This is a genomic window from Bacillus sp. FSL K6-6038 (assembly GCF_038050455.1).
GTDB lineage: Bacteria > Bacillota > Bacilli > Bacillales > Bacillaceae_G > Bacillus_A > Bacillus_A pseudomycoides.
On sequence record NZ_JBBOUH010000003.1, the window covers coordinates 1 to 57,671 of the forward strand.

Genomic DNA, 57,671 nt, shown 5'->3' on the forward strand with positions numbered 1-57,671 from the left:
TAATGAACAAAATGTTCCATTAACAAATGAAATTAAAGTTTCAGTTGGAGGAACAACATTATACCCAAGTGCTAATATTAGTCATTAGGTAAAAGTGAAGCGCCCTGTTTACAGGGCGCTTTTTCAAATATATCATACTTCTCTAATTGGCCTCACCATACATGTCCATCAACTTAAGGTGTTCAAGTACCCCAAAAACGAAAAGTTTGTACATTTTCACCTCAAAATGTCAATCTTCTTATTTTGAGGCATTTGCTTTTCTTAGCTTGATAGCGATGTGGCGGTACCCTTATAAAGGAAAAACCATTTTTTAATTCTTATGTAGATGATAGATTTATATACAGAATTACCTGCAACATTGAATATATATACTAAGTAGGTGAGAAAATGAATGAAAAAGTTTATATTGAAGCTAAAGAATGTACTATGGAAATTTACGAAGAATTTAGAAATGAACAAAATTTTACGGTTAAACAATCTGTAGCTGCTACTTTTGAAGAATCCATTTTTCCTATGAAAAAAGACAAAGTGGAATATACGTCTGTATTTTTGAATCTAGCTCTTATCTGTTTAAAGCATGGTTTTATGCCCAATTATATCCTTAACAGAATTGAAAAGATTAAAAAACAACATTTAAAAAATCTATCATCTGCTGAAATTTCTCAATATAATGAGGATTTAACGGAAATTGATAATCTTCTTTCACAAGGAGATTTTGAAATTGATAAAGATGATATATATTTACTAAGAGTGAATATGCTCTTGGGAGAATAGAAATTGAATTAATTATTTTGCTAGATTCTGAGGGAAAAGAAAATGTTTTTAATGCGAATTAAGTAGTATTAAAATGGTGTGTCACTACCTCACACCCAAAAACAAGGGGAATTCTGTGAATCTTTGCTACATTGTGCTATAATTTTTGATACCTTGATTGGAGCAGTTTTTCGGTATCGCTCGGCAAAATAAAAAGCCGATATCAGTTGACAGGGGGCTGTTTTCCAGTGTACACCCGGCTAAAACAATAAACTGGCACATACTTTCAAGGTAAAAGGGCGATTCCGAAAGGGATATGCCCTTTTTTTGTGTAGAGAAACAGAGCGATTATGCCGCGAAAGTTTCTTTACTATGAGGGGAACCCTCATGCAAACTACTGGAGGTGGCCCCATCGGGCGGTTTTTGCCCGGTGGGATCGCCTTCTGGAGTTTGAGGGTTTAGAGGCTCGTGGTCAAGAAAACGTGGAATAAATAGCGTTCATCGGAGAACGACTATTCCATGTTTTTGAGAAATAGAAAATGAAAAGTGACAAAGCAATTTATTGCGTAAACGATACATTTTATATTGGGGTACAGCCGAGATACGTGTAAAAATAGGTCATATACTTACTTTTATTTCCAATTTCATTTGAAAGCGGATTTTTTGTTTTTTATAAAAAGGAGTAAAATGGTGAGGGTTAAAGAGAATAGAAAATTTAAAAAGTACTGCCTTCTTTCAGGAGACAGTACTTTTTTCGTGACTTATTATTAAAACGCCCAGTTTCCTTTACGGAAAATTGGTTCATGTGTGCCATCTGCTGTAATGCCGTCAATATTAAGCTTGGCAGAACCAATCATAAAGTCTTCGTGTGTAATACTAGAGTTTGCCCCATTTTCTGCAAGTTCTTCTTTTGTCATTGTCTTACCACCGATTAAGTTAGTTGCATGAGCATGCCCAATTGCTAAATGGCAAGATGCATTTTCATCAAATAACGTATTATAGAATAAAATATTTGTATTAGAAATTGGTGAATCATGAGGTACTAATGCAACCTCTCCTAAGAAATGAGAACCCTCATCTGTCTCAACTAAATGTTTTAATGCTTCTTCACCAACATCAGCTTTATATTCTACAATGCGTCCATTTTCAAATGTAAGTGTAAAGTTATCGATAATGTTACCTGCAAATGCTAATGGTTTTGTACTTGATACTTGTCCATTTACACCTGTTTTTAATGGCATTGTAAATACTTCTTCTGTTGGAATGTTAGCCATAAATGGTACATTTTTTTCATTTAAGCTACTAGCTCCAGCCCATACATGTTTTTCTGGAAGTTCAATTGTTAAATCTGTTCCAGGACCTGTATAATGAAGCGCCTTATAATGTTTTTCATTTAAATAATCTACTTTTTTATGTAATGTTTCATCATGTTTTTTCCATGCTTCCACAGGATTCTCTAGATTTGCACGAGTTGCTTGGAAAATTGCATCCCATAGCTTTTCTTCTTGCTTTTCTGATGTAACATCAGGGAACACCTTTGCTGCCCATTCTTTCGTAGGAACAGAGATAACGCACCAACTTACTTTATCTGCTTGTAAATAATCGCGGTATACTTTCATTGCTTCTCCAGCAACCTTATGAGCACTTGCAATTCGTTTTGCATCTACACCTTTTAATAGATCTGGATTTTCTGCATAGATAGACATAAATGCAGCGCCTTCTTTTGCTAATTCTTCACGTGCATGCGCCTTCCAAGCAGGGAATTCTGAGAATGCTTCTTCAGGAGCTAAATCAAATTTTAAGCGTGTGAGGATTTCATCGTTCCAATCTACATATACATGTTTTGCACCTGACTTATATGCTTTTTCTGTAACAAGACGGACAAACGGGGCTGCCTCAAGTGGCGCATTAATAGATAATATTTGTCCAGGCTGAATATTAACACCGACATTTACTGCAAGAGCAGCATACTTTTCTAATGTTTGTTCAAATGACATAGGTATAATCTCCTTTGTGTGAAAGAATTTATTATAAACATAATACACGAAATATTCAAAAATAACCCCTGTAATCTCTAATCTTACAAAAATGGGCTCTGGTGCAAAAATAAAATAAAAGAGAATAAGGCGCATATATTCCTAACGGAATCGTATCTTATGCTGCAAGTCCAAACAATTGATGGATAAATTCTTTCTGATTTTGGACAGACTGGTCTCGTAAATCAATCTGTTCTTTTTCAATCATATGCATGGCTTCTACTCCAGAAAGAATGGATGTAGCTGTGTCAAAACATTTGAATCCTAGCATAGAACGGATTAGCTTCTTTATAAAGCGATGATCTTGCTCTACTATGTTATTCAAGTACTTTTGTTGTCTAAGTTGCATACCATCAGGTATGCTTTTTTCTTTTTTCAGCTGTTCAATTGCTATAGGATAAGCTGGATTCTTATCGACTGTTATAACACGAGGCTTTGAAACATGAAAAGACCGCAAAGCTTTCTTGAAAAAGCGCTTTGCATCCTTCTGATTTCTTGTTTTGCTTAAACAAAAATCGATTGTATTTCCTTTCGAATCAACAGCACGATATAGGTACATCCATCGACCTTTGACTTTCACATACGTCTCATCGACTCGCCAAGAATCATTGGTTGATTTAAGATGACGTCGTACGCGCTTATCTAATTCGGGACCATATTGATGAACCCAACGCATAATCGTTGTGTGAGAAATGGATAAACCCCGTTCCTCCATCATTTCCACCAAATCACGGAAACTGAGGTTGTACCGTAGGTACCATCTTACCGTTAACAAACTAATATCCGGCTGATAATGCTTCCATTTGAATACATTTTCCTTTTCCATACCAATTACACACCCTCTTTAGATTAGTAGTATCAGTATGTCCAAGGTTTATAGATTCATTGCGATTTTCCTAGCGTTTTTGCACCAGAACCAAAAAAACTCCTTCCACGATTGGTGAAAGGAGTTGCCATATTTTGAAAGGGTATTTTAATTTTAATATATAAGGTGAAAAACTTGTATTGATAAAGTATACCTTTACGAACATATAAAAAGAAGAATCCATAATGGACTCTTCTTTTGTAAATTTAAATGGGGAAGACTTAGATATGTCAGAGCATTCCTCAAATCGTTCTGTAAGTAAATGCCAGAGTGGCACCTCATTCCCTGAATCGTTTCCGTACTCCTTTAACGATGATTGAAAAATCCTTGTTTTTACAAGGATTTTTTGTATATAAAATTATAGCAAATATCTTTTTATAGGAAGTCATTGTACACTTCTTTGCAGGAATTTATAAGGCGTCATGGAATTCTGTTTTTAGGAGGTGTTGTGACGCTATGACGGACGAAATTGTTTATTCTGCTAGTGAAGTATACAAACGGCTAGGAATAAGTGATAGTACCCTCAGAAAGTACATGGAAGTGTTACAACGAGAGGGATTCACAGTAAAGAAGGATAAGCGCGGCAGACGTGAATACACAGAGCATGACGTTATGGTGATTGAGAAGTTGATTGAACTCAACAAGCATGACGGTATGACACTGGAGAAAGCAGCGAAGATGATTACGCAGCAATTAGAAAAAATTAATCCGGATCTGATTAAAGAAGAATCTGAGGAAACAGATCTAATCCCATTTTATATTCAACAACAGCTGCAACAACAATATAACGTTATGGCGCAAGAAATGAATCGTAGTATGTCAGAGATGGAAAAACGTTTAAGTGAACAGGCAGAGCAAAGAAGTAAGCGAATCGGAGAAAGCATAGAACAGTATAATGAACGAGTGGAAGAAAGACTAGAAGCACGAGACGAAACGCTTATGAAAACACTACGTGAGATTCAGGAAGCTAAGAAATTAATGCAGGAATATCGTGAAGAGGTTGTAGCTGAAAAAGAGAAGAAAAAGCCTTGGTGGAAGTTCTGGTGAGGGTTTGCGATAAACTACGCAAGAGTAGAAAAGTAGAAATATATACTTTTCTACTTAAGAGTAAGTGTGTAAAAAGCCCTACATATGTAGGGCTTAATCATTCACACGATAATTGGCGCTTCATCTTTTATTTCTTGAACAGATTCTTCATCATCAAAATCTTTTATCTGAAACTTCCCATTTTCATCCTTACCAAAAACCTTCATTTTAACATTGCTTATATTTTTAAGAGCGTTATATATTCTGTCTGAGTAGTTGGGAGCGATTGTAATCATTCGAACGTCTTCATCAAAGCAAAATGGATAATAAGCGGATTGCCATACTAAACTTTTATCATCTTCAACCTTTTTTAATTCAATAATACATTTAGTTCCATTTTTATCCTTTGCTATAATGTCAATGATTCCATTGCCTACCCTGTATTGTCTTTCTATAAAGGTCATACCCTCTTCAATGGTTCCTATATGGTCGCACAATATATCTTCTAATAAAGTTTCAGGACCATTCATTATTTCCTCTGTTATCAGTTCTTCCCATATATCGTCCATTAACCTGATCTGTTCTTGAATTACATCATTATTTTTGAATTCTTCAGGAGTAATACAAGAATCCGAACATATTCCAAAGAGAACATAAGGTTTCTCGTTAGTTATATGTTTTACCATGGACCAGTCCATATCATTTATGGAATATAAAATTTCATTTTGTAGTAATCTCTTAGTATGATGTGGTGTCTTGTCCCAAAAACCATGATCAAAATAGCGTGTATCTTTGTTAGATAACTTTTCAATGTCTTTTTTTCTAAAGCATTCTTTACAGAATAACTCGCCTACATATATAGTTAAAATTCTCGAGGATATCTCTTTAACTTTCTCTTCATCGTGGGTAATATTTACCTTTAGTGAAATCCCACTCAGATAAATCGTTACGAAATGCATATAAATAATACCTTTCGCCCTCATTTTGTTTAAAATCAACTTTTACACAACCATACTTTTCTGTAAATAAATCGAAATCGATTAAAATATCACTATTTCTTGAAAGTGCTCCCATGAAATTCATCTCCAATAATAATAGGATGGAAAATGCTAAGAAACATTGCGTAGACAATAAGATATTCGTTCTGTTTGTTTTATTTCTTCTCTAACATCTCATAAAGGTGCTTGTACATACCTTTATAACCTTCAGACTGTCGAGTTGTTAGCTTAGTATTTACATAGCTTTCAAGAAGCATATCAATGATGCTGTTAATCGATGCTTTATCCATGCTTTCTTGTTCTTTTATAAATGGTTTAAGAGTATTTAGTTTTAACAAAACAGCCGGTGAAATTTTAGCTGTTTTAGATGGAACTAAACGCTGATCTGGTTTTTCAGGGGCAGGTATTTTTCCTTTATTAATAATAGGAGTCATAACCTTTTTCTTAACAGGCTCATTATTACGGCCGAAATCGTTTGTTCCTTTTATCTGTACACCTTTGTCATTTAAAGTGTTTCCAGGTTTTGTGACTATAGGGTGAAATGGTGCTTTAGACATTATGAGCCTCCTCCTTAAGCATTAATAGTAGCAAAATAGTTTTCATGTTCATTAAGCTCGCTAAGAACATCGATGAATAGTTGATGAGCTTTTTCATCCCACATATCAATATTGCCGCTAACATTAACTGTTTTATGAATTCCTTCGATGTCATACACTTTTAGACGTTCTTGATATCTAATGATTGTATCTAGGACGTTACCGCCATACATTTCCTGAGCTTGTTGCAATACTTTATTATCCACTCGTTTTCCTTGATGTAACATCATTGGGATAATACCTAAAACTTGTAGGTCTGCATCGTATGTTTCTGCTAGGAACTGCATATAAGCGATGTATGTTTGAGCACCTTCTAAAGATAATTCTTGTGTCTGTAGAACGATGATACAATAATCAGCTGCTATCATAGCGTTATCCGAGTAGTCACTGATTGTTGGTGGTACATCAATGTAAATACGGTCATATTTATCTTTTAATGGTTCTAGTAATTTTTTTAAATATGTAATTTGTGCAAGTTCATCATCCGGGAACATATCAAAGAGGATTTTTGATAGTTTTCTAAATGAAGTATTAGATGGAACAATGTCCAAATTCTCAATTACTGGGATAATCTCATTCTCTAAATTTTGATTTAAAAATGCATCCGTAATAGACTTGTCTATTTGTTCAATATCGCCTGTTTTGGCAAGAACTCTTGTTGCATTACCCTGAGGATCCATATCCACTAAAAGGCATTTCTCACTAAATACAGTGGCTGCTTCATAAGCTAACATTGTTGCTGTTTTTGTTTTTCCAACTCCACCTTTAAAGTTACCGATTACATATGTAGTTGCTTGTCTAGTCATTTTCGACATCCCTCCATAAAACTCCGAATAAGTATACCTTTGAGTAAAATGTAACATCTACATACAATATTCGCAACAGTATACCGCAGAAAAGTTTATGTTTTTTAAACGGATTTATCGAAAGAGTAGAAAAGTATACTTTAGCGTAAGATTTTTTAGTATACATTTCTACTTATACGTAGTTTATAGAATGGGGGATTTAGCAGGTAGAAAAGTATACATTTCTACTTATACGTAGTTTTTAAAAAATTCTCTATACATTGGTAATTAAGGGTTAATTGCATTTTTAATGAAGATAACGGTTATAAATATGAGTGTCGAAGTATACATTTCTACTTATGCATAAGTTAGAAAGAGTATACTTAATTTCGATTCAAGGTAGAAAAGTAGAAATTTACACTTTTTCGTAGTTCTACATTTCTACTTATGCGTAGTTTTTAGTTGTCAATTCTGTATTTACAAACAAAAAAACTTGTTGTAACGTAATACACAACAAGTTTTCAACAAAATATGATTTAATTTGATAATTTACATAAAGGACTCATTAAGAGTCGATGAGATAAATAAAAAACAAATAAAAAAAGAACGGCTGTCTAATCGAGATTTCTCAGGTCTCAATCTGACAGAAAAAGTAGAGTTACTGACAATAACTTTACTTCTCCGGTGAATACAATTTGCTGACAACATCTTGTATTCCATTTACACACTGCACAATCAGTATGTAAAATTCTCCGCCCGTTCTAGTTAGCTAGGCTATTTGAGATATAAAAATATCTGTATTTAGTATAGTTAATTAGTGCTGGATTGTAAAGATAGAAACTCTAATTTAAGTACGCAAAAATTACGTTTAAATATGGAGAAATTCTGTTTTTATATACTTTTTAGGGAATTTTCAAGGTGAGCAGTGTTATAACTGCTCACCTTTTTTTATTGTCAAAAATCTAGTAGAAAGGGGATCTAACATGGATAAAGCACAGCAAGCAATTGAACTAATTTTACATAACGGACTACGAAAATATAAATACAAGAATTCTAGAGCTAGCATTGCTATGTTAGACTCCCAGGATACTAGTAGCAAAATGAATGACCGATTTGTATTCATTACGCGTACAAAAGAAGATTTAACTCATGAATATGGCACAAAAGGGATAGTATTAACGTCACAAGAATCTGTATTGGACCATATTGGACAAGCAACGCATTGGACTCCGAACGTATTTAGAGTAGGTACTTATACCGATAGAATCAGAAAAATCATTAAAGGTCATGAAGAACGTAATTTAAAACAAATCAATTGTTTCACTGTAGATATCGATACAAAAGATGTTACTTCTGGAGAAATCATATTAGCAGCTATGGACAAGCAATTAGGCATGCCTACGGTAATTTTAGAAAGTCCGAAAGGGTACCAGGCTTATTTTGTCCTGGACAAGCCATTGTACATCACAAATAAGAACGATTACTTAGGTCTTCGTAGCGCTAAACGGATCAGTGAGAACATCAGGCAGGCATTAAACGATCTGTTACCTGGTGTTGATTTGACATGCAATGATTTCGGATTCTTCCGTATGCCGAACGAAGAGAACATTGTATGGCTGGATGTAGAGAGCACATGTAATTTAGCTGATTTAATTGAATGGTCCAAAGATCAGGATATTGGCCATCACAGAAGTTTATTTAAAGTTCTTTCTAATAAACCAGTTTGTACTACTCAGATTACAGAGGAATGGATACAGAAGGTTTTAGCATGTAGTCATATTAGAGGCGGAAAAGGTGTAATTGGACGTGATAACGCTGTATTTACGCTTGCCTTAGCATGCTATTCTTCTGAAGTGAATGAAGAGGATACTTATAACTTATTAGATGAATTTAATACGAATTTCAACAGCCCTTTGAAAAATGCGAGTATTCAAAAGGCTATTCGAAGTGCCTTCTCAGGTAAATACAAAGGAGCCAGCAAAAAGTATATTAAACATATTTTAGAAACGTGGTCAGATGGAGAAATAGAGGGTTCATCATTTGCACCTTCACAGTATTGGTATAAACATAAGAAAGCTCGTGTAGATCGTATACGTAGTCATTGGTATGAATGGGAACAAGATATCATTGGCTTCTTAAAGATGCAAAAAAACACTAAAAAAGGGTTTGTATACTTTACTCAGAAAGAATTGTGTGAAGCATTACAAATGCCAAGAAGCACGTTAAACAGCGTACTAAAGAAATCAAAACAAATATATATCCATGTAATCGGTAAAGGCAGTCAGAGCCAAACTGGACTGTCTACTTTGGCGATGCTTTTTAACCATGCTATGGAGAATAAAACGGAACAAATGGAGAAATATATACACTTCATTAAAGTAAGTGTTCCAGAAGCAGCAGAACGTCTACAGGCGCTATTATATGAGAAAAAGAATACGAGTCCTACAAACATAATCGTACTTAATACCGGTTAATTTTACTTTGTCCACTCTGCCAATACATATATCTATTATATCTGTGTGCTACGGTTTGTATCGGTCTGCTGTAGTTGGATTTTTAGGTGTTTTATATTGTTTGGGTTTGTTAGAATTTCTTCTATTTCTGAGTTTTGTTTTCTCAATTAAATATAGTACGTGAAATTATGTGAGAAACTGTACTTTATAAGGGGGTTCAGCTGAGATACATGTAAAAATGGGTCCTAGATTGGATTTAATTCCAATAAAATGATTAATTTAATTTTTATACAGGTATACTCTTTTCTATTGATTGCGGTATGTTTTGTAAATCAATCCTATAATCACCAAAGCGTTTTATATGTTTCGTCATTAAAGAGTTATTAGGGGAATCCCATGAGCGAGGACAGAAAGTCTTGGCTTATATACTGAAAAATCATGAGCCAGGAAAATGCGCGGACTATGTGATTAGTCAAGAGTTTAAAGTTATCTATCAGCAAGTATAGGATACAATGAATATTATGCATAGAGAACTAGGCTATGGAAAGGGTAGATTGGATTTAAAGTTTATTTAAAGTGTTAAGATAGAGGAGTTATAACTGTTATAACGAATTTGGGATATTAAAAAGGAGGTTATGACTATTTATGGCTCCTATAATTTATGAAAATGTATCCCAAGTTGAAAAGAGGTTAAAAGTATCACCTTCTACGGTTAAAAAATACTACTTATTAATTGAGGGTTATAACTGTTATGCCTTTAAAAGAGGTGAACGAGAACGGGTTATTTTTGATGATTATGATGTTAGGTTGTTACAAAGATTAGTAGAATTAAAAAGTATGCCGCAAGTTACACTAGAGGATGCTTGTAAACTTCTTTTAGAAGAGGAAGGATTAACAGTTAAGAATACAGATATGACTGTTATAACTCCTGGATCTGATGATTTGAAAGTATTACTGAAAGAATTAAAAGATACAGTGGAGTTACAACAAAAACAACTACAGAATCAAAATGAACAAATAACTAAACTAACAAGTTTATTGGAATCACAACAGAAATTATTAGATTATTCCAGTGCTATAGAAAAACAACAGGTTATTGATCGTGATCAAGCCGTTATGACTGTTATGCGAGAGCTTCAAGAGGTAAAACAGATAGTTGCGGCAAGTAATGAAAAGAAATGGTATCAATTTTGGAAGTAATCCACTGAGTCCTATACGTTTATGCTGCGAAAGTGTAGGACGGGCCCCTAGAAAAGGGAAAAATCCAAGTAATTAGTGTCATAACTTAAGGGATTTGGAAATGAGTTCTAATGTCGGAAAAAGAAAAATAGAAATATAGCATACATACAATAAGGGAATGCAGTACAGATCAGCATACAAGTATTCCCTTGCTATTAAAATGTTGTTTTTTAAGTATACTTTTATTTACGTAAAACATTGGGTTCTATGATATAAAATATTATATTTCAAAAAAGTATCGCTATTTTTGAAAGCGCTTACTATAATGAAGGAGGAAGCAATATGAAAATCGCAATGGCAGTTTTAAAATTTATAGGTGGAATCATTCCATTCGTACAAGAGCTTTTAAAAGCAGTAATGTAAGTTCATTATTCCGCAATTATTTATAAAAATTATCATACAAATGATCTGTATATCAAAGAAGAATTGATGTGCAGATCATTTGTGTGAGCAATGTTTAAAAAAGAAAAAGAATCCCAAAAGAAATAAGGGATTCTTTTTCTTTTGAGTTTTGTTCTTAAGTATTAAATTACTTTTTGTTAAACAGATGAATAAGGAAAATAAAAACTAAAAAACATAATATATTATTAAATAAATTTATGTGTTGTTTTGATGCAATATTGCATATTAAAAAGAGTTGCTAATTTTGTTATTTCAAAATACAATATAAATAATTAAATATTCAGAAAAATATAAGGAGTGATCATTATGGCAATTGCAACAGCAGTTTTAACCTTCTTAGGTGGAGTACTTCCTTTAGTAGCAACTTTATTAAAAGCATTTATGTAATATAATTTTTTCAGAGTTATTCTTAATAAAACCCATACAAATGATTCATGTATTGGAAGTGTACTCAATATATGGATCATTTGTATGGGTTTTATTAGAAAAAAGTTTTTTTGTTTTTATTTAGGTTATAGTCTGATGGTAATGAAATGACAATCAACCCCAAATAATTAGGGAATTCTTTACAATGAAAGCGCTTTCTGTTATAGTGATAATGGGTTGGATGGCACGAGTGGCTATCAGGGTATTTAGCGTAGGTGGGGCTAATACTATGGACAGGATAGAAAGAAATATTATATTGTTTTTTACTATTATGAAACTCTACATACATTATAAAAAAGGAACTGATTCATTATTTTATGAGTTGATTCCTTTTTTTATTTTATTACAGTTAAGTGAGGGTAAGGCAATTTTCTTTCGGAAAAATGTCGAATTTATCAGAATTTTGTATTTTTTTGTTGATTTATTTTATTTTTAATGCTAAACTCATAACAACAAGGAAAGAGTAAACAAAAGCCCTTAGCGATTAAATTTTCAGAATGTTTAGTCTTATCGGTCGATTTACTCCATTTGATTGACATGTTTGTGTATTGAATCCTCCACTCTTTCTTTGTTGTACCCTACAAAAGAAAACAACCTGTTTTTATCCAAGTTGTTTTCTTTTGTAAAAATTTAATTATTGTTTTTATGACAGTTGGGATAATTATTGTAAAAGTTATTATGGTTTACAGAGGGGGGACAGCTAATAGATTGGACATTTAATGCGGAGTTTACATTACAATGGAGTGAATACAGAAAGGGGTGAAAACCAAGAAATTTGGTGCCAGTTTATTAATTTTAGAAAAGGAAGAATAGAAATATAGTGGACATACAATTACAATAAGGGAATGCAGTATAGATTAGTATACAAGCATTCCCTTTTTACGATTATGTTATTTTGTTATTATAGGTATGAATGAATTCCTTACTTATATATATTCCATGTATTTTATCCACTACATATGAATAGGTAGTGGTTTATTTTTTAAATTTGAAATGTATCTAAGATATTATCTTTTTCTTCTTTATTGATACCAATATATTTGAGTGTAATTTGTGGTGTACTGTGATTGAGTATATCTTGTAACATAGCGACATCTTTTGTTTGTTTATAGAACCAATAGCCGAATGTTTTGCGCATTGTGTGAGTTCCGATAGATTCTACATCGGCAAAATCACCGGCTTTTTGCAATTGTCGATAGGCTTGGATTTTACTAATGGGTTGATTTCCTTTACGTGAAGGGAATAACCAGGTATTTTCTACTGTTTGGGCGTATTGATATACTTCGTCAAAAATAGAAGTAAGATTAATAATCCGTTCTTTCTTCGTTTTTCCCTCTTTTACTTTTAATTCTTTTCTACGTTTTCGTTTTAATTTTAAAATCATATGAGTCTCTAATTGAAGTAGATCACTTACTCGTAGACCTGTATTGATCCCAATCGTGAATAAGATGTAGTCTCTTTCTGAACAGTGACGTTTAAGAGCCCATTTCATATCTTCAATCTGATCTTTACTTCGGATGGGTTGGACATCAATGAGATGTGTTTTTTGGTTCATGTGTTTCTGTACCTCTTTATTTATATTGTTTTGAATGTATACTTTTCTTTCTAATTTTGATGATATCAGGGGAGTTGGGGTGAAGTCAATATTTAAGGAGAAATGAATGTAAACAAATATTTAAAAGTTTACTTTCAAAAAAAGATTCCTAAATTAATAGGGCACTTTTTTATCATGTTCCGACAGAAGACTCCTTCCTCAAAAATGCGAAGGTGTGAAACACCAATTTTAGGTGGGAGATGAATGGCGGTAGGCGTAAGCCTACGTTTTTTAGTATACTTTAGGTATCATACCAAAAAGTGAGGTGCAACCCATGTTAATAAATAAGGCATATAAATTTCGTATCTATCCGAGTAAGAAACAAGAAATATTAATGGCTAAAACGATTGGGTGCAGTCACTTTGTATTTAACCATTTTCTTGCTCTGCCGAGCTAACTCAATTAAAAAAGAAACAGGATACGATTTGGTTAAAAGAAGTCGATAGTATTGCCCTTCAATCCACATTAAAAAACCTCGCAGATGCTTTTTCACGTTTTTTCAAGAAACAGAATGATATTCCACGATTCAAGTCTAAAAAGAATAAAGTTCAGTCATACACAACCAAGCAAACGAACGAAAATATTGCAATTGTAGGCAACAAAATGAAATTACCTAAACTTGGCCTTGTTCGCTTTGCCAAAAGTCGTGAAGTAGAAGGTCGTATTTTAAATGCAACGATTCGACACAACCCAAATGATAGATACTTTGTATCTGTTCTTGTCGAAACAAACGTACAAGAAATGCCTAAAACTGAATCCAATTGTGGAATTGATGTTGGATTAAAAGATTTTGCTACTCTTTCTGATGGCGCAACATACAAGAACCCTAAATTCTTCCGTATATTAGAAGAAAAGTTAGCGAGAGCACAGCGTATCCTTTCCAAAAGAACAAAAGGTTCTTCGAACTGGAATAAACAACGTGTAAAAGTTGCACGAATCCATGAACATATTGCAAATGCAAGAGCTGATTACTTACATAAACTCTCTACTGAAATCATCAAAAACCACGATGTCATCGGTATGGAGGACTTACAAGTCAGTAACATGCTCAAAAATGGAAAGCTTGCAAAAGCGATTAGTGAAGTATCTTGGTCACAATTTCGAACTATGTTGGAATATAAAGCGAAATGGTATGGCAAGCAAGTTGTTGTGGTATCTAAAACATTTGCTTCTAATCAGTTATGTTCCAATTGTGGATACAAAAACAAAGATGTTAAAAATCTAACAATTCGTGAGTGGAATTGCCCTTCTTGTGGCACACATCACGATAGGGATCGGAATGCAGCACTCAATCTTAGAAACGAAGCAATTCGTATCTTAACCGTAGGAACTACGGGGATAGCCTAATCCATTAGAGTTCGATAGAACTCTGTACTTAGGAATCTCCCACTTCAAACAGTCCGTAAGGACGTTAAGTGGCGAGTAGTTCAAGAATTGAAAATAAAGTTAGCAGTTATAAAAACTGAACTTGCCGCTCTTGCTCGTTTTAATCCAAATGTATTCGAATCTGCAGAGAAAGAATATCGTTCTTATTCCGGTGAGCCAGAAGAATTTGAAATTGCTTTAATTGAACTACAAAAAGAACCAGTTGTAAGCTGGTTCTTTTTGTAGTTCAATGCATACGTGCAAAAGAAAATGTAATTGTAAGTAAAAGGCAAACTGTACTTGTTTTACTTTTTTTAAATATTTATCTTCTTAATATCTTTTTTTTCTTCTATTTCGTTTTATGTATTCATAAATTTTATCCATAACAAATTCTTCTCTGTCTACCCAAATCTCTTCAGCCTCACCGAGTGTAACTATTTTCGTTAACTTGTTAATAGCTGTATCCTTGACTAAAAATGTAGCTACAGTTCCTGTAGATGTTGAATATTTAGCAATGATTGTATCTATGATATTATCAATCTCTAATAAAGCGTTATTGGAAATTTCTTTATCAATTTGAATATGCGTTTTTGAAACTTCATCATCTGACAGTTCTTTTAAGCGTGAGTTAAGCATATATTCGACATAACCAATTGGTGAATCTATATCTGAACGAAAGCGTATATCATCAATTATCTCTAATACAAAATCCTCATACGTTTTCCATTTTTCTAATACTTTAGGGTATATTTTTTCTTTACACCGTTCCTCAAAACGTTTGATTTTTTGCTCGAATGTGTTTGGCTGTTGAAATTGATCTAATTTTTTTTCAAAACGAACTAGGTCTGAATCGTTCTTTTTTTGGCCACGTATAATGAATCTAATCTTTTGCACTTTTCTACCTGATTTAATTTCTTCAAAATCAAAAGAAATATCTGTTTTCTGATTCAATTCCTTTTGTGTAGGTTTCAATACGCGTTGCTTAAAATTTGCATAGTTAGGATATATATCCATTGCATCTAAGTAATATCTTAAGTTTTCAAGGCTAATTGTGCGTTCTTTAAGATTTTCATATTGCTTTAATAATTCGTAAATACGTATAGCATATGTACTCTTCAATTTAACAATATTCGCCAGTCTATAACTCGTAAATTTGCTACTTAATTCTAATAAAAATGGTTTTAATAAAGGATCAAAACGCATATCAATCGTTCCTTTATTTCTATTATAAATCGCTGAAGAAAGCCAAGATACCTGTATTAGCTCTTCTCCTATCCGAATTTCAATTACTTTTGATAATAATTCCTTTGTGATTTTGCTCAACTCAGTGTATTTAGTAGACCCACTTAATCCAAGTAAATTATGAAATTTTCTAATTGGAAATGTATATGTTTTAAAATCTCGATCATTTGGTTCAATGTTACTAGCCAAACAAAGTAATAGCTTTTGTTCAACTAAATTCAAACGTGAATTTGCTTCAATTAAAGTATTAGATTTGGAAACAATATTACTTTCTTTAATCTGCAAACCTTGATTTGTAGACATATCTACATACGTCCTTTCCTTACTGCCTTGACTGTTAAATTATAACAAACATATTACTTTTGTTATAATTTATTTTTTGCTAATCTTCAGAATAAATCTTCCGCTCTAAATCCTTGAAATATTCAATTCTACATAAAGTAATTGTGTAAAGTTCTTAAAAGTAATAGGACTCATTTAACTGTAGCAAAAGTAGTTATACAACGCATGGTTAAATTTGTTATATTCAGAAAATCAAATCCCTTATCTTTGTAACCATTTTTGTTATAGTTAGATAACCAAATTTGTTATCTTTATAACCATTTTTGTTATAATTAAAACCAAATTTGTTATCTTTATAACCATTTTTGTTATAGTTAAACAACCAAATTTGTTATCTTTATAACCACTTTTGTTATAGTTGAAACCAAATTTGTTATCTTTATAACCATTTTTGTTATAGTTAGGTGCTATAATTCCTTATATATCAACATATTTCACGCTCCTAAAACATATAAACAAATAAAACATATAAAACAATTATTATATAAAACATACAAACATATAAAATTAGATTGAATGCCTATAAATATATTTAACTACAAAATTTTTCAAAATTTCTTCTCTTAAAATATACTTTATATGAAAAATATTTATAGAACCAAATTTGTTATTTTTATTTATACTTTTTGATTTATATTAAAAATTGCAGATAATAAGAAAAAGCATTCATCATGAATGCTTTTTCAATAATGCTTCTTACATCAATTCACTTTATGGTAAATCTAAACTTAATACGGAAGGAATATCAGGGTTATTTAAACGTAACAATTCAAAGCCTATACCCGAAGTTCCGATCATAAATCCAAAGATATTTACATCACCGTTTTGATCGAAATTCCATTTCCCATTCTCTTCTTTTTGTTTTAATACATATTTTCCGATTTCTCTTGAAATTTTCGTATACTCATTATTTTTTGTTATTTGAGCATAAGTCAAAAGAAAATCAATATTCCCAAAGTCACCATGGCATAAGGTATGACTAATACCAAAGCCTTTAGTCATGAGTATATCAATACATTTTTGCAAATCATCATTAATAGTAGCATCTTCAATAAGTTGGGACATCATTAATCTACTTGTTCCTATTCCACTGGCCCCATGACACCAAAACGCTGGTGCATCAGGGTTTTCACTTCCCCTTAAATCTAACCAATTATCTTGATTAACATTTACTTTACTATTTTCATAGTCTAATATTGTCAATATATCATTTAGTAAGTGATTTTGATCCATTTTATAAGCATATTCTAGTAATGGCCAAGCATATCCAGAAGCACCATGTGCTAATCCAGTGAGTAAGGTATTAGTTTTTATTTGATCAGAAGCCTGATTTAATAATTTTTGAGCTATTAAATCACAAATAGGTTTTAATTCAGTAAAATTGAACTTTTCATATAGTCGGACTAACACAAGAAGGGAACTACTTAATCCACCTACAAAATCATATATAGTCTCATTTTCAATTAACAGCGAATCTATTTTAGTGATATATTCTCTAGATTTATCAATGAGTTTTTGATCGTTCCAAATCTTCCCTAAATAAGCGTATGCATATGAAATAGAGCTATATCCTGAAAATGCTGAAGTTGAATGTAAGTTTGTATGTGTTACCTTTTCTTCAATATAATTTAATCCAGCAACAGCATATTTCTTATATTTTTCATCATTAGTTTCTTTTGCGAGTATTCCAAGGAATAGTACTATTCCTAAGCTACCATTATATAAATCAATGCTTATAGGGGACAATTTAAATTGCTCATTATTATCTAAGTTAAGCCCAAACCACAAAGCATCTTTGAAGTCATCGCCTACAATGGCACGATCTACTATTTCATCGCCTATTTTTTTCGCTTCATTCAGAAATTGATTGTTGTGATAATTTTTTGTGTCTAAAAGACTTTTTTCTACCTCTTTAAAGCCGTACGGAGTATATTCTTGTTGCTCGTTCGTAGCAATTGCACTAAGTGAAAGCTTTATAAATTCTACTTGTCGATCATGATCTGCGTTACTTAATTTATTTAGCTTCTCTTTTATTATATCTATCGAAGTTTTATCAAAAAAATCTTTGATTTCAATTTTATCTGCACTAAATAAGCTTGTTGAACCAACTTTGAAAGTGAAATAAGGTATATCAGTTCTTAAAAGGTCTTGTACTTCATATTTTGCAATTCGACTAAATTTCGGTTGAAGGTTAATACCATGCCATAGATAATAAAATAAGCTTTCTCTATCAACTCCATTTTTCAAGTACTCAGGATGAATACTTGCCGATACAAATCTTGAATAAGCCTCAGTTGCTCTAAAAACTTGTCTTGCAAAAGTCTCTTGAAATGAGTATAAAGGACCGTTTTCTAATGTGAATTCTTTTTTATTATTTAATATTAATTTATACATATCTGTGAACCCATTAATAATTTCTTGAACGTGTTCACTAGCACTTGTTTTCTTTTGTTTAATACGTGGGGTATTATTGAATTCTTGTAACTTAACTGTTTGTTTAACCATTTTAATTTGATCACTATAGATGTTATCTAGGGCATTTACTGCTGAAGGCTCCACTTCTAATTCTCCACTTACTCCTAAACCACTTAAATCATAATTAATAAGAGGATCATCACTGAATTTTGCAGGCAGCATTAACGATTGAAAAACAGAGTCCTTAATATCTAATGATAATTTCATAAAAGCACTTTTATTATCTGTTAGCTTATTATTAAATTCAATTGTATTACTAAATAATGTTTCTAAGTCTATAAATATAGGATACTCACCATCAGCAATAATATTTTCATGGTGGAAATCTGTAGAATTTAGTATATAAAATAAAGCTATATATCCACCTTGTCTATAATAGAAGTTTTCAACTTCTTGCAATGTATTACACTCACTTCCTGTAATAAACTCTTGATATCCATATTCATCTCTGCTTAATACTGTTAAGTTTTTCAGTGGTTTTTTAAATCCTTTTTTATTAATCCAAGTTAATAATTCATTAAATAATTCATCTGTTTTTAACGAACGAGGTTTATATACTAATTTGCCTTTATTAGTAAAGTTTAGCATAGCTACAGTTCTTCCATTTTGGTGAGTGTCACCTGCTCCCAAATCAATTGATGTTAAAGTGTTGAAATCCTCACCAAAAAGTTCAATTAGTTGATCTCGATCTTCTGTATAATGATAGACTATCTCAAACATTGCATCCACAGTACTATGTACAGTTTCTACCATTAGTCTGACCATTACAGGATAGGAATTAAATAAGCTCTGGATATATTCTTTATCCTGAAGAAAGTCATTCATAAAACTATCATATCTTTCCTTTTCATTCTCGCCACTTAGTAAATCACCAGTTCTCGCCATATTAATTTCTGTTATTAATACTTTTAATCCAATTCCGCTAATTCTATCAGCTACAGTTGATAAAATATTTTTCTTAAGGGTTTCTATAGTAATATAGGACATTTTTTCTTCATGTATGCCCTTTAATTTATTTGATATTACTTCCAAACTATAGTTGAAAAATGGTACATAAAATGTATAAAACAAAATGTTTTTAAATTCATCTAAGTATTCAATATCTTTATTGTAATATGTATCATCATTTATTAATTTGTTGACAATAGCGATCCATTCTAAAGAAGTTGTTAACTCTGGATGCTCTTTGTTTGATAATACAGTTTTGAAATGCTCTAACTCCATACTATTTTCCTGAATTAGAGTATCAATAGTCGATTCATTTAGCCCTGTCTTACTTACCCATTTTTGATAACGTTCTTCATCAAATGTATTTTTTGTATTTTCTCTTTCTAATAAATATGTACCGTGTTGTAACGTCATACAGCATTCTCCTTTAATATATTTATATAATATGTTTTCAAGATAAAAAATATCCATTGAAATTTACGAAAATGTATTAATAAGAATAAATAGACTAACTAGATTGATAGCTTGTTGAGATATTCGACTGTTTGTAAACATGACATTGTTTATCATTTTTATAGAACTTTTTTACATTAGAGTAACTATCTTCTAACTGATTGAATTTCTATACCTAAAATATACGTGTTAATTTATGTTAATAACAATTAGTAAAATTTAATTAAAAAAATTGTAAATTTCTCATAGTTTTTTCTGTATTGTTTTACATGTTTCGTGATTTGAGATAGTTTCTGCAACATATAAGACCCTTGAATTATTTAACGTTTTTAGATAGAAAACTTTTATCTCAAAAAGTTGAAGGTATAAAGGATGAATTTTGCTAGGCGTAATCATCAGTAAATTGGTATAATATAGTAATGTAAGCGAAAAGGAGGAGACAACTAATAGTAATAAATCGGGCATACAAATTCCATATGCATCCAAATAAATATTAATAATTAAAGTAATTAAGTACAGTTGCGTTGTATTCAATTTTCCCTTCACAGTTGGATTGATATGTATGAGGAAATATACAATGTTACTTCTCTGTTTAGATATCAGACAAAGCACATATTATGATAGGTAATACATATATAATATTGCCCAAAAATATTCATTCAGAGAAAGGAGAAGGAAAATGAATGTTGGTGAAAGAATCCGACAAATACGTATACATAAAGAATTTACGCAAGGAGAATTAGTATCCGGGATATGTTCTATAACTTATTTAAGTAGAATTGAAAATGGCCAAATTAAACCTTCAACTTCTTTTTTAGAAAAGGTTGCTGAAAAGCTAGATGTTGGTTATAAATTTCTTGTAGATGCAGATCATGAGGATGTAGAACCTAAACTTCTTCAAATATGTGAAAAGTATAAAAAAGAAAAAATTATATCTGAAAAAGATCTATCATTATTAGAGCTTTATGTTCGTGAAACAAACTCAATTCCCTTACTACTTAAAGCTTACGGTACTTTAATATACTATCATGCTCGAAATAATAACTTGAAATATATAGAAACTATTGTAGAACAGGCTTCACAATTAATTCCTAATCGAGTCGAAACCAAAAATAGTGATGATTTCATATACTACTTAATGGCCCGTGGTCATTATTACTATTACAAACAAGATAATATTACAGCCCAAGAAATTTATGTTCAAATAGAGAGTTTACTTGGTGTAGAAGAAAGTGTACAACACGCTGATGTATATTATAACCTAAGTATAATAAAACAACGTCTTTATCAAGATCAGAGTATTAGTCGTTTGTATTCGACAAAAGCTTACGAATTGTATAAAAAATTAAATATGGAAGATCGAGTAATAGATACTCTAATAATTCTTGCCCTACAATATCATTTAGATAAGCTACATGATAAAGCACTTGAAACTTTGAAACAGGCGGAACTTGGAGTGAACTCTACTAGTAATTCTATGTATTTCCCTATAATTTCATATAATTATGCGAAAATATATCAAGGTTTAAAAGACTATACCAATGCTATAAAATATTATGAAAAAAGCTTACAACTTAGTGAGTTTCTTCATAACGAAACAGACAAAGTTTATACATTACGTAGCTTAATAGAAATTCACATAGAATTTAAAGACTGGGAAAATGTTAATAGACTTATGGATGATGCATTTAAAATCTTAGCAGTTCAAGATGTTCCTTACGCACATGTTCAGCTATATGGCTTCAAAGCGACCATATTCAAATTACGTGGTGATTATTATGGATATGAGAAAGAGATGCAAAAAGCTATTGAAATGGGTTTAGAAAAAAAACAATATACTTTAGTCCGTGAACTTGCTACCGAACTAGGAAACCATTTTTATGATAATCGTGCTTATAAAATGTCAGCAAAGTATTTGAAAATATCAGTTGAAAACTCTCTAAATTAAACTTGAAAATCAGTTATATAAACAGCTCATACTCTATCATCATTTCTATCAAATTACAAATATTCAAACTGTAATGCAGATATCATTTTGCTGTTAATATAAATTTCTAGCTGACAGTGTTTCTATTTGAATAAGATTTCATAACTGGTATCCAAAATATCAATTTAACTACACTGATTATCTATAAAAGTAACAAGTTTAACTTGATTTAGTTAAATTTGTTATTTTCTCTCTTAAAAAAGTTAGTATATAAATTCAAATTTTTTACTTCTTTTTTTTAACATTGAACCACCATTAATATTTAAATTAACAAAACAACTATTAATGGAGGTTCAATGATGAGTATCAAAAAATTCTTTTCAATTATTGTTATGGCTACTGTATTTTCTGGTTTTTCTTTACTTGGCAATGCAGATACTACTCCACAATATTTAATCTCTCAATCTAATGCTGACGATATTCCAATCTTCTATAATGATGTTATCCCTCCTCCAAGATAATAAAGTGTTCTCCTAAAATACGATTAAAAAATACATATATAACAAAACAGGTGAATTTTATTATTCACCTGTTTTTATCTTTTTCAAACTAACTTTCATTCTAAGATTTCATAGCTGATACCCCAAATATCAATTTAACTACACTGATTGTCTATAAAAGTAACAAGTTTAACTTGGTTTGGTTAAATTTGTTATTTTTTCTCTTAAAAAAGTTAGCATATAAATTCAAATTTTTTACTTCTTTTTTTTAACATTGAACTACCACTAATATTTAAATTAACAAAACAACTATTAATGGAGGTTCAATGATGAGTATCAAAAAATTCTTTTCAATTATTGTTATGGCTACTGTATTTTCTGGTTTTTCTTTACTTGGCAATGCAGATACTACTCCACAATATTTAATCTCTCAATCTAATGCTGACGATATTCCAATCTTCTATAATGATGTTATCCCTCCTCCAAGATAATAAAGTGTTCTCCTAAAATACGATTAAAAAATACATATATAACAAAACAGGTGAATTTTATTATTCACCTGTTTTTATCTTTTTCAAACTAACTTTCATTCTAAGATTTCATAACTGATACCCAAAACATACTAAGATTAGTAGTGTAAACCAAGGCATTGGTTTACACTACTATTTTTTTATAGTAGAAGTGAAGAATAGGTCGCTTTGATATTGGGATTTTAAATCCGTACCCAAAACAGATCTTCTTCACTTACCTTATTTGAATCAGTTTAGTATGTGGATCCTTGAGATCGTGTATAAGAAATGGGAATCGATAAGAGTAAGATGAGGACTTCAATTCTACATAAGGAGGCAAAATATGCAACATGTAATTGCGTTTGATGTTAGTATGGGAAAGAGTTATATGGTTATTTATAATGCTCAAAAACAATGTATTTTTGAAAGTGAAATCAATCATTCTAAGCCCGATTTTGAAGAACTACGAAAACGAATAGATCAACTTATGAATGAAAATAAAAAATCACCTCATATTGTGTTCGAAGCAACTGGTGTCTATTCGAGACAACTAGAGCGTTTTATGCAAGATAACAAGTTTGAATACTTTCTGTTGAATCCTTTAGAAGCGAAATTACAATGCGATTCCTTACGGATTCATAAAACCGATAGAAGCGACGCGCATCAATTAGCTCTCACACATTTCACGGCTTCCCGGAGGGAAAAGACAGGCACAGATAACTTATTTTATCAATTAAAATCACTCTCAAGGTTTTATAGTGAACTGGATGACGAATTATCTTTGATTCGTAGCCGGATGCATAAAGTCATTCAGTTGACATTTCCGGAATTGGAACAGATTTTCACAACTAAGTCAGATTTATTTTTAAACTTTGTTCAATTATTCCCTCACCCAGATTTTGTTCAAAATCTTTCCAAAACGGTCATGAAGAATCAGATTCGCAAGAATACCAATAAAAACATCTCAATCAGCATAGCAGAAAAGAAAGCTATGGAAGTACTTGAGGCTGCCAGGTATTCTTATCCAGCCGTACGTCAGGATGACGTTTTATGTGAACAACTCAAATCGTACGCGAAACGCTATCAGGAGCTCCTTTATCAAAAAGAACAGTGTATCACGAAGATGGTACGATTAGCTGAAAGTCGCACAGAATATCCAATTATTCTTAGTTTTCCGGGAATAGGTCCCAATACGGCTATACGTTTGTTAGCTGAAATCGGGGATATTACTCGCTTCGAAAATAACAAACAACTTAATGCATTTGCAGGTATTGATATACGCCGTTTTCAATCAGGAAAAACTTTTTTCAAAGATAAGATCAATAAACGTGGAAATAAGCATCTGCGTAAGCTTCTTTTTCTCATTATCCAGAACATGATAAAGCTACGTCGTTACGGACAGAACCACATTGTTGAGTATTATGATAAATTAAAAACGCAACCTTATAACAAATGTCATAAAGTTGCGTCAATCGCATGTGTAAATAAGTTATTGAAGCTCCTCTTCTACCTTATTACACATAACATACACTATGATTATCGGTTAACCGCCTGAAATCATAGTCTCATTCATCATACTATATTTATTCCCCCTAGTAAAAAAACGAATACATATTAGGGGTATTTAGTTTGCATTAAATTTAACATATATGATATAGGCTTTGCGATATTTAATTGATTAAAAATCTAAAAATAAGGATTGACTAATCGTAAGAAATATCAATTTAACTACACTGATTGTCTATAAAAGTAACAAGTTTAACTTGGTTTGGTTAAATTTGTTATTTTTTCTCTTAAAAAAGTTAGCATATAAATTCAAATTTTTTACTTCTTTTTTTTAACATTGAACTACCACTAATATTTAAATTAACAAAACAACTATTAATGGAGGTTCAATGATGAGTATCAAAAAATTCTTTTCAATTATTGTTATGGCTACTGTATTTTCTGGTTTTTCTTTACTTGGCAATGCAGATACTACTCCACAATATTTAATCTCTCAATCTAATGCTGACGATATTCCAATCTTCTATAATGATGTTATCCCTCCTCCAAGATAATAAAGTGTGCTTCTAAAATACGATTAAAAAATACATATATAATAAAACAGGTGAACATCAGGGTTCACCTGTTTTCATTTTATTCTAGACATATACCGAATTTTTACTTGTAAGGAAAAAATTAATTTATTTTATGTAAAAAAAGAATAAAATTCAACCCTACACAATCACCAAGCAAACGAACAGAAATATTGTTGTTGTAGACATCAAAATGAAATTACCTAAACTTGGCCTTATTCGCTTTGCAAAAAGTCGTGAAGTAAAAGGACGTATCTTGCATGCAACGATTCGCCGCACCCCAAGTGGGAAATATTTTGTATCTATCTTTTTCGAAACAAAAGTACAAGAAATGCCTAAAACGGAATCTACTTGTGGAATTGATGTTGGACTAAAAGATTTTGCCATTCTTTCGGATGGAACAACATACAACAACCCTAAATTCTTCCGTACATTAGAAGAAAAGTTAGCGAAAGCACAGCGTATCCCTTAATTTCGAACGATGTTAGAATATAAAACCAAATGGTACGGCAAGCAAGTTGTTGTGGTATCTAAAACATTTGCTTCTAGTCAGTTATGTTCAAATTGTGGATACAAAAACAAAGACGTTAAAAATCTAACAATTCGTGAGTGGGACTGCCCTTCTTGTGGAACACATTATGATAGAGATAGGGATGCAAGACTAAATCTTAGAAACGAAGCAATTCGTCTCTTAACCATAGGAACTAAGGGGATAGCCTAATCTATTAGAGTTCGATAGAACTCTGTACTTAGGAATCTCCCACTTTAAACAGTCCGTAAGGAAGTTAAGTGGTGAGTGGTTCAATTATTTTAGGGTGATTTTATGGGGCTTTACTACTTTCAAAAAGCATTTCTTTCAGAAATCCCATTTTTGCTGCACGATAAAAAGGCGTGTCCTTTTCTCTAAGAAATAGTAAATATGAGACGGATCACTGTATTACTGGTTATTCTATACTCTTTAAGTAAAAAAAGAAGAAAAAATAAACAATAATTTAAAATATTTTTAACCGAATTTTACTAATTGTTATTAACATAAATTAACACGTATATTTTAGGTACAGAAAGTCAAACAGCAAGGAGGTAGTTAATCTGATGCTAAAGACAAAAAATTCTATAGATATGATAAACAATATAAATTATCATTTGGATCTTGGTAGGAAAAATAATCAACGTTTAAAAAACTCTTCAAATGAACAAGACGTATTGCCATATCATGTTTACAAACACCCATTGAATAAACAAGCATCACAAAAAGAATCGATTAGTCTAGCTCACCCATTTATTCATATTAATACTTTAGCACAAATTCTATACGAAGCATTTCACAATCAAACATTTACAGCTGTGGCACCTATTCTATTTGTTTTCCGACCGAATATTGTAACTGGTATATCTACCCCAGGTGCTTATGCAATAGACTTTTATAATGATTATTTTGTTCATTTAAAAGACATCAATATTCAAGAAATTAAAGCAGGAATAGATGAAAAAAAAGGACCTATAGCCATTGGGTATCTGATCAATCAAAGTGAAAGCATTCAACATTCAAAAGAATTTATGTATCAAAAGTTACAGGATCAAACTACAGAGTGTATGTTAGCTTTACAAAAGCAGTTGCACATACATGGAGAGTTAGAAGAACAAATTCAGCTATCATTTGATTTCAAGAAAATAATGATACCTTTAATAACCTTACAATGGATTAAACAGACAGCTTTACATTAAAGGAATAAAAAAGATTGGTGATGCTGGAGATAGAAGGCAGCATAAACTACCTTCTATAACATCTAAACCCGTCATCAATCTTTGGTAATGAAATTTGAAGTACTCCAACATTTGTTTTCTGAATATTCAAAAAGGATGGTTGCTATGTCAAAAAATGAAAAGTTGGCTAAATTGCGTAATCAAGAGTTTGATACAAAAGAATTGATTGGCTTAGTCGATGAAAATGAACTAAAGAAAGTAGCGGGTGCAGGAGATGTGAATCCAGAAACAACACCAACGACGCATACAGTTACAACCCAAAATTTCACTGCATTGTGCCCAACACCAAGATGTACAAGCCGTTGTTAATAATAAATTAAAAAGAGGAAGTTAAGTATGTCAAAAAATGAAAAACTAAATAAATTACGCAATCAAGAGTTTGATACAAAAAAATTAATTGGATCAGTAGATGAAAATGATTTGAAAAAAGTAGCGGGTGCGGGAGATGTAAATCCAGAAACAACACCAGTTATAAATCCGGGTTTTACCAACCGACTTTGCCCGACAATACCTTGTACATTGAGAGTATAAAAAAGAGAGGATGTTAAATATGTCAAAAAATGAAAAATTAAATAAATTACGTGATCAAGAGTTTGACACAAAAGAATTGATTGGTTCAATTGATGAAAATGATTTGAAAAAAGTAGCGGGTGCGGGAGATGTGAATCCAGAAACAACGCCAGCTACACCAACAATTATCGCAGTAAGTATTGGAATTTGTCCAACTAATAGATGTACAAGCAAATGCTAATCAATAACTAAAAAAAGAGAGGATGTTAAATATGTCAAAAAATGAAAAATTAAATAAATTACGTGATCAAGAGTTTGACACAAAAGAATTGATTGGTTCAATCGATGAAAATGATTTGAAAAAAGTAGCGGGTGCGGGAGATGTGAATCCAGAAACAACGCCAGCTACACCAACAATTATCGCAGTAAGTATTGGAATTTGTCCAACTAATAGATGTACAAGCAAATGCTAATCAATAACTAAAAAAAGAGAGGATGTTAAATATGTCAAAAAATGAAAAATTAAATAAATTACGTGATCAAGAGTTTGACACAAAAGAATTGATTGGTTCAATCGATGAAAATGATTTGAAAAAAGTAGCGGGTGCGGGAGATGTGAATCCAGAAACAACGCCAGCTACACCAACAATTATCGCAGTAAGTATTGGAATTTGTCCAACTAATAGATGTACAAGCAAATGCTAATCAATAACTAAAAAAAGAGAGGATGTTAAATATGTCAAAAAATGAAAAATTAAATAAATTACGTGATCAAGAGTTTGACACAAAAGAATTGATTGGTTCAATCGATGAAAATGATTTGAAAAAAGTAGCGGGTGCGGGAGATGTGAATCCAGAAACAACGCCAGCTACACCAACAATTATCGCAGTAAGTATTGGAATTTGTCCAACTAATAGATGTACAAGCAAATGCTAATCAATAACTAAAAAAAGAGAGGATGTTAAATATGTCAAAAAATGAAAAATTAAATAAATTACGTGATCAAGAGTTTGACACAAAAGAATTGATTGGTTCAATCGATGAAAATGATTTGAAAAAAGTAGCGGGTGCGGGAGATGTGAATCCAGAAACAACGCCAGCTACACCAACAATTATCGCAGTAAGTATTGGAATTTGTCCAACTAATAGATGTACAAGCAAATGCTAATCAATAACTAAAAAAAGAGAGGATGTTAAATATGTCAAAAAATGAAAAATTAAATAAATTACGTGATCAAGAGTTTGACACAAAAGAATTGATTGGTTCAATCGATGAAAATGATTTGAAAAAAGTAGCGGGTGCGGGAGATGTGAATCCAGAAACAACGCCAGCTACACCAACAATTATCGCAGTAAGTATTGGAATTTGTCCAACTAATAGATGTACAAGCAAATGCTAATCAATAACTAAAAAAAGAGAGGATGTTAAATATGTCAAAAAATGAAAAATTAAATAAATTACGTGATCAAGAGTTTGACACAAAAGAATTGATTGGTTCAATTGATGAAAATGATTTGAAAAAAGTAGCGGGTGCGGGAGATGTGAATCCAGAAACAACGCCAGCTACACCAACAATTATCGCAGTAAGTATTGGAATTTGTCCAACTAATAGATGTACAAGCAAATGCTAATCAATAACTAAAAAAAGAGAGGATGTTAAATATGTCAAAAAATGAAAAATTAAATAAATTACGTGATCAAGAGTTTGACACAAAAGAATTGATTGGTTCAATCGATGAAAATGATTTGAAAAAAGTAGCGGGTGCGGGAGATGTGAATCCAGAAACAACGCCAGCTACACCAACAATTGTGGCAGTAAGTATTGGAATTTGCCCAACTACAAAATGTACAAGCAAATGCTAACTTCTATATCGATAATTAACGTAATTTAACTGGAAGTATATTTTCCTTGTAACTAATTATCTGTATAAAAAAATATAAATTAATAGGAGTGTTGAAAATGTCATCAAAAAAAGTAGTAGAAGCTTGGAAAAACCCGGTATTACGCTCTAAAAATGAGGATGCTCCAAATCATCCTGCAGGCGAAGTTGATTCTAACGAAATTAAAGCTCTATTTGGTGCTGGTGAAGGTGATGTAACACCTGAAGGTTTAAGTAGCTGGTTAGGTAATAAAGGTGGATACTGTACGTTAACTAAAGAATGTATGTCTTCTTGTAACTAATTATCTGTAAAAAAATAATAAATTAATAGGAGTGTTGAAAATGTCATCAAAAAAAGTAGTAGAAGCTTGGAAAAACCCAGTATTACGCTCTAAAAATGAGGATGCTCCAAATCATCCTGCAGGCGAAGTTGATTCTAACGAAATTAAAGCTCTATTTGGTGCTGGTGAAGGTGATGTAACACCTGAAGGCTTAAGCAGCTGGTTAGGTAATAAAGGCGGATACTGTACGTTAACTAAAGAATGTATGTCTTCATGTAACTAATTATCTGTACAAAAAATATAAATTAATAGGAGTGTTGAAAATGTCATCAAAAAAAGTAGTAGAAGCTTGGAAAAACCCAGTATTACGTTCTAAAAATGAGGATGCTCCAAATCATCCTGCAGGCGAAGTTGATTCTAACGAAATTAAAGCTCTATTTGGTGCTGGTGAAGGTGATGTAACACCTGAAGGTTTAAGTAGCTGGTTAGGTAATAAAGGTGGATACTGTACGTTAACTAAAGAATGTATGTCTTCATGTAACTAATTATCTGTATAAAAAATATAAATTAATAGGAGTGTTGAAAATGTCATCAAAAAAAGTAGTAGAAGCTTGGAAAAACCCAGTATTACGTTCTAAAAATGAGGATGCTCCAAATCATCCTGCAGGCGAAGTTGATTCTAACGAAATTAAAGCTCTATTTGGTGCTGGTGAAGGTGATGTAACACCTGAAGGTTTAAGCAGCTGGTTAGGTAATAAAGGTGGATACTGTACGTTAACTAAAGAATGTATGTCTTCATGTAACTAATTATTTATGTTGAACAACTTTATTAGAGAGGCAGGTAGTCTGCTTCTCTAATTAATGAAAGGAGCAGTAACATGCCGGTAAAACATAGTGCATTTATTGATGAAATAAAAATTAATGATAATATAGTCCCAGATTCTACAGATTACATACATTATTGGAAGAGAACATTTGGAAACGATGAAAATAAATTTAAAAAAATCTTAAAAGATATTTCAGGTATTCCATTAGCAAACCTATCTAAATTAGATCAGGACGAATACAATGTACAGGAAATAGATGCATTATTATCATTAACCTTCTCAGAGTTTGATAGTTTTCAAACATATGAATACTCCCCGACAATAGAAGAGAAATTATCGAAATTAACTTTTTATGGATTTTTCAAAAAATTTATGTGTTACTCATTTTCTAAAGTTCATCAATCATTGAATACATATTCGTTCTTCGAAGAATCGCAATTATTGGCGCCATTAGAATATATGTATAAAAGATTGTATGAATTATCCCACAAAACATTAATATTAGAACTGAACATTCAACGCGTTCTTGGAAACTTAAAAGGAGAAACTCCAGAAGAACGTTATACTCATTTTTGTTCTTACATTAGTACAAATGAATTTTTAGTTTATTTTAAGGATACATATTCTGCATTATATAGAACGATGTTAACTACATTAATCTATTGGTCAAATAATATTACTACACTTTACTATAATCTTGAACAAGATAAGGCACAAATCCAAGAGAACTTTAATATTGATATTCAGACAAATAAACTAATTACAGTTACATTGGGACTTGGCGATGAACATAATGATGGCAAAACAGTTTCATTACTTGAATTCCTTCCTAACATGAAACTTATTTATAAGCCTCGATCAATTGGTGTCGAAGCAGCATTCAATGATTTAACTGCTTGGATAAATAATCAAGTTAATGATAAAGCTCAACTGTATTCACCAAAAATCATTGATAAACATTCTTATGGTTGGGTTGAATATATTGAGAATATAGAATGTCAAACGGAAGAACAACTTAAATCATTTTATTTTAAAATGGGAAGTCTTTTAGGAGTTCTATATAGTTTAAATGCTGTGGATTTTCACTATGAGAATATTATAGCGATGGGAGAGTATCCGGTTCCAATCGATCTGGAATCCTTATTCCATCATGCAAAAATATTAGAGGAAAAAGATGGTTCTGCTCATAATAAAGCTCTAAATTTAATTAATAGATCTGTTCGATCCACTGGGATTATTCCATTTCTTGCCTTCAATAGCGATAACCCTAACTATAAAGGTCTTGATTTAAGTGGTCTTAGTGATAAAAACGATCAATTATATCCATTAAAAGTGCCTTCAATAGAGTCAAAGAACACTGATGTTATGCATATAGATGCAAAATATACATTTGTTAAGGTAAATGAATTTGAAAAAAATAAACCGATTTTTAAAGGTGAAAAAGTTTCATATAAAGATCATGTAGACGTTATGATAGATGGTTTTAAATATATTTATGAATGGATTTTAAGTAATAAACAACAATATAGTAATTATGTTTCAGATAAATTTAAAAATACGATAGTAAGAATGATTCTACGACCTACTGCCGTATATGGTGAGTTACTAAGAAAAAGTAAACATCCTGATTTTTTACAAAAAGGATATACCCGAGATATTTATTTCCACACTCTGGCATTGGACCCAGAGAACAAACCCAAAGAAGTCATTAAATCCGAAAAAACTGATCTACTCAATGATGATATTCCATATTTTTATACAACAGTGAGTAGCAATCATTTATATCATAGAGAACAAATTTGTGTTCAAAACTTTTTTGAATCATCTCCTTTAGAAGCTGTAGTAAGCAAGATTAATGACCTTAATAGTGTAGATTGCTCACAACAAATTCGAATTATGCGAATGAGCTTTTTAGCACATTCAGCTACATTTGGTGCAAATGAACAGACTATTGATCCATATCTTAAAGTCAATATTCATGCGAATAAATCTAAGGAGTTCTTAACTGAAGCAAGCCACATAGGAGATTATTTAATTGCTAATGCCATAGAGGGAGATAATCAATCTGATCTTTGCTGGATTAGTACAGTAATATCTGCTTCGAATGAATATAAGTGGGATATCTATCCTGTAGATTTAGATTTATATAATGGTTTAAGCGGTATTTCCTTATTCTTTAGTTATTTATATCATTTGACTGGAAAACAAGATTATAAAATAACAGCTGAGAAGTCTATTAATCCTGTAATTAATTCACTTCAAACATTATCTGAGCAAAGAATGTTTAATATTGGGACTTTTAGTGGTGTTACTGGATCCATTTATGCTTTAAATCATATTAATCAATTATCACAGACTAAACAATATGAACAACTAATACTTGATTCTATGAGAACGGTTGTTGGTAGATTATCTCAAGATAAAGTGTTTGATATTATAGACGGAACTGCAGGGGTTGTCGGAGTTCTAATATCCCTTTATAAAAATAGTAGTAATAAAGAATATTTAAAACTTCTTACACAAGCAAGTGAATACTTAATAAACACTGCATATTATCATCCTGAAAAAGAGGGATATGTCTCTTGGAAACAAAGAGATGATATTTCATGGATTGGATATTCTCATGGAACTGCGGGTATTATTACTGCTTTAGTAGCAGCTAATCAATATATAAACAATACTAATATTTTAGAACTAGCAGATAGAGTTTTATCCTATGAAAATAGCTTCTATGATTCAAAGCACAAAAATTGGAAGCTTCCTTCTAAAGAAAACCATTCTGTTGCTTGGTGTCATGGTGCTCCAGGAATTTTATTAAGTAGATTAATGTTAAAAGAAAGTAATTATGAAAACAGTATAATTGATCAAAATATATATGCCGCTTTAGATACAACTATTGATAAATCATTTGGTCATAATCGTTCACTATGTCATGGAGATTTTGGAAACTTAGATATTCTTTTATATGCAGCAAAAGTATTACAAGATAAAACGGCTTACGAACGAGCACATTCTATTGGTATTCAACTTTTAGAATCCTCTAAAACGCATAATTGGAAAAACGGGGTTAGTACGGGAACTGAATCATTTGGTTTAATGACAGGTCTTAGTGGGATTGGAGTAGGTCTCTTACAACAATATGACTATAATTCAATTCCTTCTATTTTAAGGTTAGAAGAGGTTAAAATATAAAAGGAGACGACTACATGAAAAAGTTAAAAATCCTTATGACTATACTTTCCGTATTCTCGTTAAGTTTAGTTACACAACCGGTAAAGGCAGAAGAAATAGAAAAAAAGAATAACTATAAATTTATCCTTTTGGATAACGAAATTCAACCTAATAACAAAGAAAATATTATACACTTTTTGAAAGAAAACAATGCAATTGAAATTAAGTATACTCCAGAAATCCAAATGATTTCATACAAAGAAACTAATAGTAATATTCAATCCAATTTAGATAGTAAAATACGTACTAAATTTAAAACATCTATAGAAGATGTTGCTAATAGTGCTAAATTAACTTTACAAGATCCAAAGATTTCAAATCCAAATGAGCGGTTTGCTAATAATAAGTTGAATTATAGTTTGTCTTCGAAACGAACATTGAATTCTATTACTATTAATGAACCTGTTCCGAATGCTTCGCCACCTTGGCAAATTGCCAAGGTAACTGATAATTACCAATCTCATAAGATAACTTTAGGACAAAAAAATGTAAACATCGCTCTAGTTGATAGTGGTGTAGATTACAACCACCCTGAACTTAAAGATAGCATTAAGTATTCAGAGGGGAAATCTTATGTTCCTAGCGAGCCTGAGCTGTTGGATCAAAATGGCCATGGTACTCAAGTTGCAGGAATTATTGCAGCTCATGATAAATTAAAAGGAATTGTTCCTAATATAACTATTATCCCGTATAAAGTTATTGGAAAAAAAGATGGTGAGTCAGTCTGGACTATACAGGCTATTATTGATGCAGCAAATAACGGAGCAGATGTAATAAATTTAAGTTTAGGAACATATAAAGCTACAAATTTAGAAGACGAGAACGCAATTATAAAAGCATATGAAAGAGCCATTCAATATGCAAAAGAAAAAAATTCTATTGTAGTTGCTTCAGCAGGAAATGAAGGAATTAATTTGGGTAAACCATTTGAAAAAGTAGATGAAAAGAACGGTGTATTATATAAAATTCATGTACCTGGTGGATTAAGTAATGTATTAACGGTATCAGGAACAGACAAAAACGATGAAATTGTAAATTACTCTAACTTTGGTCAGGAAGTAGATTTTAGTGCGCCAAGTGGTTCTTATGGAACGATTATCAATAATCAATTCAAATTTGATCCATCCTATTTAATTGGTACTACCTATCCAACGTATTTAGAACCTACTATGTTGGATGCTCAATTAAATACACCTAAAGGCTATACACTTAACCTAGGGACTAGTCTATCTGTACCTGCAGTATCGGGGACATTAGGAGCTATTATTTCAAGATATTATGAGCTTCATTCTACAAAACCATCAGCAGATTTAACTATCAATTATTTAAAAGATGGTGCTACCGATTTAGGGGCAGATGGTAAAGATGATCAGTATGGATATGGATTGGTAAATAGTTATAAAAGTATAATTAGCATTAAATAATATAATTTTTAAGAAACGTATTTCAATGATATTTTTAAAATACACTTACTATTATTTTAGAATACAATGATAGTGAGTGTGTTATTAAATAAAATTTGATTAAAGAGTGTGATGAAGCATCGGATAACTACAGTATACTGAAAAACGTAGGCTTACGCCTACTAAAATTCATCTCGCACCTAAAACTGGTGTTTCACACCTTCGCATTTTTGAGGAAGGATCCATCTGTTGGAAAACGATAAATTTTTTGTTATAAAGATTGAATATTCAGTAAAAATAATATCAATTTTTTGTTGTGCTTTGCCATCCTTTTTGCAAAGCATAAGAAACAATTGATATCCAGGAAAAATAAGGATAAAATTCAATTGAATGAAAATTTTAACGTTAGGTGGTTGATTTCGTGAATAATCAAATTCTAAACATTAAAGGCTTGCATAAAAAATATAAGGAGAAACATGTTCTAAAAGGAATTGATTTATCTATAAAAAAGGGTGAAATATTTGGATTATTAGGCCCGAATGGAGCTGGTAAATCTACATTTTTTAAAATCATTTTAGGATTAATAGAAGCTGATGAGGGAACTGTAGAAGTATTGGGAATGGATATAGAAAAGAATAGAATAGAAATCTTATCTAAAACAGGTTCATTAATTGAAGCTCCAACCTTTTATGAGCATTTATCTGGATACGAAAACTTATTAATTGCTTCTAAAATGAAAAATGTTCATGATAAAGAACATATAAAAGAACTTTTGAATTTATTTAAACTGTATGAAGATCGAAATCGTGCTTTTAAAAAATATTCTCTTGGTATGAAACAACGTTTAGGATTAGCTGCTGCTTTCATAAATAACCCTGAATTATTAATATTAGATGAGCCTACTAATGGCTTAGATCCACAGGGAGTTTATGAAGTGAAAGAATTAATAAAAAAAGCTCCAAAAATGTTTAATTCTACTATAATCCTTTCAAGTCATATTTTAAGTGAAGTGGAACAAATGGCTGATCATATCGGGATTATTCATCATGGAGAAATAAAGTACCAAGGTTTATTATCTTCCCTACAAAATAAACAATCATTAAATATTGTTGAAGTTAGTGTTAATAATATAGCTCTTACTGATAAATTACTTAAACAATCCAATTATACATTCAATGTAAATAACAATATCTTTAGTATTGAATATTGCAATGAAAAATCACTGAATGATATTCAACAACTATTAGTAACGAATCAGATTTTTATTCAATCTTTCCAAACTAAAAAGCAGAATTTAGAGGAAGCATATTTAGATATTGTTGAACAAGGTGCTGTAAGTGTATGAGAAATGTATTAGCCACTGAGTATATAAAATATAGAAAAAGTCATTTTTGGTTTTTGGTTATCTTAGGACCTATTATACTTGCATTAGGTGAATTTGCTGGATTAAATTACTATAGTAATTCTCATACTATTAAATTAGAAACTATATTCGGTATAAATTTGCAAATTTTAAAATACATCTTAAACTTTTTTATTGTGTTTATTATAGCTAGTGTAAACAATGTCGAATATAAAAATTCTACGTGGAAAAGAACATTTACGTATCCAGTACAGAAATTTAGTGTGTATGTAAATAAATTTCTTGTTGTTATGGTTGCTCTTATTATTACAACCGTAATACATATGATTTGTACAGTGTTATTACTTCCAGGTTTAGGTATTTCTTTGGATGCGGTTTCAATGCAGCATGTGTTTGTCTTTACGTTATATCCATTTCTTATTAGCATTCCATTTTGTGCTCTGGCGTTCATTATATCCATTAATTTATCGAATCAATCAGTGGTCGTTGCACTAGCTCTAGCTTCGTATCTTTTCGGCGATATATTAAGTTCAACTAAGCTTTGGTGGTTTCCTATTTCATATCAAATCTTATATTTTCCAATCAATTATGTGAATAATCTAGATGTTTTTAATACATTATGGTCATACGATAAATGGTACATGCTAGCAGGAATTCCTATTACCATCTTTATTTTAGGAATTGGATACATCTTATTTATTAAAATGAATAATAAAAACTAACAAAGGAGATCTCAAATGATAAATTTACTTTATTCTGATTGGATAAAAATAAGAAAACACCCGCAACAAATTACATTATTCATCTTAGCACTTTTTCCGATTATATATTCAATGATTATGTATACTAAATATGTAGTAGGAAAGTATAATCATGGTTTGGAGAATGATTGGATGGGCGTATGGGTGTTGGCATCTTTCTTCTATGTTGGTTTTTTTCTCCCTGTTATTTCAGGGATGGTAACAGCCTTCTTGTGTCAGTTTGAAAGTAAAACCAATTGGAAAATAATGCATCTATCTCCAAATACTAATTTTAAAATTGTTTTATCTAAAGTTGTATCTAGTGTATTATTATTTTCTGCACTACACTTAATAGTTTTAATAAGCTTATATTTATTTGGAATGTATTTTGATTTTACAGATCCATTTCCTTTATTATTCATGATTAAAGTATTTTTACTTTCTGTAGTTGCGACATTTCCACTTATAACAGTGCAACTCTTATTATTCTTAGTTATTAAAACATCTATCACTTTTACATTTGTTAATATAATCCTATCTTTAATTGGTTTATTTCTTTTTTCAGAAGTAAAGTGGGGATTTGGATATATATGGTCTTTGCCATTCAAGTCTATAGAATTAGTTGATCAAGGGGTATTATCTATTGGTATATTATTGGTATCAATAGTTGCATTTACCATTGGTATGATTTTAATTACAGTACGTTATGTAAAATCATTGAGAAAGACAGTATAGAAAGAGAAATGACCCTTAGAGAGGCCTGATAGTATCCCATTTAGGTAAACAGCAAAAAAAGAGTCCATCTGATATGATGGACTCTTTTTTTGCTGTTTACCTGGAGATTTTTTCATGGTGAAAAAAGGCCAATCCTTTCAAATATATACAGAAGAATTGACACCCTCACCTTTAAAAAGGCAAGCTGGCTAACGCCAGTAAGATTTTTACTACCAAAAGGGGCGTTCACTTCTGATAGCGCTGACGTGCAAGAGTGCCATCACTCTCACGGCAGACCATATAGAATCGTAAGCTACGGTACTATGACCATATCGTACAGCTAGTTGAGTGTTCGAATGTTTTAGCGCCTTGTTCGGGTCTATAGTTGAATTATACCCCAAAATAACAAGTGCTTTTCTACGAAAAAACGATACTTTCATCCCATGCCTAAAGGCGGACTAAAGTTTTGCAAGTGCTTTCCCTTATCACGAAATCTGTAAAGGGCAGCAAACATAGCTACCTTTTTTTGTTTCGGATCTAGTGTTACTTCTTCTATGTTTAACTCATCTTATTACAAAACTACTTTAAGTTGCTTACTATGTTTATTAATACTTCCCTTAACACTGTTTTAGGACATGTAACGAAGCTTATACCGAAAAAGCTATTTACTATGAGATTTGTATATAAGCAGCTTTTCGTTATAAGCAACTACAATTTCAGTTAAATAAGTTAATACGTATTATATTAATATCTCTGTGAAGATAATTTTCAAAATAATGATTGGATATATAACGTTGAACTTATGATAGTACTTCTATTACTCAAATCCACATCTAGAAGGGTTTTAGCCATTAACCTATTCTGTAGTAGTAAATAAATAATGAAAAAATAAACGATAATTTGCTTTTTTTTTGATACTTTTTTACTAATTGTTATTAACATCAGGGAACGTTTATATTTTAAGTACAATAAAATATATAGAAAGGAGCCTAGTTGATGTTTAAGAAGAAGGTACCATTTATAGAACAAGCTCAACAGACTGAATGTGGTTTTTGTTGTATGGCGATGATTACCGAATATCATAATAGTACCGTATCTTTTCATGACATGTATGAAAGGATTGGGAATGGAAGAGATGGAACGTCACTATTTCATTTAAAGCATCTAGCTGAGGGGTTAGGATATGAAGCAAATTGTTTTAAAATTCAAGAATATGATGAATTATATAAACTCCCACTCCCCTGCATTATTTATTGGAAAGAAAAACATTATGTAGTACTAGAGGAAGTATCTGAACATGGAGCAACAATTGTTGATCCAGCTGTAGGAAGAACGAAAGTGAAAAAGGAAGAATTCGAAAGGGATTTTTCAAAATATGTTATGACATGTGTACCGGGTGAAAGGTTTGTTAAAAAGAAACGGAAAAGCTTATGGTTACCATATATTAACATTCTAAAAGAAAGACCATCCCTGATAATAAATTTAGTTTTATTATCCTTTGTTTTACAGTTATTCACTTTAGGTATACCTCTTCTGATCCAATATTTAATAGATAGTGTCATTTCACCTCAAAATTTTAATTTATTAAATATATTTCTAATATCAATAGTATTTGTGGTGGGATTCCAATTTCTATTCAATATAGTTAGAGGTAAGGTTTTAATCGTATTGGAAAACTTTTTAGATAAACAAATGATGAGTAAATTTATTAATCATTTACTTCATTTACCTTATCATTTTTTCCTCTTAAGAAAATTTGGAGATCTTCTATTCAGGGTAAATAGTCTAAGAATGATTCGAGATATGATTGGTTCAAATCTTATTAAGGGTATATTAGACGTTGGATTACTAATTGTAATATTCGTTTTCATGATAATTAAATCGCCACTTTTGACTTTATCTGTTTTAGCGTTCACAGCAATTAACGCAGCTGTATTAATTGCTACACGCTCAAAAGTAAAAGAAGTTAGCCAAGAAGAAATTATTGCTAATACTGAAGTGCAAAGTATTCAAACTGAAACATTGTATGGAATATTTAATGTTAAAACAGCTGGAATCGAGGATAAAATATTTACTCGATGGAAAAAAAGTTTTAAAAAATTATTAAAAGCTTATCGAAAGAAGGAAAACCTTAATAATTACATTCAATCAGTAAGTAGCTCTATCGGGAATTTAGCTCCCTTATTTACTCTTTGGCTTGGTGGTTATTTAATATTAAACAATCAGTTAACATTAGGAAATTTAGTAGCTTTTCACGCTATTTCCAATCAATTTTTTGGATTAAGTCAGTCGATTGTTCAAATGTTTAATTCTTTCTTTGTAACTAGTACGTATTTAAGAAGGGTACAAGATGTATTAGATGCACCGATAGAAGAAAAGCACACAGATATGAAAGAGATAACTAATCTCGAAGGCCGTATACGTTTTGAAGATGTAAGTTATCAATATACAAAATATAGCCCTATGTCTGTTGAAAATATTAATTTAGAAATTAAACCGGGCCAAAAAGTAGCAATTATTGGAGAATCCGGCGCTGGAAAAAGTACCATGTCTCGTCTACTATTAGGATTGCATAATCCGAGTGAGGGGAAAATATATTACGATGGTGTCGACTTAAATAATATCGAAAAATCATCATTGAGACGTCAAATTGGTGTAGTTCCTCAGGACGTTACACTTTTTAATAAGACCATTTTTGAAAATATTGCAATTTACGATAAGGATATATCGATAGAAGAAGTTGTTGAAGCCGCTAAGGTAGCACAAATACACGATGACATTATGAAGATGCCTATGCAGTATAATACGTTCATATCTGAGATGGGATTCAATATCTCTGGAGGACAGCGACAACGTATTGCACTTGCTAGAGCCTTAGTCCATAAACCATCAATTTTAGTGTTAGATGAAGCAACAAGTTCATTAGATCATCTAAATGAGAAGAAGGTAGATGATTATCTCAATGAAATAAAATGTACAAGGGTTGTAATTGCACATAGACTTACTACAGTAATGAATGCAGATTTAATAATTGTAATGGATAAGGGGACTATTATAGAAGCAGGTACTCATAAAGAGTTAATGCTAAAAGCTGGTTATTACTCTTCGTTCTTCAAAGATATAGAACCTGAGCACAAATTACTAGCAAATTAAGTGAATATATTTATGAATGTAATAACAATAACTTTATTATTTTCAGGAAAAGAAAATTTAATTAATAAGAAAGAGGGATAAATATGGATACTCAAAGAAAAAAAACAGGAACTATGCGAAAAGTAGCAAGATATATCGGTGGAATAGCAATCCTTTTATTAATGGTATCTTTTATATACCAATGGAATAAAGGTTTAGAGATTGATACTACTGAACAATTAAGTCTAGCATTAGTTGTTGCATTTTTCCTTTCTAGTTTTATTCCCGAAAGAAAGAGAGATAGTAACTAACTTAATAAGCACTTGAGATCTATTTCTCAAGTGCTGCTTCCTACAAATGCAAAATAAGGGATATATCAGTAATTTATTATTAATAATATTCTTTGGATAGAAAGTTAATAGTAGAAATTTTTTCGGAATCATAATGAAATAATAGAGTAATAAAAGAGAGAATAATTATAACTCATCAAATATAAAAAATATTCGATAGTCTATAAAGAATTATTCATGCCGAAAGGTATTTTAAATTTAGATTTTAAAAAATAAAATTCATTAAGTGAAAATAGAAAATGTATTCAATATTTTCTACATATGTAAATTCAAAACAGAATAAAAAATTATAAAAAAAGGGTGGTTACAATGTTTAGAAGAAAAAAATCAGATGAAATGAGAAAACAAAAATGGAATACTAGTGGGCTGGTTAGTGTAGTTGATGAAAGTGAATTAAGACAGGTTGTTACTGGAGCTGGTTCAGACGATATTTATATAGAGACAGTTCCAGCTGCTATAGCTGCTTTTTTACCAAATCAGATGGTTGCACATTCAAACACATATCCTAATCCAATGATTACGCCCCCTAAATACAGATAACATGGGACTCACGATTTATAAGAAAGAGGACGTATTAACACTAAACGATCTATATTTGAATCCAGGTTGTCATAAGAATAGTTATTCCACTGATCCTATAGCAATTAAAGAAAAGCTATTCGACAGAAAAGGTATTGGGTATTATCAAGGTACAAAATTATTTTATTAGATATTCAATCTATATTTAGGGTGTATATCTGTAACATAAAATAGGAATCTACATTCCTTAAATATGTTCAAAAAAATTTTATTTTAGGGGATTAGATATCTGTAATACTGAACTATCCCTCTTTATAGAGGCAAGAGGATCCTGTAAATATCTAATTTTCATCCACTATTTTAGTAGGATTAACTCATGGTTTATGTAATAAAACATATTTGTACGTTGAAGTCACATGCCTCTTCTCTTATTTAGCTGGAGGAGGCTACTCTACTTCAATAGACAAGGGAGACAAATTATTGAAGGTTTTCTGTAAAGAATTATTATGTTTGAAAAATCAGTAATTTAGGTTACTAAATTAAAAAAACAATGTTATAATCTTATTGATAATCTGTTTATTTAGAAATAATAGTTAATTGGTGCAGTGTGCAACATTGTTTTAATTGGAAAGCAGAGTGTTAATTCTCTTCTATAGAGAATTATATGGCGGCATAGCCAAGTGGTAAGGCCCAGGTCTGCAAAACCTGTATCATCGGTTCAAATCCGATTGTCGCCTTTTATTTTAATGTATCAATATTTTTCATATGGTGGCATACCAATTAGGCGTGGTGAAAGGTTAGCATACCCTTTTATGTTGGTTCGAATCCAACTGTCACCTTATACCCCAATACCCCTTGTAAATGGTTTCTTATTATACCCTTTAATAAATAATATTTTTTCGAAATTGCAAAGTAATAAAGAAAAATTTTTTACTCCTCAGTTACTGACATATTGCACTAATTACTCAAATAATCATACTTCATACTACTACACTTATAATTCCAACAAGATTTATTTCACAGGAAGACTCTTATATAAACTTTGTTTTATTAAAATTTCGAATCCGTGCTACTGCAATTGTATAAACTCATATCGCGATAAGTATATTCATCGTAATACCTGTAGCAAGATAATTAAACAAGATTCATACTAAAACACTATAAAACAATTTTTCTTAATATTAAGTTTTTATATTTTGAATTACTATAGTAGTTAAATAATTGAAAGGAGATGTATTTATGAAAATTAAAGGAGTATTAATATCGCTACTCGTTCTGGTTATATCCTTAGGGTTCTTAGCAACAGAAAAAGCAAGTGCATCTGTATCATCTAATCTAGTAAATGAAGTAGGAGATAGGATTGATACAAGTAAAAACTATTATATAGTTCCAGCAGATTCACCAACAAGAGGATTAAGTTATCTCGAGTCTTTTAATTTTTTCCCGTCTTTAGTAGTTAGTTCAAGAAGTAACACAGTAGAAAACCCTTCCGGAATTCCTATGAAATTGTATTTTTCTGAAGAAAATAAGAAATATCGTATTGGGACGCTTTATCCAATGCCTGGACTTCCTTATTATTGGGTAGATAGTCATTTATATTTGGGTCCGGGTGAAGAAGACGCGGTTTATTGGACGATAACTCCTGTAGAAGGAGGATATACACTACAAGCAGAAGGAGGATACCTTGATTATAAAGAGGCTGAATCACACAAGTATGGTCCTATTACCCGTGCCTATTTAGGTAAAAAAGAAGTTGTGTGGAAATTAGTACCTGCATCTTAAATGTTATATAAATTTGTAGAGACATAAGTTTTAAATATAACCTTTCCAAAAGATAATACGTGGGTAAAGAATTGATAATAAGATAGTAGATTTTTAGGTTCTTAAAATATTTATATCTCTATTATATTCAAATATGAAAAGGAGTGTTGTTATGAGGGCTAAAGGAGTATTAATATCATTCCTCGTTTTGATTACGTTTTTAGGATTTTTGCCAATAGAGAAAGCAAGTGCATCCGTATCATCTGATCTAGTAAATGAAGTAGGAGATCGGATTGATACAAGTAAAAACTATTATATAGTTCCAGCAGATTCACCAACAAGAGGATTACGTTATCACGAGTCTCTTAATTATTACCCGTTTTTAGTAGTTAGTTCAAGAGGTAACACAGTAGAAAACCCTTCGGCAGCTTCTATGAAATTGTATTTTTCTGAAGAAAACAAGAAATATCGTATTGGGATGCCTTTTCCGTTTCCGAAGATAGGATTTATTGATTATTGGTTAGATAGTAATTTAAAGTTTAACCCGAGTGAAAAAGACGCGGCTTATTGGACGATAACTCCTGTAGAAGGGGGATATACACTGCAAGCAGAAGGAGGATACCTTGATTATAAAGAGATTGAATCAACAATGTATGGTCCTATTACCCGTGCCTGCTTAGGTAAAGAAAAAGTCGTGTGGAAATTATTACCTGTTTCTTAAAGTTTATGGGACATAGGTTTTAAATATAACTTGTCCAAAAGATAATACGTGGATAAAGAATTGATAATAAGCTAGTAGACTTTTTAGGTCCTTAAAATATTTATATCTCTATTATATTCAAATATGAAAAGGAGTGTTTCTATGAAAATTAAAGGAGTATTAATATCATTCCTCGTTTTGGTTACGTTTTTAGGATTTTTGCCAATAGAGAAAGCAAGTGCATCTGTATCATCTAATCCAGTAAATGAAGTAGGAGATCGGATTGATACGAGTAAAAATTATTATATAGCTCGAGCGGACAATCCAAATAAAGGGTTATATTTTCCATGGCATAGCTCAATTATGAATATGCAGTACTTTCAATTCAGTGCACCTGGTGACCCTGTAAAATTACATTATTCTGAGGAAAATAAAAAATATCGTATTGAGATGTTTGTGAAAATTATATCGCATAATGCTTCTACCTGGTTTACAGAAAGTTTATCGCCCTCTATTAATAACGAAAAATTCGCCAGTTATTGGACTATTCGTCCTGTGGATGGTGGATATACAATTCAGGCAGAAGATAATAGCTACTTGAGTTATCACACGGTAGAGTTGAGTAAGACTTGGACAACTGCTACTTTAAGTACAGAAAAAGTTGTATGGAAATTAGTACCTGCATCTTAAATGTTATATAAATTTGTAAAGACATAAGTTTTAAATATAACCTTTCCAAAAGATAATACGTGGGTAAAGAATTGATAATAAGATAGTAGATTTTTAGGTTCTTAAAATATTTATATCTCTATTATATTCAAATATGAAAAGGAGTGTTGTTATGAGGGCTAAAGGAGTATTAATATCATTCCTCGTTTTGATTACGTTTTTAGGATTTTTGCCAATAGAGAAAGCAAGTGCATCTGCATCATCTAATTCAGTAAATGAAGTAGCAGATAGAATTGATACAAATAAACGTTATTATTTAGTTACAGCGGATTCCCAAACACTGGGAATAAGTGCGCTTCAATCATTGCTTGCGCAACGTCATTTCTGCTATGTTGCTCTTGTACGTGGAACAGGAACCTCTTTAAAATTCTATTATTCAGAAGAAAATGGGAAATATCGAATTCAATCTCCTGATTTTATGATTGTTGGAAATACTAAAATTGCTAAGTGGATTTCTTATAGTCCTGAATCATCGTTGTTAGATTGGGATATAACACATTTTTCTTATTGGACGATAACTCCTGTAGAGGGTGGGTATACAATTCAAGCAGAAGATAATGGATACTTAAATTATAGAGAAGTAATACCTGAAGGGGGGAGTAGTAGACCTGGGATTTTTGCTGAGGTAAGTGATAAGAAACTCGTTTGGAAATTGGTACCTGCATCTTAAACTTATAGATATAAATTGTTTAAAGAATAATACATGAATAAGAAACAGTACCGATTACTTTAAGTTGCAATTTGTACTGTTCTTTTTATGTATAAAAATAATAATTTTGTACTTTTTTTGTGGAATATAGCATACATATACATTGCAACACTTGTTGATAAAGAACATGTATAGTGACAAGTGTTGCATGACGGGTTTCTTGAAAAGATTGAGGTTTTATTAGATTCATAGTCGATTTTAAGAGAAACATTGCTCTAAAAATGAGCGCCTATATCACAAAGTCGATATGTAAAATAAGCTGTATTCTTCAGTATAAACTCTTGATTTTAAGGGGGCACATTATTTTTAAAATGAATCACTGAAAAAGTTTGATTATAAAAGAGTTTTTACAAGAATAAGTGACGAACCCTTTTGTTTTATTTGTATAGGGGGCTGCCGTCATTTTGCAGATTTTATACGTTAAGATAAATATAAACAAAAACATTAACGTGTTGCTGTTTTCCCTTCTTATATATCTCACGGACTAGGACAGCAACATTGTCACTAGGGCAACTAGGTTGTTTATTATAGTTTGTATCTAAGGAAAGTATAAATGTTTTTTGAAAGACTACAAATAAAATTTCACATACCATATTTTAATAAAATAACACTTTGACAGATAATTGCACATTTGGATTGTACTTAGAAGGTAACTTCCGTGTCTTCATAATGAGCAGAAAGACAATTTTATATATTGCATGATTTTGAAGAGATCTACTATTTCAATAAAGAAGGGTATAAACGTATTGACTCTAAGAAAGCACTCTAGAGCTTCGATCAATTTAAACACTATATTATGAGGAATGGTATCGATATTGTGTAGGAGGCACCTAGCTTTTCAATCAAACCAGTATCTTATCCTAGAGCATCCGTTGTAGCGCTATGCGAAAAACGTGATTACTTGAAGCGGATTGTTAAAATTCTATGTGATTGTGGTGTTAGTGTAGAAACAGGGTTGCGAACGCATAGCGCTACAACGCATCATCTTGACGGTACAAATCATGAGGTCCACTAGACTATTTACTTAGTCATGACGTATTAGAAACGTAATTCTGTGTTGATGTGAAACGTACGTATAATACTGCAGAAGTTGAGTTTTTTGTTCCGGAGCAACCACCTAAACCAGCAGAAATTCCAAAAGGAGTCACTGATGGAATCGCTTATATAGAAGGCTACAATTTGACACTCCCATCCCTAAAGGGACAAGCTGGCAAGGCCATTGGGATTCTTGCTACCAAAGGCGAAGTCCATTTCTGGTATCGCTGACGTGCAAGATTGCAGTGTGCCATCACCACTCTCACGACAGACTTTATAGGTTCGTGAGCTACGGTACTATGACCATACCGTACAGCTAGTTTTGTGTACAAATGTTTTAGCGTCTTGTTCTTGACGACACATATCATTTTACCGATAGCGTGAGTTAGTCTATCGAACCTCATATGATATCTTGTTTTCAAGGAACACATAGGCGTTTGAGATCTTATATATTTTGTTTCTAATAATTGATACCCTCGGCCTTCAAAGACTGCTTCGGGTCTTCAGAAAGTAATTTTTTCCCCAGGAACTAGATCCCCTACATATAGGGGTACCGCCACATCACCATCAAGCTAAGATTTTGAAGTACCCCCAAAACGAAAATTTTGTGCCTTTTATAGCAACAAAGTTCATTTTTTTCGTTTTGGGGGTAACCTGCTCTGTTAGGTTGTTTTACATGTGGTGCTTACCCCATGTAAAACAAACCCCGCCCTTTAGAAACGGGCTTACATCACTGCTTATGTACAACACAGTGTAGCATCGCTAAAGGCATCTTCGGGAATATATACTTTACCATCTTTTATTTCATACGGAATGTTATTTCTTTTTAGTTTAGCTGTATCGACAGTGTCAACAGTGCTACCCCATTGTTCTAACTTACCGTTGTACTTTTGACAAGCAGATAACACTAAAAGAGCTGTAAAGCAGAAAAATAGATTTCTAAAACGATGTTTCTTCATAATACCCCTCCTCTTCCTTGATTGTACCATTCGGAAGAAACGATTTGTCATAAAAATTGGATGTATATTCCATACATGTAAGGTTTACATAAAACCACTTCTCGGTAGCAAACATGTTAATGCCGTAATTACATAAAGAAAAAGAATCCCTTATGATTTCTGGGATTCTTTTTCTTGTTTAAAGTTTGCTCACACAAATGATCTGCACATCAATTCATCTTTGATATACAGATCATTTGTATGATAATTTTTATAAATAAGTGCAGAGAATTCTATTACATGAATGCTTTTAGAAGTGTTGCTACTAATGGAATTACTCCACCTAAGAATGATAAAACTGCCATTGCGATTGCCATATTATTTCCTCCTCTCTAAATTTCTGAATATTAAGAATTCTATAAATTCATTATATTACAGATTTAAGAATATAACAATATCTTTTTTTATTCGGTTCTGTTGCAAAGTTTCTTAACAGATAAAGAATTGGGGTGATTACAAATGAAATTTATACAATTGCAAGTAGTTTTTGTAATTCATTGTATGTTGAAAAGACGCAGTTTGGTTGCAAACTGCGTTTTCGTTTATATATGGGGTACAGCCGAGATACGTGTAAAAATAGGTCATAGGCTTACTTTTATTTCCAACTCGATTTAAAATCGGGTTTTTTATCTATGATTTTTTTATAAAAATCCTTCGTATGTCTAATCTTTCATTTTTAAACTTATTATCATACACCCTAATCACACAATTGAAACAAAGTGTTTTCAGTAACTAACCAATGGATGATTAGGGTTAACCCATAATGGGGTAGCACCAACAAAACGCGAATTTCGTACGCTAAGCAAAATTTTATAAAGAAAAAGCCGATTCCCTGTACTCTAAATGAAGTGCACCCCGATTGTTAGACACAGTCTAACAATCGGAGGTGCACTTTTTTATGGCTAAATTTTCTTCAAAAGAAAAAATACGAGCGATAAGACGATATTTAGAGGGGACTGAAGGTGGAAAAACAATTGCTAAATCTATTGATGTTCACCCCAGTATGCTCTATCAGTGGATTAAACAATATGAATCCTTAGGTGAAAATGCTTTTGAAAAACGCTATACATCCTACTCTACCCAGTATAAACTAGATGTACTTAATTATATGAACGAACAAGGGACATCTATCAGGGAAACAGCGGCGCTTTTCAATATTCCTTCTTACGAAACACTTCGAAAATGGAAAGTAGCTTATGAAACAGGAGGATTGGATGCCCTACAATCAAAGAAAAAGGGGCGTCCATCCATGGAAAAGAAAAAAACAAATACAACTAAAGATCAAGGAATAGTTGAAGGTTCGATAGAGGCACTACAAGCGGAAAATGAGCGTTTACGTATGGAAAATGCATATTTAAAAAAGTTGAATGCCTTAGTTCAAAACAAGGAGAAATCACGAAACAAGACAAAGCCCAAGTAGTCTATGAATTAAGGCATGAATTTTCAGTGAAGGTGCTACTTCAGCTCGCAGGTATTCCGCGCAGTACGTATTATTATTGGGTTAAAAGATTCAATCTTCCTGATTCAGATGTAGAACTAAAAGGATTGATTCGAACCATTTATGACGAACATGAGGGGCTTTATGGTTATCGTCGTATTCGTGATGAACTTACGAATCGCGGACATAAAGTAAATCATAAAAAAGTGTATCGTATCATGAAAGAATTGGGATTAAAATGTCTCGTTCGTATGAAAAAATATCGCTCTTATAAAGGAACAGTTGGAAAAATTGCACCTAATATTTTAAATCGTAACTTCCAAGCTGAAAAACCAAATAAAAAGTGGGTTACGGATATTACGGAGTTTAAATTATTTGGAGAAAAGCTATATCTATCGCCAATGTTGGACGTATTTAATGGTGAAATTATCACATACACAATTGGTTCAAGACCAACTTATTCACTTGTTTCAACGATGTTAGACCAAGCGTTTGAACACTTAACAGTCAAAGATACACTCTTGATCCATTCTGATCAAGGTTGGCACTATCAAATGAAACAATACCGTCATTCCCTTGCTAAACGTGGCATTACACAAAGCATGTCTCGTAAAGGAAACTGTTACGATAACGCAGTGATTGAAAACTTCTTTGGCATCATGAAGTCAGAATTTCTGTATCGAAAAGAATTTAAGAGTATAGAATATTTTAAGAAAGAACTAGCAAAATATATAAAGTACTATAATCATAAAAGAATTAAGGCAAAACTAAAAGGCATGAGCCCGGTACAATACCGGACCCATGCCCAAAAGGTTGCCTAATGAAATAACCTGTCTAACTTTATGGGGTCACTTCAAAAGGATCGGCTCTTTTAATTTATTTTGTCTAACAAGCAACTTTTAAGTAAAAAATATAAATTTATTGACAGGCACCTAAAGGATTTCCATCTGGATCAAAAAACGTAAAAAATTTGGTAGTTTCTTCTCCACTAATAGGATTTACTTTGACACCACGTTCAATTAATAGTCGATAAGTCTCGTTAATATCTTTTGGAATAAAGTTATAGTATTTTCCTACTCCAAAGCCATTCTCAGGAAAATTCATAGCCTGGTGATTAACGGTTCTTACAAGACATACTACTGTTTGCGACTCTTCTGCAATCTTCATAACTGCGGCTTCTTTTTCAATGTAAATAAGTTTAAATCCTAATTTTTCTTCATACCATTCAGCTGATATTTTCGGATCTTTAACTGGTATAAATACCCCTTCCATACCAGTTAATAATGACTGCGACATTCTATATCCTCCTTAAAAATTTTCTTTTTTCTATTCGCTAACATTAAACAAAAAACCTTCCTTCTCTTACTCAAGAATCTGATTCGATTATTGAACAGAATAAAAAAGGATCTTTTACATCCATTCGATACATTAGTCCGTAAATTAAGCACCATAAACGGTCGTTTAAGGAACTTAATTTATATCTGCCAAAACTGACTGAAATACGTTTGAAAATCAGTTCCGAAACTCATTAGCAAAAACAAAGTATAATACCAAACATCAAATACCGTTTATGGAACCTTCTTAACGTACGAAATTCGCGAAATGTTGGTGGGACCCCATAATAGACAAAGACAGAATCTTTATTGTAAATAGACGTAATAAAACCTAGTTATACGTTCAATAGGTTTTGTTTGGAAATAAAAGTAAGGCTAATACTCAAAATTACACGTATCTCGGCTGTACCCCTATATGGCATGAATCGTTTCGATTCCTTTCAAGGTACGTGAAGCATGGAGAAGGTTTTGAAATTCTGTAGATTTGGCAAAGCGTCGCTTTACATGCCTATGGTCCTGTTCGATAAGATTATTTAAATGTTTGATTGTACAATGGGTTGTGTGTTTATAAAAGTCGTTTTCTCTTAATTTTTTAAACGCGCAAAGTAACGCTGGAGCCTTGTCTGTTGTGAGAACTGTTGGTTCTCCGAACGTTTTCACCAATCTTTTCATAAAGGTATAGGCAGCCTGATGATCTCGTTTTTTCCGGAGTTGAATGTCCAGTGTGTGTCCATCTGTATCAATTGCACGATAGAGATAACGCCATTCCCCTTTAACTTTGATATAGGTTTCATCCAGATGCCAAGATAGCTGCGCAGATTTGTTTTTCTTTTTCCAAATCTGATAAATGAGATTTCCATATTCATGAACCCATCGCATGATGGTTGTGGGATGAACCGATACACCACGTTCTTTCAGAATTTCAGATACATCTCGATAACTTAAAGAAAAACGACAGTAGTAGCCGACGGCTACCAAAATAATATCTTTCCTGAATTGTTTTCTTTTAAAATATCCCATTTATGATTCTCCTCACTTTGTTTTGCAAAAGTTTAGCTTACTTTCAAAAGCTTTGCAACTGAACCATAATATCAATCAGTCTGTCCAAAATCAGAAAGAATTCATCCATCAATTATTTGGGCTAACAGCATAAAATACAATTCCGCTCCATACATATGCGCTATATTCTCTTTTATTTTATCTTTGCACCAGAACCCTTCATAGTGCTCAACTTCATGTCGATCCAACGGCAACACTTCAACACCTTGATGCCATGATACAATTTGCTTTGTGGCATTTTCTAATGTCATATCTGTGTCGTTCTTTAGGTTTATAACCTTACGGAATACCATTCCCCATTTACATACCAACTTCCTTATGAAATGTTTAACATATTATGCCATATAACTGGAAAAGATGGTATGATTTTGAGGAGGAAATATTGAGGTTTTAGCAAAGGGCAAGCTACGGGTTTGCCCGGGCAAACCCCAAAACGTTCGTTTTGACTTGGTAGGAGTTTCCTACAACCTTTACAAATTTTTATAAGGTATTTACGATGTAAATACCTTATAAATTTGTTGTCGCTTCGCTCGATTTTTAATGAAAGGAGAAATGAAATTGAGAGCAAATAGAAAAAAGGAAAGACTGGAAATTCAATTGTTTAAAGATGAAAAAGAATTTTTAAAAAATAAATCTATAGATTTTGGATATAAAAATGTTTCAGCATTTGTTATTGATTCAGTAAAATCACATTTCAAACTTGAAGTGGATATGAAAGCTTATAGAGATTTAACTAAAGAAATAAATTATATTGGCAAGAATATAAATAGCCTAATTAGAAGGATCAATACAGACGGAATTTACACTGATAATGATATTGATTTCCTTAGAGTTAATCAGAAGAAAATCATAAAAATAATGAATACAGAATATGACCGATTACTTGATTTAAAAACCAAGTTTAATAGCGATAGCTTGAGTAAAAAACAGAAGGAAAAATTAATAAAATCATTATCGGAAAATCAAATCAAGATACCAAAAAAATTAGTATTAGAAGAAGTGTATGAAAAGATAAAAGAAGATTTTGTTTATATTATAGAATGTATAGAGAACTCGCCTGAACAAGATATGGAAGTAACAGAATATGTCTGGCAATATTTATATGGAGATACGCTATATAAGTTAGAAGATGACCAATTAATAAAATTGGCTGATAGCATTTTTATTTTTGCACAGAAAGTGAAATTTAAGTTATCCAAACTCGATAATGTTTTTTCAGATGATGATTGGTTTGAACTGAAAGATATATTAGATGAATATGAAATTTATTAATTAAGGATTGATTACAATGTCTATTGTTAAAATACAAAAAGTGGTCCTGGTGCAAAGATTGCATTTATTTGAAAGAGGTATATAAATTCCTAATGGAATCTATTCTTATGCAGCCATTCCGAATAGTTGATGAATAAACTTCATTTCATTTTGGACAGACTTGTCCCGTAAAATAAGTTGGCCTTTTTAATGATATGCATCGCTTCTACACCACTCAATATAGAGGCTGATGTTTTGTATGATTTAAATCCCAACATAGAGCGTATACGTTTTTTAATAAAACGATGATCTTGTTCCACTATGTTATTTAAATATTTTATCCTTCGGATTTGGGTGCCTATTGGTATCCTTTTTTCTTTCTTCAACTGTTCGATAGCGATTGGATAAACAGGGTTCTTATCAACCGTGATGATACGGGGTTTTAAGACATGAAAAGACCGCAAAGCTTTCTTGAAGAATCGCTTTGCATCCGTATGATTTCTAGATTTACTCAAATAAAAATCAATCGTATTTCCTTCAAAATCAACGGCACGATATAAATACCTCCATTGTCCTTTTACTTTTATATATGTTTTGTCCACTCTCCATGAGTTATTTGTTTGTTTGGGATGACGTCGAATTTGTTTATCAAACTCCGGCCCATATTGATGTACCCATCGCATAATAGCTGTATGAGCCAGGGAGAAACCTTGTTCTTCCATCATTTCCACCAAATCATGAAAGCTTAAGTTGTACCGTAGGTACCAACGTACAGTTAATAAGATGATGTCTGGTTGATAATGTTTCCACTTAAATATATTCTCCTTTTCCATACTGATCACGCACCTTTTATAGAGTAGTACTATCAGTATGTCCAAGTTTTTTCATATACTTCAAAGTTTTTGCACCAGAACCCCATATTCTATAGGTGGAGATAAGGGGTTATTAGCAGTTATGGGTATTAAACAAAATCAAAAACCGAATAGAATTAGGGAACAGTTAGAAACTGTTTTATTAGATTTAGAGAGTGAAAAGGTCATTTCACATTAGGAATATGATAATGGATTAGATGAAGATAAGTTAACAAAGGGGTACCACCCCATGCCCATCAAGCTAAGTAAGGTAAATCCCCCAAAACGAAAAAATTGATATCTTCAGGTGAAAATGTACAATTTTTTTGTTTTGGGGATGTTATAAAATTCTTAAATTGATGGATATGTGGTGCTACCCCATATATTGCTAAATTAATTATAACAAACCTATTTTCTTCAAAAAACTTACAAGAACTAATCATGATTATGCTCGCATCCTATAAATGAAAGTACAAATTATTAAGATTTTTTTACTTGAAGGAATTAATAAGGCGCCATGGAATATTTTCTTTTAGGAGGTGTTATAGCGTTATGTCGGATATGAAAATCATTTATACCGCTAAAGACGTCTATAGTCGTTTGCAAGTGAGCGACAGCACACTAAGAAAGTATGTGGAAGTCCTCCAACGAGAATCCTACATTATTAAGAAGAATAAACAAGGTAAGAGAGAATATACAGAGCATGACGTTATGGTGATAGAAAAGTTAATTGAACTTAGTAAGCATGACAGTATAACGCTTGAAAAAGCAGCGAAGCTTATTATGCAACGATTAGAAAGTATCAATCCAAGTATAATCAAAGAAGAAGAGCCCCAGGAAGCGGATTTAATTCCATTCCACATTCAACAACAATTGCAGAAGCAATATAGCGTTATGGCGAAAGAAATGAATCAAAGCATGTTGGAAATGGAGAAAAGGTTAAATGAACAAGTTGAGCAAGGCAATAAACAAATTGAACAACGATTGGAAAAACGAGATGAGAATTTGATGAAAACATTAAGAGAGATCCAGGAGACAAAACAATTAATGAAGGAATATCATGCGGAAATTGCAGCAGCAAAAGAGAAGAAAAAGCCTTGGTGGAAGTTCTGGTGAATGATTTTCAATAAACTACGAAAAGGTAGAAAAGTAGAAATGTATACTTTTCTACCTTTTGTTTTATTTCTTATCGGCGTACCGCCACATCGCTATCAAGCTAATAAGTAAAAATACTCTAAAATGAGAAAAGTGAACTTAATGATCATGATTGAACTCCCCCTACTTAGCTAAGCTTGAAGTGTGGGATTCCTACGAACACCAGCGTAACCGCTAGTTATTTAGAAGGCTACCCCATAGTCCCTACGGTTGGTACGAAATTCGTATGGTCTTTCAGTCTTGTTTTCAGTTTGACACTTGGTTTTCGTTCCAGAAGTTTAAGGGTATCGTTTCCGTCATTGCAGATGCTTTATTTAACGATGAAGGAAGGTATCACAGAGAGCGTTAAAGTTCGCTCCTCTTCATCAACTTTAAACCGTTATTTTTTAAAAATTTCTTTATTTGTTATCATCAGATTTTCGATTAATCGTTTCTGTTTTATCTACTGAAGCAAATGAATCATTTTCTAAACCTGATGATATACTTGGAAAAAACTTTGCACCTTCTAATTCATTGAAGTGCCATTCAAACATATCTTCTACTTTCCTTGATTTATCATTTTTATTTTCTGTCATTCGAATACGAATCCTTTCTAGCTATATAAATTCATACTTACTATATTAATTTGTACTACATTGATTTATATATACTATTTAACCTAGAAATAACTTCTTCTCATGATTAAAATTCATTCAAAAAAACACTTTTCGCTTCCTCTCGATCAACGTATTCAATATAATTTTGAAATGCATCGGAGTTTGGCAAGACAAATTTTATTTTTAACACAACACCCGGCGTTACTGAAGATGGAACAGAAGCCGCATTACTCATTTTCATCATCCTGCATCATCGTTTGTATAAACGCATTCATTTTTTTCATTTCGTTATAACAATCATTCATCACATGGATGTTTTTTTGAATCAGATTTTCTAACTCCATTTCCATTTTTGATTGCTCAGGTAAGAAAGCTGCCATTTTGAGAATACCCTTTAAAAGTTTTTGTCTTGATGTTCCTTTTTTCTTTGCCATTTCATCAAACTTTTTGATTGCAACTGGATCTATATCTCTTATTTTTAGATGCACAATTTCCGCTCCTTTCTGCAAATTCGGGTAGAGAACAAAAAATAGTGAGAAGACATAAGGGGTTTTTGTTCCCACCTAGGGTGTGAAGCTAGGCGGAGCCTAGCGAAACGATGGGAACAAGAAAAGTAGTTGAATGTCCCCTTGGCGTCCCCTTATTTCTTATTCATGTCTCCATCATGTCCCTAAGACTTTTTTCAGTTTTTATGAATTTCTTGTGCCTTTTTCTCCAGTTTTTTGATCTTATCTTGTGCATTTTCTTGTTCCGTTTTGAACAACTCAACGTTCTTTTCAGACTCTTTTATTTTCGATTCCAAAGCTGAAATCTTTGATTGTATTTCCATCTTTTCTGCTTCCGTTTGATACTTCATTTCCTCTTTTAGTTCTTTTACTTTTTGATCTACTTGTTTCGCATTTTCTTCTTCTAACTTAATTGCTTTTCCGTAATTTGTGATCTTTTCTTTCCAATCTTTTTTATCTCTTTCTATAAAATCTTTCTCATATTCTTGCTTATCTTTTGCCAATAATTCATCATTTGCTTTTGTTTTTCGTTGGTCAGTAAAAATGGTGTATGCAAGTTTATTAGGCGTGTCTTTATTTGTACTTTCTTCTTCATACTCTGAAGAGTCTTTGGTAAATTTCCGAATATCTACTTGTTCTTTCTCACCATTTTTATTGTAAATGTCTAACGCTACAGCTCCCCAGTTCGGAGATAATTTTTGTACCTCAACCACATAATGCCCATTCTCTTCATACAACACTTTGACAGGTAACTGTGTACCCGGGTTTGATTTTTCCTGTGCTTGGAATGTATAACCTGTTTCTTCATAGTTTTCTAATCGGAACTGTATTTCCATGAAGTTTTTATACGGATTGTACTCCCTTTTTCCCACCACTAACTTCCCCATACCAGGTAGCTTGATAGCCTTATCTGTTTCTGTATGAAAGAGCTTTTCATCATTGGGCATATAGAATTTAGAAGTCAAAAAGGCAAAAAAGCCAAGAAATAAAAAGCTGATAATTGCCATATACACCCACGACTTATTCCTTCTTAAATTGATTCTTTCACTCTTCTTATGAATTGCGCCTAACATATTTTCACCTCACCATTCTTCTTTATTTTTTCGTTACAAAACCTTCGTATTGAGTTCTTCTATATTAGGGGTACGGAAACGATTCAAAGAATAACCCGCCACATCTGAAATTTTTCCCAGTTATGGCGGGTATTTTTTATTTTATAACAGGTTTTTTATTATATTTTGTCTTGTAGTTTCCTATATAAGGCCTCACCATATCCAAAAAAGAAAATTGCACGTTAAACCCATTTTTCTTATAAAATCAGGACTATTTAATGCTGGAAAGTCGATATTTATTAAAAATTTATCCGATATAATTTCTCCACCAATAGGAAAAGTGAGCAACCGTTTGTAAAGCTATACCTTTATAAACAGTGAAAGGATATCTATGAAACAGTGAAATACCAAGTTTATAAAGGTTGCACAAATGTTTTTATAAACGTTTATCTTTAATGAACACCTTTATAAACGAAAGTGGTATAATTGTGGTAACAAATGTAAGGAGAATATCAAACGTGGCGAATATTTATGGATATATACGTGTAAGTACAAAAGATCAAAATGAACAACGCCAATTACATAAAATGATGGAACGAGGAGTGGAAGCTCGACGTATTTTTGTCGATAAAGCAAGTGGACGACATTTTGATCGTCCTCAGTATCAATTATTACGCAAAATATTAAGTTCAGGTGATATTGTTTGTATCGATGCTTTAGATCGTATGGGACGAAATTATGATGAAGTAATTTCAGAATGGAAATACAT

57 protein-coding genes, 1 tRNA gene and 7 pseudogenes (1 of these 65 running past the window's edge) are annotated in these 57,671 nt (G+C 31.9%); 47 read left to right on the forward strand and 18 right to left on the reverse strand.

Annotation, left to right across the window (positions count from 1 at the left end):
- The first annotated feature begins 387 nt into the window (after positions 1-387).
- A complete protein-coding gene (locus NSQ40_RS28705; RefSeq protein ID WP_098715652.1) occupies positions 388-774 on the forward strand; it encodes a hypothetical protein in 387 nt (128 codons plus the stop codon).
- A gap of 746 nt (positions 775-1,520) precedes the next feature.
- Here NSQ40_RS28705 and NSQ40_RS28710 read toward each other — a convergent pair.
- Entirely contained in the window at positions 1,521-2,750 is a 1,230-nt protein-coding gene (locus NSQ40_RS28710; protein WP_033796833.1) for an aminopeptidase, read from the reverse strand.
- Between the two features lie 157 nt (positions 2,751-2,907).
- Positions 2,908-3,615 carry an IS6 family transposase gene (locus NSQ40_RS28715; RefSeq protein ID WP_097787023.1) on the reverse strand — a complete coding sequence of 236 codons (708 nt, stop codon included), beginning with the start codon at positions 3,613-3,615 and terminating at the stop codon, positions 2,908-2,910.
- A 495-nt stretch (positions 3,616-4,110) separates the two neighbouring features.
- Between NSQ40_RS28715 and NSQ40_RS28720 the strand changes: the two genes are divergently transcribed.
- Entirely contained in the window at positions 4,111-4,701 is a 591-nt protein-coding gene (locus tag NSQ40_RS28720) for a DUF3967 domain-containing protein (RefSeq protein ID WP_033796834.1), read from the forward strand.
- A gap of 101 nt (positions 4,702-4,802) precedes the next feature.
- Here the strand turns inward: NSQ40_RS28720 and NSQ40_RS28725 are convergent, their stop codons facing one another.
- The 3 genes from NSQ40_RS28725 to NSQ40_RS28735 form a co-directional block, all read right to left on the reverse strand.
- Positions 4,803-5,663 (reverse strand): endonuclease NucS domain-containing protein, encoded by an 861-nt coding sequence (locus NSQ40_RS28725; protein ID WP_224796268.1) that lies wholly within the window; start codon positions 5,661-5,663, stop codon positions 4,803-4,805.
- A gap of 170 nt (positions 5,664-5,833) precedes the next feature.
- Positions 5,834-6,235 carry a hypothetical protein gene (locus NSQ40_RS28730; protein ID WP_003204745.1) on the reverse strand — a complete coding sequence of 134 codons (402 nt, stop codon included), beginning with the start codon at positions 6,233-6,235 and terminating at the stop codon, positions 5,834-5,836.
- Positions 6,236-6,249: 14 nt separating this feature from the next.
- A complete protein-coding gene (locus NSQ40_RS28735; RefSeq protein WP_033796835.1) occupies positions 6,250-7,080 on the reverse strand; it encodes a ParA family protein in 831 nt (276 codons plus the stop codon).
- Between the two features lie 962 nt (positions 7,081-8,042).
- On the opposite strand from NSQ40_RS28735, the gene NSQ40_RS28740 reads away from it, so the two are divergent.
- The 3 genes from NSQ40_RS28740 to NSQ40_RS28750 all read left to right on the forward strand — a co-directional run bounded on the left by NSQ40_RS28740 (position 8,043) and on the right by NSQ40_RS28750 (position 12,015).
- Positions 8,043-9,533 carry a primase C-terminal domain-containing protein gene (locus NSQ40_RS28740; RefSeq protein ID WP_003204749.1) on the forward strand — a complete coding sequence of 497 codons (1,491 nt, stop codon included), beginning with the start codon at positions 8,043-8,045 and terminating at the stop codon, positions 9,531-9,533.
- Between the two features lie 624 nt (positions 9,534-10,157).
- Entirely contained in the window at positions 10,158-10,712 is a 555-nt protein-coding gene (locus tag NSQ40_RS28745; RefSeq protein WP_258248689.1) for a DUF3967 domain-containing protein, read from the forward strand.
- Between the two features lie 1,012 nt (positions 10,713-11,724).
- Complete coding sequence (locus NSQ40_RS28750; RefSeq protein WP_018768035.1) at positions 11,725-12,015, forward strand: hypothetical protein; 291 nt, start codon at positions 11,725-11,727, stop codon at positions 12,013-12,015.
- Between the two features lie 546 nt (positions 12,016-12,561).
- Here NSQ40_RS28750 and NSQ40_RS28755 read toward each other — a convergent pair.
- The gene (locus NSQ40_RS28755) at positions 12,562-13,134 is read right to left on the reverse strand and encodes a tyrosine-type recombinase/integrase (RefSeq protein ID WP_033796865.1); all 573 of its coding nucleotides are present in this window, start codon (positions 13,132-13,134) and stop codon (positions 12,562-12,564) included.
- Positions 13,135-13,447: 313 nt separating this feature from the next.
- Here NSQ40_RS28755 and tnpB point away from each other — a divergent pair.
- Positions 13,448-14,520: pseudogene (gene tnpB, locus NSQ40_RS28760) on the forward strand (IS200/IS605 family element RNA-guided endonuclease TnpB).
- Positions 14,521-14,607: 87 nt separating this feature from the next.
- A complete protein-coding gene (locus NSQ40_RS28765) occupies positions 14,608-14,784 on the forward strand; it encodes a hypothetical protein (RefSeq protein ID WP_003205020.1) in 177 nt (58 codons plus the stop codon).
- Between the two features lie 84 nt (positions 14,785-14,868).
- Here the strand turns inward: NSQ40_RS28765 and NSQ40_RS28770 are convergent, their stop codons facing one another.
- Positions 14,869-16,083, reverse strand: a complete 1,215-nt coding sequence (locus NSQ40_RS28770; protein ID WP_003205023.1) for a replication initiation protein — start codon at positions 16,081-16,083, stop codon at positions 14,869-14,871.
- A 750-nt stretch (positions 16,084-16,833) separates the two neighbouring features.
- Positions 16,834-19,959 (reverse strand): type 2 lanthipeptide synthetase LanM family protein, encoded by a 3,126-nt coding sequence (locus NSQ40_RS28775; protein ID WP_258248722.1) that lies wholly within the window; start codon positions 19,957-19,959, stop codon positions 16,834-16,836.
- Between the two features lie 718 nt (positions 19,960-20,677).
- Here NSQ40_RS28775 and NSQ40_RS28780 point away from each other — a divergent pair.
- The 35 genes and pseudogenes from NSQ40_RS28780 to NSQ40_RS29590 all read left to right on the forward strand — a co-directional run bounded on the left by NSQ40_RS28780 (position 20,678) and on the right by NSQ40_RS29590 (position 46,893).
- Entirely contained in the window at positions 20,678-21,946 is a 1,269-nt protein-coding gene (locus NSQ40_RS28780; RefSeq protein ID WP_003205028.1) for a helix-turn-helix domain-containing protein, read from the forward strand.
- A gap of 338 nt (positions 21,947-22,284) precedes the next feature.
- Positions 22,285-22,446: a hypothetical protein gene (locus NSQ40_RS28785; RefSeq protein WP_162617287.1), complete on the forward strand. Its 162-nt coding sequence runs from the start codon at positions 22,285-22,287 to the stop codon at positions 22,444-22,446.
- Positions 22,447-22,754: 308 nt separating this feature from the next.
- A complete protein-coding gene (locus NSQ40_RS28790) occupies positions 22,755-22,916 on the forward strand; it encodes a hypothetical protein (protein WP_162617287.1) in 162 nt (53 codons plus the stop codon).
- Between the two features lie 361 nt (positions 22,917-23,277).
- Positions 23,278-24,489, forward strand: a complete 1,212-nt coding sequence (locus NSQ40_RS28795) for an IS110 family transposase (RefSeq protein ID WP_003203522.1) — start codon at positions 23,278-23,280, stop codon at positions 24,487-24,489.
- A 343-nt stretch (positions 24,490-24,832) separates the two neighbouring features.
- Positions 24,833-24,994, forward strand: coding sequence for a hypothetical protein (locus tag NSQ40_RS28800; protein ID WP_162617287.1), 162 nt, complete (start codon positions 24,833-24,835; stop codon positions 24,992-24,994).
- Positions 24,995-25,133: 139 nt separating this feature from the next.
- Positions 25,134-25,733 (forward strand): annotated as a pseudogene (locus NSQ40_RS28805) (zinc ribbon domain-containing protein); the annotation flags it as partial.
- A gap of 371 nt (positions 25,734-26,104) precedes the next feature.
- Positions 26,105-26,737, forward strand: coding sequence for a hypothetical protein (locus NSQ40_RS28810; RefSeq protein ID WP_033796822.1), 633 nt, complete (start codon positions 26,105-26,107; stop codon positions 26,735-26,737).
- 144 nt (positions 26,738-26,881) lie between these two features.
- The gene (locus tag NSQ40_RS28815; RefSeq protein ID WP_033796821.1) at positions 26,882-27,085 is read left to right on the forward strand and encodes a class II lanthipeptide, LchA2/BrtA2 family; all 204 of its coding nucleotides are present in this window, start codon (positions 26,882-26,884) and stop codon (positions 27,083-27,085) included.
- Between the two features lie 27 nt (positions 27,086-27,112).
- Positions 27,113-27,307, forward strand: a complete 195-nt coding sequence (locus tag NSQ40_RS28820; RefSeq protein WP_003205287.1) for a class II lanthipeptide, LchA2/BrtA2 family — start codon at positions 27,113-27,115, stop codon at positions 27,305-27,307.
- Between the two features lie 19 nt (positions 27,308-27,326).
- Positions 27,327-27,527 carry a class II lanthipeptide, LchA2/BrtA2 family gene (locus NSQ40_RS28825; protein ID WP_097795816.1) on the forward strand — a complete coding sequence of 67 codons (201 nt, stop codon included), beginning with the start codon at positions 27,327-27,329 and terminating at the stop codon, positions 27,525-27,527.
- A 31-nt stretch (positions 27,528-27,558) separates the two neighbouring features.
- The gene (locus NSQ40_RS28830; RefSeq protein ID WP_097795816.1) at positions 27,559-27,759 is read left to right on the forward strand and encodes a class II lanthipeptide, LchA2/BrtA2 family; all 201 of its coding nucleotides are present in this window, start codon (positions 27,559-27,561) and stop codon (positions 27,757-27,759) included.
- A 31-nt stretch (positions 27,760-27,790) separates the two neighbouring features.
- Positions 27,791-27,991 (forward strand): class II lanthipeptide, LchA2/BrtA2 family, encoded by a 201-nt coding sequence (locus NSQ40_RS28835; RefSeq protein WP_097795816.1) that lies wholly within the window; start codon positions 27,791-27,793, stop codon positions 27,989-27,991.
- Between the two features lie 31 nt (positions 27,992-28,022).
- Positions 28,023-28,223 carry a class II lanthipeptide, LchA2/BrtA2 family gene (locus NSQ40_RS28840; RefSeq protein WP_097795816.1) on the forward strand — a complete coding sequence of 67 codons (201 nt, stop codon included), beginning with the start codon at positions 28,023-28,025 and terminating at the stop codon, positions 28,221-28,223.
- A 31-nt stretch (positions 28,224-28,254) separates the two neighbouring features.
- Positions 28,255-28,455, forward strand: a complete 201-nt coding sequence (locus NSQ40_RS28845) for a class II lanthipeptide, LchA2/BrtA2 family (RefSeq protein ID WP_097795816.1) — start codon at positions 28,255-28,257, stop codon at positions 28,453-28,455.
- Positions 28,456-28,486: 31 nt separating this feature from the next.
- Positions 28,487-28,687, forward strand: coding sequence for a class II lanthipeptide, LchA2/BrtA2 family (locus tag NSQ40_RS28850; protein ID WP_097795816.1), 201 nt, complete (start codon positions 28,487-28,489; stop codon positions 28,685-28,687).
- A 31-nt stretch (positions 28,688-28,718) separates the two neighbouring features.
- A complete protein-coding gene (locus tag NSQ40_RS28855) occupies positions 28,719-28,919 on the forward strand; it encodes a class II lanthipeptide, LchA2/BrtA2 family (protein WP_097795816.1) in 201 nt (66 codons plus the stop codon).
- Positions 28,920-28,950: 31 nt separating this feature from the next.
- On the forward strand, positions 28,951-29,151 hold the full coding sequence (locus NSQ40_RS28860) for a class II lanthipeptide, LchA2/BrtA2 family (RefSeq protein WP_098217339.1): 201 nt from the start codon (positions 28,951-28,953) through the stop codon (positions 29,149-29,151).
- A 97-nt stretch (positions 29,152-29,248) separates the two neighbouring features.
- A complete protein-coding gene (locus NSQ40_RS28865; protein ID WP_097787302.1) occupies positions 29,249-29,470 on the forward strand; it encodes a plantaricin C family lantibiotic in 222 nt (73 codons plus the stop codon).
- 40 nt (positions 29,471-29,510) lie between these two features.
- On the forward strand, positions 29,511-29,732 hold the full coding sequence (locus NSQ40_RS28870; protein WP_097787302.1) for a plantaricin C family lantibiotic: 222 nt from the start codon (positions 29,511-29,513) through the stop codon (positions 29,730-29,732).
- 40 nt (positions 29,733-29,772) lie between these two features.
- Complete coding sequence (locus tag NSQ40_RS28875; protein ID WP_097787302.1) at positions 29,773-29,994, forward strand: plantaricin C family lantibiotic; 222 nt, start codon at positions 29,773-29,775, stop codon at positions 29,992-29,994.
- A 40-nt stretch (positions 29,995-30,034) separates the two neighbouring features.
- Complete coding sequence (locus NSQ40_RS28880; protein WP_097787302.1) at positions 30,035-30,256, forward strand: plantaricin C family lantibiotic; 222 nt, start codon at positions 30,035-30,037, stop codon at positions 30,254-30,256.
- A gap of 71 nt (positions 30,257-30,327) precedes the next feature.
- Complete coding sequence (locus tag NSQ40_RS28885) at positions 30,328-33,468, forward strand: type 2 lanthipeptide synthetase LanM family protein (RefSeq protein ID WP_003204219.1); 3,141 nt, start codon at positions 30,328-30,330, stop codon at positions 33,466-33,468.
- A 14-nt stretch (positions 33,469-33,482) separates the two neighbouring features.
- Positions 33,483-34,931 carry a S8 family serine peptidase gene (locus NSQ40_RS28890; protein WP_003210322.1) on the forward strand — a complete coding sequence of 483 codons (1,449 nt, stop codon included), beginning with the start codon at positions 33,483-33,485 and terminating at the stop codon, positions 34,929-34,931.
- A 400-nt stretch (positions 34,932-35,331) separates the two neighbouring features.
- A complete protein-coding gene (locus NSQ40_RS28895; protein WP_255291672.1) occupies positions 35,332-36,255 on the forward strand; it encodes an ABC transporter ATP-binding protein in 924 nt (307 codons plus the stop codon).
- Positions 36,252-36,995 (forward strand): ABC transporter permease, encoded by a 744-nt coding sequence (locus tag NSQ40_RS28900; RefSeq protein WP_033796889.1) that lies wholly within the window; start codon positions 36,252-36,254, stop codon positions 36,993-36,995. The genes NSQ40_RS28895 and NSQ40_RS28900 overlap by 4 nt, the downstream gene beginning before the upstream one ends.
- 15 nt (positions 36,996-37,010) lie before the next feature.
- Complete coding sequence (locus NSQ40_RS28905) at positions 37,011-37,748, forward strand: ABC transporter permease (RefSeq protein ID WP_003204226.1); 738 nt, start codon at positions 37,011-37,013, stop codon at positions 37,746-37,748.
- Positions 37,749-38,723: 975 nt separating this feature from the next.
- Positions 38,724-40,880, forward strand: coding sequence for a peptidase domain-containing ABC transporter (locus tag NSQ40_RS28910; RefSeq protein ID WP_003204228.1), 2,157 nt, complete (start codon positions 38,724-38,726; stop codon positions 40,878-40,880).
- A gap of 83 nt (positions 40,881-40,963) precedes the next feature.
- Entirely contained in the window at positions 40,964-41,170 is a 207-nt protein-coding gene (locus NSQ40_RS28915) for a hypothetical protein (protein WP_003210326.1), read from the forward strand.
- A gap of 348 nt (positions 41,171-41,518) precedes the next feature.
- Positions 41,519-41,749 carry a hypothetical protein gene (locus NSQ40_RS28920; protein WP_003210328.1) on the forward strand — a complete coding sequence of 77 codons (231 nt, stop codon included), beginning with the start codon at positions 41,519-41,521 and terminating at the stop codon, positions 41,747-41,749.
- A 645-nt stretch (positions 41,750-42,394) separates the two neighbouring features.
- Positions 42,395-42,465 (forward strand) — tRNA-Cys (locus NSQ40_RS28925).
- Positions 42,466-42,967: 502 nt separating this feature from the next.
- Complete coding sequence (locus NSQ40_RS28930) at positions 42,968-43,510, forward strand: hypothetical protein (RefSeq protein WP_033796890.1); 543 nt, start codon at positions 42,968-42,970, stop codon at positions 43,508-43,510.
- A gap of 151 nt (positions 43,511-43,661) precedes the next feature.
- On the forward strand, positions 43,662-44,210 hold the full coding sequence (locus NSQ40_RS28935; protein WP_041488850.1) for a hypothetical protein: 549 nt from the start codon (positions 43,662-43,664) through the stop codon (positions 44,208-44,210).
- Between the two features lie 141 nt (positions 44,211-44,351).
- Positions 44,352-44,879 (forward strand): hypothetical protein, encoded by a 528-nt coding sequence (locus tag NSQ40_RS28940; RefSeq protein ID WP_224796228.1) that lies wholly within the window; start codon positions 44,352-44,354, stop codon positions 44,877-44,879.
- Positions 44,880-45,030: 151 nt separating this feature from the next.
- The gene (locus NSQ40_RS28945) at positions 45,031-45,588 is read left to right on the forward strand and encodes a hypothetical protein (protein ID WP_018768043.1); all 558 of its coding nucleotides are present in this window, start codon (positions 45,031-45,033) and stop codon (positions 45,586-45,588) included.
- Positions 45,589-46,689: 1,101 nt separating this feature from the next.
- Entirely contained in the window at positions 46,690-46,893 is a 204-nt protein-coding gene (locus NSQ40_RS29590) for an N-acetylmuramoyl-L-alanine amidase (protein WP_098716241.1), read from the forward strand.
- Positions 46,894-47,399: 506 nt separating this feature from the next.
- On the opposite strand, the gene NSQ40_RS28955 is transcribed toward NSQ40_RS29590, so the two are convergent.
- Positions 47,400-47,621 carry a hypothetical protein gene (locus NSQ40_RS28955; RefSeq protein ID WP_016115623.1) on the reverse strand — a complete coding sequence of 74 codons (222 nt, stop codon included), beginning with the start codon at positions 47,619-47,621 and terminating at the stop codon, positions 47,400-47,402.
- Positions 47,622-48,126: 505 nt separating this feature from the next.
- Positions 48,127-48,213 (reverse strand): annotated as a pseudogene (locus NSQ40_RS28960) (IS6 family transposase); the annotation flags it as partial.
- A 345-nt stretch (positions 48,214-48,558) separates the two neighbouring features.
- Between NSQ40_RS28960 and NSQ40_RS28965 the strand changes: the two are divergent.
- A protein-coding gene (locus NSQ40_RS28965; RefSeq protein WP_341286185.1) for an IS3 family transposase occupies positions 48,559-49,919 on the forward strand; the annotation gives its coding sequence in 2 pieces (ribosomal slippage) (positions 48,559-49,015 and positions 49,015-49,919; 1,362 coding nt in all).
- A 97-nt stretch (positions 49,920-50,016) separates the two neighbouring features.
- Here NSQ40_RS28965 and NSQ40_RS28970 read toward each other — a convergent pair.
- Both NSQ40_RS28970 and NSQ40_RS28975 read right to left on the reverse strand, forming a co-directional pair.
- Positions 50,017-50,394: a VOC family protein gene (locus tag NSQ40_RS28970; RefSeq protein ID WP_003210071.1), complete on the reverse strand. Its 378-nt coding sequence runs from the start codon at positions 50,392-50,394 to the stop codon at positions 50,017-50,019.
- Positions 50,395-50,843: 449 nt separating this feature from the next.
- A complete protein-coding gene (locus tag NSQ40_RS28975) occupies positions 50,844-51,452 on the reverse strand; it encodes an IS6 family transposase (RefSeq protein WP_003210073.1) in 609 nt (202 codons plus the stop codon).
- 46 nt (positions 51,453-51,498) lie between these two features.
- Here NSQ40_RS28975 and NSQ40_RS29595 point away from each other — a divergent pair.
- Positions 51,499-51,585: pseudogene (locus tag NSQ40_RS29595) on the forward strand (IS6 family transposase); the annotation flags it as partial.
- A 64-nt stretch (positions 51,586-51,649) separates the two neighbouring features.
- On the opposite strand, the pseudogene NSQ40_RS28980 reads toward NSQ40_RS29595, so the two are convergent.
- Positions 51,650-51,784, reverse strand: a pseudogene (locus tag NSQ40_RS28980) (DUF3967 domain-containing protein); the annotation flags it as partial.
- 259 nt (positions 51,785-52,043) lie between these two features.
- Between NSQ40_RS28980 and NSQ40_RS28985 the strand changes: the two are divergent.
- The gene (locus tag NSQ40_RS28985) at positions 52,044-52,763 is read left to right on the forward strand and encodes a hypothetical protein (RefSeq protein ID WP_033796813.1); all 720 of its coding nucleotides are present in this window, start codon (positions 52,044-52,046) and stop codon (positions 52,761-52,763) included.
- A 105-nt stretch (positions 52,764-52,868) separates the two neighbouring features.
- Here NSQ40_RS28985 and NSQ40_RS28990 read toward each other — a convergent pair.
- Positions 52,869-53,575, reverse strand: a pseudogene (locus NSQ40_RS28990) (IS6 family transposase).
- Between the two features lie 570 nt (positions 53,576-54,145).
- On the opposite strand from NSQ40_RS28990, the gene NSQ40_RS28995 reads away from it, so the two are divergent.
- Entirely contained in the window at positions 54,146-54,709 is a 564-nt protein-coding gene (locus NSQ40_RS28995; protein WP_033796816.1) for a DUF3967 domain-containing protein, read from the forward strand.
- Between the two features lie 437 nt (positions 54,710-55,146).
- On the opposite strand, the gene NSQ40_RS29000 is transcribed toward NSQ40_RS28995, so the two are convergent.
- From NSQ40_RS29000 to NSQ40_RS29015, 4 genes and pseudogenes are all read right to left on the reverse strand, one after another.
- Positions 55,147-55,323, reverse strand: a complete 177-nt coding sequence (locus NSQ40_RS29000) for a hypothetical protein (RefSeq protein WP_003203668.1) — start codon at positions 55,321-55,323, stop codon at positions 55,147-55,149.
- A gap of 127 nt (positions 55,324-55,450) precedes the next feature.
- A pseudogene (locus tag NSQ40_RS29005) lies at positions 55,451-55,579 on the reverse strand (MobP2 family relaxase); the annotation flags it as partial.
- Positions 55,572-55,832, reverse strand: a complete 261-nt coding sequence (locus tag NSQ40_RS29010; protein WP_033797163.1) for a hypothetical protein — start codon at positions 55,830-55,832, stop codon at positions 55,572-55,574. The gene NSQ40_RS29010 and the pseudogene NSQ40_RS29005, both read right to left, overlap by 8 nt.
- A gap of 194 nt (positions 55,833-56,026) precedes the next feature.
- The gene (locus NSQ40_RS29015; RefSeq protein ID WP_033796817.1) at positions 56,027-56,923 is read right to left on the reverse strand and encodes a hypothetical protein; all 897 of its coding nucleotides are present in this window, start codon (positions 56,921-56,923) and stop codon (positions 56,027-56,029) included.
- A 467-nt stretch (positions 56,924-57,390) separates the two neighbouring features.
- On the opposite strand from NSQ40_RS29015, the gene NSQ40_RS29020 reads away from it, so the two are divergent.
- Positions 57,391-57,671, forward strand: the start of a protein-coding gene (locus NSQ40_RS29020; RefSeq protein WP_003210083.1) for a recombinase family protein. Its footprint extends 394 nt past the window's final position; only the first 281 of its 675 coding nucleotides appear in the window; it begins with the start codon at positions 57,391-57,393; its stop codon lies off the right edge, out of view.

What these genes read in the sequence shown, in the direction of transcription:
- NSQ40_RS28705 (WP_098715652.1), top strand. Translation starts at nt 388, where the DNA reads ATGAATGAAAAAGTTTATATTGAAGCTAAAGAATGTACTATGGAAATT.
- NSQ40_RS28710 (WP_033796833.1), bottom strand. Translation starts at nt 2,750, where the DNA reads ATGTCATTTGAACAAACATTAGAAAAGTATGCTGCTCTTGCAGTAAAT.
- NSQ40_RS28715 (WP_097787023.1), bottom strand. Translation starts at nt 3,615, where the DNA reads ATGGAAAAGGAAAATGTATTCAAATGGAAGCATTATCAGCCGGATATT.
- NSQ40_RS28720 (WP_033796834.1), top strand. Translation starts at nt 4,111, where the DNA reads ATGACGGACGAAATTGTTTATTCTGCTAGTGAAGTATACAAACGGCTA.
- NSQ40_RS28725 (WP_224796268.1), bottom strand. Translation starts at nt 5,663, where the DNA reads ATGAGGGCGAAAGGTATTATTTATATGCATTTCGTAACGATTTATCTG.
- NSQ40_RS28730 (WP_003204745.1), bottom strand. Translation starts at nt 6,235, where the DNA reads ATGTCTAAAGCACCATTTCACCCTATAGTCACAAAACCTGGAAACACT.
- NSQ40_RS28735 (WP_033796835.1), bottom strand. Translation starts at nt 7,080, where the DNA reads ATGACTAGACAAGCAACTACATATGTAATCGGTAACTTTAAAGGTGGA.
- NSQ40_RS28740 (WP_003204749.1), top strand. Translation starts at nt 8,043, where the DNA reads ATGGATAAAGCACAGCAAGCAATTGAACTAATTTTACATAACGGACTA.
- NSQ40_RS28745 (WP_258248689.1), top strand. Translation starts at nt 10,158, where the DNA reads ATGGCTCCTATAATTTATGAAAATGTATCCCAAGTTGAAAAGAGGTTA.
- NSQ40_RS28750 (WP_018768035.1), top strand. Translation starts at nt 11,725, where the DNA reads ATGAAAGCGCTTTCTGTTATAGTGATAATGGGTTGGATGGCACGAGTG.
- NSQ40_RS28755 (WP_033796865.1), bottom strand. Translation starts at nt 13,134, where the DNA reads ATGAACCAAAAAACACATCTCATTGATGTCCAACCCATCCGAAGTAAA.
- NSQ40_RS28770 (WP_003205023.1), bottom strand. Translation starts at nt 16,083, where the DNA reads ATGTCTACAAATCAAGGTTTGCAGATTAAAGAAAGTAATATTGTTTCC.
- NSQ40_RS28775 (WP_258248722.1), bottom strand. Translation starts at nt 19,959, where the DNA reads ATGACGTTACAACACGGTACATATTTATTAGAAAGAGAAAATACAAAA.
- NSQ40_RS28780 (WP_003205028.1), top strand. Translation starts at nt 20,678, where the DNA reads ATGAATGTTGGTGAAAGAATCCGACAAATACGTATACATAAAGAATTT.
- NSQ40_RS28785 (WP_162617287.1), top strand. Translation starts at nt 22,285, where the DNA reads ATGAGTATCAAAAAATTCTTTTCAATTATTGTTATGGCTACTGTATTT.
- NSQ40_RS28790 (WP_162617287.1), top strand. Translation starts at nt 22,755, where the DNA reads ATGAGTATCAAAAAATTCTTTTCAATTATTGTTATGGCTACTGTATTT.
- NSQ40_RS28795 (WP_003203522.1), top strand. Translation starts at nt 23,278, where the DNA reads ATGCAACATGTAATTGCGTTTGATGTTAGTATGGGAAAGAGTTATATG.
- NSQ40_RS28800 (WP_162617287.1), top strand. Translation starts at nt 24,833, where the DNA reads ATGAGTATCAAAAAATTCTTTTCAATTATTGTTATGGCTACTGTATTT.
- NSQ40_RS28810 (WP_033796822.1), top strand. Translation starts at nt 26,105, where the DNA reads ATGCTAAAGACAAAAAATTCTATAGATATGATAAACAATATAAATTAT.
- NSQ40_RS28815 (WP_033796821.1), top strand. Translation starts at nt 26,882, where the DNA reads ATGTCAAAAAATGAAAAGTTGGCTAAATTGCGTAATCAAGAGTTTGAT.
- NSQ40_RS28820 (WP_003205287.1), top strand. Translation starts at nt 27,113, where the DNA reads ATGTCAAAAAATGAAAAACTAAATAAATTACGCAATCAAGAGTTTGAT.
- NSQ40_RS28825 (WP_097795816.1), top strand. Translation starts at nt 27,327, where the DNA reads ATGTCAAAAAATGAAAAATTAAATAAATTACGTGATCAAGAGTTTGAC.
- NSQ40_RS28830 (WP_097795816.1), top strand. Translation starts at nt 27,559, where the DNA reads ATGTCAAAAAATGAAAAATTAAATAAATTACGTGATCAAGAGTTTGAC.
- NSQ40_RS28835 (WP_097795816.1), top strand. Translation starts at nt 27,791, where the DNA reads ATGTCAAAAAATGAAAAATTAAATAAATTACGTGATCAAGAGTTTGAC.
- NSQ40_RS28840 (WP_097795816.1), top strand. Translation starts at nt 28,023, where the DNA reads ATGTCAAAAAATGAAAAATTAAATAAATTACGTGATCAAGAGTTTGAC.
- NSQ40_RS28845 (WP_097795816.1), top strand. Translation starts at nt 28,255, where the DNA reads ATGTCAAAAAATGAAAAATTAAATAAATTACGTGATCAAGAGTTTGAC.
- NSQ40_RS28850 (WP_097795816.1), top strand. Translation starts at nt 28,487, where the DNA reads ATGTCAAAAAATGAAAAATTAAATAAATTACGTGATCAAGAGTTTGAC.
- NSQ40_RS28855 (WP_097795816.1), top strand. Translation starts at nt 28,719, where the DNA reads ATGTCAAAAAATGAAAAATTAAATAAATTACGTGATCAAGAGTTTGAC.
- NSQ40_RS28860 (WP_098217339.1), top strand. Translation starts at nt 28,951, where the DNA reads ATGTCAAAAAATGAAAAATTAAATAAATTACGTGATCAAGAGTTTGAC.
- NSQ40_RS28865 (WP_097787302.1), top strand. Translation starts at nt 29,249, where the DNA reads ATGTCATCAAAAAAAGTAGTAGAAGCTTGGAAAAACCCGGTATTACGC.
- NSQ40_RS28870 (WP_097787302.1), top strand. Translation starts at nt 29,511, where the DNA reads ATGTCATCAAAAAAAGTAGTAGAAGCTTGGAAAAACCCAGTATTACGC.
- NSQ40_RS28875 (WP_097787302.1), top strand. Translation starts at nt 29,773, where the DNA reads ATGTCATCAAAAAAAGTAGTAGAAGCTTGGAAAAACCCAGTATTACGT.
- NSQ40_RS28880 (WP_097787302.1), top strand. Translation starts at nt 30,035, where the DNA reads ATGTCATCAAAAAAAGTAGTAGAAGCTTGGAAAAACCCAGTATTACGT.
- NSQ40_RS28885 (WP_003204219.1), top strand. Translation starts at nt 30,328, where the DNA reads ATGCCGGTAAAACATAGTGCATTTATTGATGAAATAAAAATTAATGAT.
- NSQ40_RS28890 (WP_003210322.1), top strand. Translation starts at nt 33,483, where the DNA reads ATGAAAAAGTTAAAAATCCTTATGACTATACTTTCCGTATTCTCGTTA.
- NSQ40_RS28900 (WP_033796889.1), top strand. Translation starts at nt 36,252, where the DNA reads ATGAGAAATGTATTAGCCACTGAGTATATAAAATATAGAAAAAGTCAT.
- NSQ40_RS28905 (WP_003204226.1), top strand. Translation starts at nt 37,011, where the DNA reads ATGATAAATTTACTTTATTCTGATTGGATAAAAATAAGAAAACACCCG.
- NSQ40_RS28910 (WP_003204228.1), top strand. Translation starts at nt 38,724, where the DNA reads ATGTTTAAGAAGAAGGTACCATTTATAGAACAAGCTCAACAGACTGAA.
- NSQ40_RS28915 (WP_003210326.1), top strand. Translation starts at nt 40,964, where the DNA reads ATGGATACTCAAAGAAAAAAAACAGGAACTATGCGAAAAGTAGCAAGA.
- NSQ40_RS28920 (WP_003210328.1), top strand. Translation starts at nt 41,519, where the DNA reads ATGTTTAGAAGAAAAAAATCAGATGAAATGAGAAAACAAAAATGGAAT.
- NSQ40_RS28930 (WP_033796890.1), top strand. Translation starts at nt 42,968, where the DNA reads ATGAAAATTAAAGGAGTATTAATATCGCTACTCGTTCTGGTTATATCC.
- NSQ40_RS28935 (WP_041488850.1), top strand. Translation starts at nt 43,662, where the DNA reads ATGAGGGCTAAAGGAGTATTAATATCATTCCTCGTTTTGATTACGTTT.
- NSQ40_RS28940 (WP_224796228.1), top strand. Translation starts at nt 44,352, where the DNA reads ATGAAAATTAAAGGAGTATTAATATCATTCCTCGTTTTGGTTACGTTT.
- NSQ40_RS28945 (WP_018768043.1), top strand. Translation starts at nt 45,031, where the DNA reads ATGAGGGCTAAAGGAGTATTAATATCATTCCTCGTTTTGATTACGTTT.
- NSQ40_RS28955 (WP_016115623.1), bottom strand. Translation starts at nt 47,621, where the DNA reads ATGAAGAAACATCGTTTTAGAAATCTATTTTTCTGCTTTACAGCTCTT.
- NSQ40_RS28970 (WP_003210071.1), bottom strand. Translation starts at nt 50,394, where the DNA reads ATGTCGCAGTCATTATTAACTGGTATGGAAGGGGTATTTATACCAGTT.
- NSQ40_RS28975 (WP_003210073.1), bottom strand. Translation starts at nt 51,452, where the DNA reads ATGGGATATTTTAAAAGAAAACAATTCAGGAAAGATATTATTTTGGTA.
- NSQ40_RS28985 (WP_033796813.1), top strand. Translation starts at nt 52,044, where the DNA reads ATGAAATTGAGAGCAAATAGAAAAAAGGAAAGACTGGAAATTCAATTG.
- NSQ40_RS28995 (WP_033796816.1), top strand. Translation starts at nt 54,146, where the DNA reads ATGTCGGATATGAAAATCATTTATACCGCTAAAGACGTCTATAGTCGT.
- NSQ40_RS29000 (WP_003203668.1), bottom strand. Translation starts at nt 55,323, where the DNA reads ATGACAGAAAATAAAAATGATAAATCAAGGAAAGTAGAAGATATGTTT.
- NSQ40_RS29015 (WP_033796817.1), bottom strand. Translation starts at nt 56,923, where the DNA reads ATGTTAGGCGCAATTCATAAGAAGAGTGAAAGAATCAATTTAAGAAGG.